This is a genomic window from Metabacillus litoralis (assembly GCF_007994985.1).
Classification (GTDB): Bacteria; Bacillota; Bacilli; order Bacillales; family Bacillaceae; genus Metabacillus; species Metabacillus litoralis.
In genome coordinates this window covers 1-57,671 of sequence record NZ_VOQF01000013.1, presented here as the reverse complement: position 1 = coordinate 57,671, position 57,671 = coordinate 1, and the positions used below count along the sequence as shown (strand labels likewise).

The window sequence follows — 57,671 nt, the reverse complement described above, 5'->3', positions numbered from 1 at the left end:
GTTGGTTATGGAACTGGTATTTCTGAACACATGAGAGAAAAAAAGATTGAAATTATAACAAATGCACTTTTAGTCCGAAAACCGAACCCAAATGACCCATTTGATATTTTATCAAAGGTTGGTGGTTTAGAAATAGCTGGTATGACTGGTGCAATACTTAAAGCCGCTGAACAAAAAGTACCTGTTATTATTGATGGTTTTATATGTACCGCATCTGCGCTATTAGCTGTACTCATGGATGAAAAAGTAAGTGGCTATTTGATTGCCGGGCATCAATCACAGGAAAAAGGTCATGGTCATGCATTGTCATTTCTACAAAAACAACCATTATTACAGTTGGATTTAAGATTAGGCGAAGGTACTGGAGCGGCTCTTGCGTTTCCACTTATTCAAGCTGCATCGAATATGATGAATGAGATGGCAACCTTCGAATCAGCGGGTGTATCAGAAAAAAGTTAAACTAGAAAATGATAACTATTCTTTATTTACACACTATATAACTTCATTTATAATTGTCAATGTCACAAAAAACAAATATTTCGACAATAGGTCCTAATTAAAGGCTTTTTTTGATAGATTGCTACTATTGATCTTATCACTCGGTGAAAGATCGGTAGCATTCATTTTTCAAAGAAAAGACTTCTTTAAGCTTTAGGATAATAGGGAAGTTTGGTTATAATCCAACGCGGTCCCGCCACTGTAATTGCTGAGTGATCTTCTAAATAGCCACTGTACGCTTTGTATGGGAAGGGGAAGATTTTATTATGACGCATAAGCCAGGAGACCTGCCTATTGTAACAGTAAGTATTCTTCGAGGAAAAGAATGGCTTTATAATGCGGTGTTTAATTAGAGGCTTCTGAAAACAATGACGTTAATTAAAGGAATTTGAGCATTCTTTTTATCTAACAAGGCCTAAAAAAAACCACAATTTTTCTGCATTTATCGCCTTTTCCTATGGAATAGGCGTTTTTTGTTGGCTAAAAATGATAAGGAGTGTTTGCATTGACAACAAGTAGAAAAAAGTGGACATTATTTAGCTTAATCTTTGTACTTCTGATGATGTTCACAATTGGTTGTGGAACTGATTCTGTTCAACAAGAAAAAGATTCTTCAACAACAACAGAAAATACTGAGGATGCTAGCACAACAGAAGTGGATGCTCCATTTCCTGTTACAGTTACAGATGGTACTGGTGAGGAAGTAACGATCGAATCAGAACCTAAAACAATTGTTTCAGTAATCCCAAGTAATACAGAAATTACATATGCAATTGGACAAGGCGAAAAACTAGTTGCTGTAGATGAGTATAGTAATTATCCTGAAGAAACAGCTGAGCTTGAAAAAATCGGTGGTCAGCAATTAAATGTTGAAAAAATATTAGCATTACAGCCAGATCTTGCATTAGTTACAGAATATCAACATGATAATAATCGAGATGTGTTAACACAATTTAAAGAAGCTGGAACAGACGTCATTGTGATTAATAGTGCGGAATCCTTTGATCAAGTATACCAATCCATCGCTTTAATTGGTAAGGTAACTGGTGCATCAGAAGAAGCGGAACAAGTTGTTACAGAAATGAAAGAAAGTCTTGAAGAAATAAGAGAAAAAGCAAAAGCAGTAACAGAAAAGAAAAAGGTATGGGTAGAAGTGTCACCATCTCCTGACATTTTTACAACAGGTAAAAACACATTTATGCATGAAATGCTAGAGTCCATTAATGCCATTAATACAGCAGGTGATCAAACAGGTTGGGTGAAAATGACAGAAGAAGAAATCGTCACATTAAATCCAGATGTTATCATAACTACTTATGGTTACTATGTTGAAAATCCAACTGAAGGCGTATTAAGCCGTGCTGGTTGGGATGAAGTGCCAGCAATAAAACAAGAGCAAGTATTTGATGTAAATAATGATACCGTCACAAGACCAGGTCCAAGATTAATTGATGGAGTTGAGACTCTTGCGAAGCTCATATATCCAGATGTTTTTGAAAAATAAACTAGCTTGGATGTACTTACTAACAGGAGTGTTTGTCATTTTGGCAGCTCTCCTAGGTTTGTTCATTAGTAGTGTACATTATCCAATAACTGTAATTCTCGACATTTTATCAAGCAAAATAATAGAAACACAACTATTTGGTGAAAACATTCCACTAATTGCTGAACGAATCATTTGGGAAATTCGCTTTCCACGAGTATTATTAGCTTTCTTTGTTGGTGCCGCGTTAGCATTAGCAGGTGCAGCTTTTCAAGGACTTTTACGAAATCCACTCGCTGATCCTTTCACTATTGGTGTATCATCTGGTGCAGCTCTAGGTGCTGTAATAGTTTTATATTTTCAAATTTCCATATCTTTTTTGGGAGTTTATACATTACCAATCATCTCCATTATCTCAGGATTTATTGCAATGTTTATTGTATTTAGCGTTACCGCTTTAGCAAACAAGACACTTTCCATTGAAACGATTATATTAGCTGGCATTATAGTGAGTTCTTTTATAAGTGCAGTTGTTTCACTAATAATCGCGTTAAGTCCTCAAGAAGATGCACGTGCCATCTTGTATTGGTTGATGGGGAATATTGGGATGAGAGGCTGGAGCCATGTAAAATTACTAATACCATTTTTTATTATAGGTGCATGTTTTTTACTTTTCCGTGCACGCGAACTCAATGCTTTTGCATTAGGAGAAGAAGCAGCAGAGCATTTAGGTGTGAATGTTCGAAAAGGAAAAATACTCATTATTGTGGGTGCATCTTTATTAACAGGAGCTGCTGTATCAGTTTCTGGTTCAATTGGCTTTGTTGGATTAGTTATTCCTCATTTTACGAGATTATTAATCGGACCAAATCATAAACAAGTTCTACCTCTATCATTGTTATTAGGAGGAGGTTACCTGGTTCTTGCAGATTTGTTTGCTCGTACAATTATCGCACCTAGCGAGTTACCTATAGGTGTTATTACAGCTTTAATTGGAGCTCCTGTATTTGCATTATTGCTAATTAGGGAGCGACTTGGAAGGGGGTAGAGAGTTATGATAACACTTCAAAATGTTTCAGGTGGCTATTTGAAAAAGAGCATTGTTAAAAATATCAGCCTTACAATTGATAAGGGGCACTTTTATGCATTAATTGGTCCAAATGGCAGCGGAAAAACCACCCTAAGTAAATTAATCACAGGTGTATTGCCATTACAATTAGGTTCAATCACAATTATGAATAAGCTATTGCAACAGTATTCCTCTATAGAAAGAGCGGAAATGATGGCTGTTTTATCACAAGAAGCAGCTGTAGAATTCGACTTTTCTGTTGAAGAGATTGTCAGCCTTGGTCGCTATCCACATCAAAAGGGATTTTTTAAGTCTATATCAAATTATGATAAAGAGATTGTCAAAGATGTAATGGAAAAAACATATGTAGATCAATATAGAAATAAGCTATTTAAACAGTTAAGTGGTGGAGAAAAACAACGTGTTTTGCTTGCGAAAGCATTAGCACAAGAGCCTAAGATATTGATATTAGACGAACCAACCAATCATTTGGATATGAGGCATACTCTTGAAATGCTTCAACATTTACAAGAGTATCAAAAAAATCATGAATTAACGATTATTGCGATTTTACATGATTTAAATATCGCTTCACTATTTGCAAATAAAATAGGTTTATTACATCATGGTCTTTTAGTTGAAACAGGTGATCTATCTTTATTACAAAAAGAAGAAAAACTACAACAAGTTTATGAAGTAGCTATCAAAACAAACTTTCACCCTGTGATTGCAAAACCGCAAATTTCCTTAATACCGAATAAAACGAAACAACTACATACAAATCTTGATTATCAAATTAACACAACAAAGAACTTTATCCATATTCATTTCCCACATCCTATGCGAACAATTTCAAACGCTGTATTAGGTGAAGGACTTTATTGGAGTAGAAATTTCTGTAATTTTCATGTTCACTACAATTACAATTGTTCAAATCCAAAGCAAGATATTCTAAATTGGCTACAACAAGCAAAGATTTCGACTTATGATACAGTTGGGATGATGACAGCTGTTATTTTAGAGGATAAAAGTGTTATTAAAGAGAATATAGAAGGCATTGAAATTTTATCAGTCATTACAGCAGGTGTTGGAAATGCTGTTGACATCACACAGCAGCACCAAAATTCTAGCGATAAAATTGGAACTGTTAATATCATGATATTTCTTGATGCACATTTAACAGATGGAGCACTAGTTAATAGTATCCAATCTGCAACAGAAGCTAAAACAAAAGTATTTACAGATCTACAAATAAAAGATCCCAACACCCAAACGATTGCCACTGGTACATCTACAGATTCCACATTAATAGCATCAACACAAAATGGTGAATCAACAACATATGCTGGTTCAGGAACAAAGCTTGGAAAAGCCATAGGAAAGGTTGTCTACAATGGTTTAATTGAGGCACTACATAACTATGAAAAACGGAAGAAAAAGATATGATAATGAGTGTCTTTGATCTTCATGTCTATCTTATTTTACTCGCTGTTTTACTCGACGGCTTAATTGGTGATCCTAAATGGACTCCACATCCTGTTATTATCATTGGAAAAGGAATTAGCACTCTTGAAGAAGCATGGAATAAAGATAGATATCGTAAATGTAAAGGTTTGTTATTACTGATTAGCATTGTTGGTGGAACCTATCTTTTTGTTTATTTCGTTTTAGAGGTACTAGCACTAATTCATCCAATTCTTTCGCTATTATTTGAGATTTACTTTATTTCTTCCACAGTTGCGATAAAAGGCTTACAGCAGGCAGCAACAGATGTTCAAAAACCATTGAAAAATAATGACTTGATAACGGCTAGAAAAAAACTCGGGTATATTGTTGGACGTGATACACATGATTTACCAGCATCTGAAATTGTTCGCGGTACTGTAGAAACAGTGGCTGAAAACACAGTTGACGGAGTGATTTCCCCATTATTTTGGGCCTTAATCGGTGGGGCACCTTTAGCAATGGCTTATCGTGCAATCAATACACTAGATTCTATGGTCGGTTACAAAAATGAAAAATTCATAGATTTCGGATGGGCATCAGCTCGTTGTGATGATCTGGCAAACTATGTTCCAGCCCGTCTTACTGCATTGTGCATGTGGATTTTTTCATTATTTGTCCCAAAATTAAGACGATGGAATGCTCTTAAAGTTACATTTCGTGATGCGAAAAAACACCCAAGTCCAAACGGCGGTTGGCCTGAAGCCATGACAGCAGGCTTATTAGGTGTGGTTTTAGGTGGGCAAAACAAGTATGAAGGAATTGTTTCCTATCGAGCTGAAATGGGTCATTTTTATCGAAAGCTACATGTAGGGGATATAACGAGTACAGTTTTATTTATGCATGGAGCTTGGATCGTATTTATAATCCTTCTTTTTTGTATTACCCTGATATAAGATTTTTATCTATTTGTTCACAATGATAGCCTCTAATCAAACAAGAAAGGCTTGATGTACATGAAGTGGCCCGCACATGGTGGTCAACCATCTAAAATTTTCGAATTAACTGGTATTAATCAAAACGAAAAAATATACGATTTTAGTGCAAATCTCAATCCATTGGGACCACCACGAAAAATAAAACAGGAATTTTTGCAATCTTTCAAACAAATCCAAAACTATCCAGATCCAGATTACATGGAGGCAACAAAACTAGTATCTAAACATGAGAATTTACCAGAAGATCATGTTCTTCTTACAAATGGAGGCGCTGAAGCAATCTTCCTTATTGCACATCTTTTTTCAGGACAAAAAGCATTAGTAATTGAACCAACTTTTTCTGAATATAAACGCGCTTGTGAGGTTTATAACATAGATGTTTCGTCACTATCACTTTCTGATGATAATCATTTTACACTTCCACTTGAATCCATAGTAGAAAAGCTTCATGAAGTAGATATTGTTTTTATATGTCGACCAAATAACCCAACTGGGACAATGACATCTATAGACGAAATGAAAATAATCATCGAAAATGCTTCTAAGTATGGAACAACAATTATTGTTGATGAAGCTTTTATTCATTTTGCTCCAAGCGAGTATGAAGATTTAACATCTTTAGTAGAAACCAACCACAATTTAATTTTGCTACGTTCTTTAACAAAAATCTATTCAGTACCCGGTTTAAGACTTGGATATATTATTGCTAATCAACACAAAGTTAACAAATTGCGCTCAAAACAAATTCCTTGGAGTATAAATGGAGTTGTAACTAGTCTTTTGCCTTATTTATTTGCAGATGAAACTTTTATTGAACATACAAAAAACTGGCTTAAAAAACAATTAATATATATGAAAGCTGAACTTACTAGTCTAGGTTTTTATGTTTCTCCAACAGTTGTAAATTTTTATTTACTTCAAGATGATCATAAAAATACAGAAGAGTTATTTCGTTTTTTATTAAACCATCAACTAATTCCTCGTCATACTCAAACATTTAAAGAACTAGAGGGTCGTTATTTAAGGCTGGCTGTTCGTAATGAAGAGGAAAACAAATATCTACTTAATGTGTTACGTTTGTGGAGGGAGCAACAATGATTACGTTTATATCAGGTGGAGCAAGATCTGGTAAAAGCTCCTATGCAGAAAAACTTGCTTTGGAAACATATCACCAAAATTTAAACAACACATCTATAAATAACAAACTTTATTATATCGCAACGGCAGAGCGTTCTGACGGTGAAATGAAGGATCGTATTAATAGGCATGTTCACGAACGATCAAATTTATGGGATACACTTGAAGCACCGATGAACTTATCAACTTTACTAGAAAATCTACATAATCAGGATGTGCTACTAATCGACTGTTTAACACTATGGTTAAACAATATGATGTACAAAAAACAAGCAGACTTAACTCAATTAATTGAAGAAGTGACGAGTTGGATTGATATTAGCATACGAAAACAACTAAATCTTTTTATTGTTTCAAATGATTTAAATGAAGGCATGCTAGTGAAGGATTATTTTACTCATCAATATATGTATGCACTCGAAAATGTCCATCACTTTCTTATTAGTGAATGTGATGCTGCTTATCAAGTCATTGCCGGAATTCCGATTCAGTGGAAGGAGGGGGAATGAGTGATTGCCTTTTTTCATGGCTTTTTACTAGCTCTACAATTTTTAACAAGGATACCGATTCCGCTTACACTTTCTTGGGAAAAAGGAACAATTAAAGGGGCACTTGTCTCGTTTGCGCTTGTTGGATTTGTGATAGGTGGACTTTTAATTTCCTTTCTTTATCTTTTCTATCCCGTTTTACCACATTGGATGACTGCTTTTGCCTTAATTTCATTATGGGTATTTTTAACTGGTGGTTTACACCTTGACGGGTTAATGGATGTTGCAGATGCATTAGGCTCAAATGGTTCTCCTGAGAAGCAACGGGAAATTATGAAAGACCCTCATGTTGGGAGCTTTTCAGTTCTTGCTGTTATCTTTCATATTGGTTGGAAAACTGCGTTTATTTATGGTTTGCTCAATGCTAAATCGGTAGAGTTTGATCAACTTTCAATCATTCTATTATTCATTCCTGCATGTAGTCGTTTACTAGCACTTCTCCTTTTATTTAATGTACCAGTGATGAAAAGAGAAGGACTTGCTTTTGAATGGAAGAAATACCTTACACATAAAGAGATGATTCTTGCGTTCTTACCAATAAGTATTATTATTATCATTGCTCCGATTATGTTACTTCTTTTAATAGCTTATTTAATTCTTTTTTTTATAGGACGAAAATGGATCAAAAACACCTTTCATGGAATTAATGGAGACTTAGTCGGTACTTCTATAGAGGGAGGAGAACTATGTGGACTGGCAATTGTTTGGATATATATCTCATTCGTCATGGTGTGACAAAATCCAATCTTGAAAAGCGATACTTAGGTCATACTAATGAGCCTTTAATTAATCATCATGAAGAGCAATTTACTGTTTTAAAATCAGGATTAAAACGAATAAAATTCCACTATTGCTTCTCAAGTGATCTTAAACGTTGTGTCCAAACAACTAAACTTCTAATAAAGAATGCACCTGTTTGTTTAGATACTAGATTAAGAGAATTGAATTTTGGTGAGTGGGAAGGTAAAACTTATAATTTATTAAAAAATGATGCTGAGTACCGCGCTTGGCTTGATGATATGCATAACCTTTCCCCTCCAAACGGTGAAAAACTAACACAATTACAAGCACGAATTGATGACTTTTTTAATGATCTTTTGTCGCTAAATTACCAAGAAAGCAAAAACATTTTAATAGTCACACATGGAGGGACAATACGTTCTTGTTTACTTAAATTTAAGATTACAAACAACCTATGGGAATTACCTGTTAATCATGGAAATGGCTATAAGGTAACTTTAATACAAAGTAAGGGGGAATGGATATGCAGCTCGTGGTCGGTGGTGCCTATTCAGGAAAAAGAAAAATCGTAAAACAAAGTTGTGAGAACCTTATTTTGCATAGTGCCTACAATGGCGATGAATTCAGTAAATGGCAAACTTCCCTCAAACAGAATTCAACTTTCGTTATGGAAGGCTGGGAAAAGTGGGTTGAAGAACAATTAATAAGTGGAAAATCAATTGACGAAGTTAAAAGCTTTTTTATTGAAGAAATTGATAAGCTATGTGAAGCCGAAAAATCATTACAATTTCCCTTTTATTTTATTATGTTAGAAATGGGAAGAGGAATTGTTCCGATGCTAGAAAAAAACAGGAACATTCGTGATGTATGTGGCTGGATCTTACAATATGCTGCAAATAAGGCTGAAGAAGTTTATTATTGCTGGCATGGATTAGCTAGAAAAATTAAATGAATCATTATTTAGATATAACTAAATCATAGTAAGCAAATCATCTAAAAAAAACATAAATTTCAGCAAATTCAATCAATGAATCTTAATTGTATTTACCTTTTATCAATGATAGATGTAAAAATGTTATTGAAATACATCGAATATTCATATATTATAGCAAATAGACATTCATACATAATTAAATAGAAGCAATAAGTTAAGATGCCTATCGGCTTAAAAGGGAATCTGGTGAAACTCCAGAGCTGTTCCCGCAACTGTAAGTGTGGACGAAATAAGATAACCACTGTTTGAAATCCTTTTCTAGTATAAAGGTTTTAAATGGGAAGGTCTTAAAGTAGATTGAAGCACAAGTCAGGAGACCTGTCTTAATTTATCAAGTTTCAGTTTCTTCGGGAGGTGAGAAGGTGAAACGATCGCAATTCATATAACAAGTATTACTCTTGTTTCATGCTGCTGTCGTTTTCATCCGCTCACAATTGTGTGCGGATTTTTTATATTGGTTTATGTTCTAAGCATGATGTATTACAACTCATTTTGGACGAAAAAAAGTGAAACTAATGCATAAATGGATGATGCACAACTAGACCTAAGGTACATAAGAGGTTCGTGTCATCTATGTTGATTGATAACCCAAAAAAGTTTTACTATCATTTCGCTTTTGGACATATACTCTATTAATTTGTAATAACCATTAAACTAGCTAAACGAAAAAATCAAATTAGGTGCCATAGCATTGATTTGCTTGGTTAAAAGGGAAGCACGGTGAAAAACCGTCACGGTACCCGCCACTGTTATGGGGAGCTTGCATGCTAACCGTCACTGATTTAACAAAATCGGGAAGACGCATGTAATCTATGATCCTAAGTCAGGAAACCTGCCTAATTTATTGTATACACATACCTACGGGAAAATAGGTAGATGTGTTATAAATATCGCAATTTGTATGTTTATGCGTATTTGTACACCTCTACCTAAGTAGAGGTTTTTTTTATTGAGAATCTACTAAATTTCTAAAAATATCTTTCAATTCATGAGAAAAGGACGTGTCAAAGCATGACAACTTGGAATTTATCGGAAACAAAGCATCATGTACTTATTTGTAATGGTAGTAGCTGTATGAGAAAAGATGGAGAAGAAGTAACACAAGCCATTCGTGATGAAATTACAAGACTAGATTTAGATACGAAAATTCATACAACACGAACGCGCTGTAATGGAAGATGTAAAGATGCATGTGTTGCCATTGTTTATCCTGAGGGGACTTGGTACAAAGCGTTATCACCTGATTTAGGTAGGAAAATTGTTCAAACTCACTTAGCAGGTGGAGAAGTTTTAGAAGAAGCAGTGATCTATCATTATGAAGATGAATCATTCGTTGCACCTGAAACTAGTAAATCGATTAAAGGGATCCAAAAGCCTATTAAAGAGAGTGTGTAATTTACACTTCGTAAACGTGATTAAAAGCTAGTAACCTATGAAAGGATGATCGTATGTTGCGAGGAAAGTTACTTGTCATTGGCTTTGGTCCAGGAAGCTTTGAACATATGACAAATCGAGCAATGGAAGCAATTAAAGAAAGCGATTATATTATCGGCTATAAAACATATGTTGATTTGATTAAAGATTACCTCACAAATCAAAAAATCATTAGTACAGGTATGTCTGAGGAAGTAAGTCGTGCCCAAGCAGCTGTTCGTTACGCAGAAGAAGGGAAAACAGTAGCGGTGATCTCTAGTGGTGATGCTGGAGTTTATGGGATGGCAGGTCTTGTTTACGAGGTACTTATAGAAAAGGGCTGGAAAGAAGCAACAGGTGTTTCAGTAGAGGTAATTCCAGGAATATCTGCGATCAATTCTTGTGCATCTTTGCTTGGTGCTCCTGTTATGCATGATGCCTGCACAATTAGTTTAAGTGATCATTTAACACCATGGAATTTAATTGAAAAACGAATAGAAGCTGCAGCACAAGCTGATTTTGTTGTTACTTTCTATAATCCGAAAAGCGGTCGTCGTACAAGACAAATTCAAGAGGCGCAACGAATTTTACTAAAATATCGTTCACCAAGTACACCGGTAGGTCTTGTAAAAAGTGCTTACCGTGATCGTCAGCATGTTGAAATTACAGATCTTGAACATATGCTTGATTTTGATATTGGGATGTTAACAACAGTCGTCATTGGAAATTCTTCCACGTTCTTATATGACAATAAAATTATCACACCAAGAGGATATCAACGGAAATATACGTTAAATACAACAGAGCAGAGATTAAGACCACATGAAAGATTGCGCCATGAAAACGAACCATGGGCCCTTCATCAAGGGAAAAATGATTCAGTAACAAATGTTGCAGTTAAGGAAAAAAGAAGACTAGCTACAGCAGCAACAGGTTCTTCCTTAGAGTTAGCCATTGAAGCTCTTACTAAAGTTGAAAAGAAGCAGACTTATGATACCACTCCTGCTGCTGTTCATCATCCTGTTGAATCTATCTTCGAATTTGCTGTTAGTCCTGGTATTGCAAACAAAAAGTTCACACCAACACAACTTATTACATTAGCAGAAGTTGTTGGTAAAAAAGGATCAATGGAATATACACCACATCATCAAATTTATGTAAAGGTTCCAACAGCTGAGCCAGAAGATGTAACAAAAAAATTAACAGATGTCGGCTTTATTTTAGAACCAATTGGTGATGTTTTTCAAATAAAAGCCTGTGACTTTTGTGAAGGTGAGAAAAAAGATTCCATACCTCATGCTGAAAAAATCCATCAAAAACTAAGTGGTCTTGATTTACCAAAGGAATTAAAGCTCGGTTTTAATGGTTGTGGAATGGCTTGCTTTGGGGCTGTTAATGAAGATATTGGTATTGTTTTTAGAAAAGGGAAATTCGATTTGTTTTTAGGAGCAAAAACTGTAGGTAGAACCGCTCACGCTGGGCAGCCTGTTGCAGAAGGAATTGAGCCTGATGACATTGTTGAATTGATTGAAAATATCGTATTAGAGTACAAAGAAAAAGGACATCCAAATGAACGTTTTTTTAAATATTTCAAACGTGTTGGTAAAATTCAAAACTTCCAATATAAAGACATGACACCAAAGATCGAAATAGAACCAGCTCCATGTGGAGATTAAAAAGAGCTCTTTTCTGAAAGATTGTTGCTAATTGACATCTTTAACTGTTGTAACAAGTGTTTCATCGCATAAAAATTACAATTTGTAGAACAAAGGATGCCAATAGACTTTATACAGAGTTGTTTCCAATAGGATTCAAAACACTAAAAAGTTTACGAAAACAGCCTAAAAAAAGATCGGAGAGATGAAAATGAAAGCTGTATTACTAGTTGGCCATGGTAGTCGTGATCCCCAAGGAAATGAGCAAGTGCGCCAAACAATTGAAGAACTAGTACCTTATCTTGATAGCGAATTACTGATTGAAACATGCTTTTTAGAATTTGAAAGACCCACAATTAACCAAGGAATTCAAATGTGTGTTGAAAAGGGAGCAACAAGTATTTTCGTGATTCCTCTTATGCTTTTAGCAGCAGGACATTCCAAGATTCATATTCCAGCGGCAATCGATGAAGCAAAGGAAAAATACCCACATGTTAGCTTTACATATGGTAGACCATTCGGTATTCATGAAGAAACTTTAGAAATTTGCAAAAGTCGTTTAGAAGAAGTTGGCGAAACGATTAATGAACATGACCCAGACACAGCTGTGATTTTATTAGGTCGTGGTGGAAGTGATCCTGATGCAAATAGTGATTTATACAAGATTACTAGATTATTATGGGAAAAGCTTTCCTATAAATTTGTAGAGCCTGCTTTTATGGGTGTAACAGATCCACTTATAAAAGAGGGTGTTGATCGCTGTGTAAAATTAGGAGCAAAGAAAATCGTGATTCTTCCTTATTTCTTGTTTACAGGTGTATTAATTAAACGACTAGAAACTTTAATCGAAGAATTTCAGCAAAGCTATCCAGAAGTTGAGTTTAAGCTAGCGGGTTATTTCGGTTTTCACGATCGTTTAAAGAAGATTATTTCTGATCGAATACAAGAAGCACTGCAAGGTGAAGTGAAAATGAATTGTGATACATGTGTTTATCGAATTGATGCCATGCAGCATATTGATCACCATCACCACCATGATCATGACCACGACCATCATCACGAACACGAACACGATCATCATAACCATGATCACAAACATGAACATCATCATGAGGTTCAAAAAATATGATTTTGTTTTTGGCCGGAACTAGTGATGCAAGAGAGCTAGCACTTCAAATACAAAGCGTAGGATACAATATTGTCACAACAGTTGTGACTGAAAACGCAGGAAGTGAAATGGAAAAAGTAGGACTGAAAGTGATCGTTGGAAGACTTACAAGTGAAGATTTTACTAGAATTATTACTCAGCAAGAATTCACATTAGTTGTTGATGCATCTCATCCTTTTGCAGAGGAAGCAAGTATTCAAGCAAGAAAGGGTGCACATGATGCCAATGTTCCGTATATTCGCTATGAAAGAGAATCACAGGATTTTCTTCATCCTTTAATTACACTTGTTGATAGCTATGCGGATGCAGCTGAAAAAGCAGCCGAAAAACAAGGTGTCATTATGTTAACAACTGGAAGTAAAACATTACAGGTTTTCACAGAAAAGCTACTTCCACTTGACAACACACGTGTGATTGCAAGAATGTTACCACGAAAAGATAATATGGAAAAATGCGCGGAATTAGGTTTCCCCCAAAAAGATATTGTAGCGATTCAAGGGCCTTTTACTAAGGACTTTAATACCGCTCTTTATAAACAATTTGGTGTAACAACAATGATTACGAAAGAAAGCGGAAAAGCAGGCTCTGTTGATGAGAAGCTTGATGCAGCAATTGAGTTAGGAATTAAAGTCATTATGATTAAACGACCGAAAGTAGATTATGGACAATCTTTTTCAACGTTTTCAGATGTTTTACATAAAATCGATGAACTACTACCAAAACCACTACCTAATTAGGAGGAAAATAAAATGGACTTTCTGACAGATTTTAAACCTTTAACAGTTCAACCTCAAGAAATCGAAGGAATGAGCTTTGAGATGATTGACTCTGAATTTGGTGAACATTCCTTTACAGAGGAACAATACAAAGTTGTTCAACGTGTTGTTCACGCATCAGCTGATTTTGAATTAGGTCATAGTATGATTATCCATGAAAAAGCCATTCAAGCTGGAATTGATGCGATACGTAACGGAGAACAAGTGTATGCTGATGTACAAATGATTTTAGCTGGAGTAAGCAAAGCTCGTATTGAAAAGCATGGCGGTAGTGTAAATGTGTATATTTCTGATCCTGATGTGATGAAGGAAGCTAAAAGCTTAAACACCACTCGAGCCATTATCTCAGTAAGAAAAGCCATTCAACAGTTTGATGGAGGAATTTTCGCGATTGGAAATGCTCCGACTGCTTTATTAGAGCTTATTCGCCTTGTTAAAGCAGGAATAGCTAAGCCTAGTCTAGTTATTGGACTACCAGTTGGCTTTGTTTCAGCACCAGAATCAAAGGAAGAATTAGCAAAACTAGATATTCCATTTATTACAAATGTGGGCAGAAAAGGTGGTAGTACTGTTACGGTTGCAGCATTAAATGCAATCTCTCTTTTAGCTGAAAAGGAATAAAAAATGGAAGAAAAAACGAAAAAGAAGGATAAAAAAGAAATGCGTACAGGCTATACAACAGGAGCCTGTGCGACAGCGACGACAAAAGCCGCTCTAATTGCCTTAATTACAGGTGAACCTCAGTTTGAAGCAACGATTTATTTGCCTGTTGGAAAATTTGTCACCTTTGAGATGGAAAGCTGTGTGGTTGAGCATACAGCTGCTGAAGCTGGCACAATAAAAGATGCTGGTGATGATCCTGATGCTACACATGGTGCACTTATTAAAGCAACTGTTTCTTGGCAAAAAGAAACCTGTATCACACTTGATGGTGGAATTGGTGTTGGTCGTGTGACCAAAGAAGGTCTACCAGTTCCTGTCGGTGAAGCGGCGATCAACCCTGTTCCACGAAAAATGATCCTTGAAACAGCTGAAAGTGTTCTTGCTGAATATGGTGTAACAAAAGGGATTTCGATCGTTATTTCTGTACCAGACGGAGAAAAAATGGCTGAAAAGACGCTTAATAAACGACTTGGTATTATCGGTGGGATATCGATCTTAGGTACACGAGGTACTGTTATTCCTTTTTCTAGCTCTGCTTATATGGCAAGTATTGTACAAGCAATAAGTGTAGCAAGAGCTAGTAATTGTGAGCATGTGGTGATTACCACTGGTGGACGAAGTGAAAAATACGCCATGCAGCAATACCCTGAGCTCCCAGAGGAAGCATTTATTGAAATGGGAGATTTTGTAGGTTTTACATTAAAGCAATGCAAACGTCAAGGAATCAAAAGGGTTTCATTAGTCGGAATGATGGGGAAATTTTCAAAGGTTGCTCAAGGAGTTATGATGGTTCATTCAAAAAGTGCACCTGTTGACTTTGGCTTTTTAGCTGAAGTTGCCAAGGAAATTGGTGTGACTGATGAGCAGCTCCTTGAACAGATAAAACAAGCCAACACAGCCTCTCAAGTTGGTGACATCCTTTATGAACATGGCTATCACTCTTTTTTCACACAATTATGTACATATTGCTGTGAATCAGGCTTAAAGGAAATAAAAGGTGGACTATCAATAGAAACAAGTCTGTATACAATGAAAGGCTTGTTGCTTGGAAAGGCAGGAAAAGATGACAACTAACATTAAAGTAATTGGCATTGGTGATGATGGAAAACACAGTCTTCTACCAATCTATGAATCATGGATTTCTGATAGCGAAATCTTAGTTGGTGGAGAAAGGCAATTAGCATTTTTCCCGGACTATGATGGAGATAAAATTGTGATCAAAGGAGCTCTATCTACACTTGTCACATCACTTCAACAGCATCAAGAAAGTAACAAAGTAATTGTAGTTTTAGCTTCTGGTGATCCATTATTTTATGGCATTGGACGATATTTAGCCACAAAGCTCGATGTTGAAATTTACCCTTACATAAGCTCCATTCAGCAGGCCTTTGCAAAAATGAATGAAAGCTGGCAAGACGCATATGTTGTTAGTGTTCATGGTCGTTGCATGAAGGGTCTTGCGCAAAAAATAAATGATAAAAAAAAGATTGCAATTTTGACAGATGCAGAAAACACACCAGCTAAGATTGCTCGTTATTTACGCTCATTTCAGATAAATGAGTACAGAGCATTTGTAGCAGAGAATCTCGGTGGGGAAAACGAAAGATGTCAATATTTTGAGTTAGAAGAATTGGAGAACGCTGAGTTTTCTCCGCTTAATGTTGTGATTTTAAAACAAACTTCACAGCCAATCACCTACTCTTTTGGAATAGATGATGAAGAATTTCACCAAAGAAAACCTGAAAAAGGCTTATTAACCAAAAAAGAAATTCGCACCCTTAGTCTTAGTGAATTAAAGCTAAAGGAAAATAGCGTTGTATGGGATATTGGAACGTGCACAGGCTCTGTAGCAATTGAAGCTTGCTTAATAGCGAAGGAAGGACAAGTATTTGCGATTGAAAAAAATGATCATGACCTTGAAAACTGTCGCGCAAATATGGTGAAATTCCGAACCGATTTTACAATTGTTCAAGGAAAAGCACCTGAACGATTAGATGAATTTCCAAATCCAGATGCAATATTTATTGGTGGTACGGCAGGTAGTATGGCAGATATCTTATCTGTTTGTTGTCATCGGTTAAATGAAAACGGACGAATAGTACTAAACGCTGTGACAATTGAAAATCTTGCACAAGCTGTTGAACTATTTAAAGAGAATGGTCTTGAAACAACAATTACTTTAGCTCAAGTTTCTAGAAGTAAGCCAATATTAAACTTAACAAGATTTGACGCATTAAATCCGATTTATATCATTACAGCAAAGCATCCGAAAGGAGAAAGAACATGATTGGAACTTTATACGGATTAGGGGTTGGACCAGGGGATCCTGAACTTCTTACGGTGAAGGCTTTTCGTAAACTAAAGGAATCACCTGTTATTGCCTACCCAAAGAAAAGAAAAGGTAGTAAAAGCTATGCCCATCGAATTATTGATGTGTATATCACACCAGGTGAAAAGGAAATGCTTGGACTTGTTTTTCCAATGACAAAAGATCCTGATATTTTGGAACGAGAGTGGTCACAAACTGTTGAGCTAGTGTGGGAAAAATTAAAGCTTGGGAAAGATGTTGCGTTTGTAACAGAGGGAGATCCTCTTTTATATAGCACATTTATTCATATGATGAATTTAATGAAGGAACGTTATCCTGAAGTGACTATCCAAACTGTACCTGGGATTTCTTCAATAAATGGAGCTGCATCAAGACTAGGAATTGCTCTAGCTGAGGGTGATGATCATGTTGCGATTATTCCTGCACAAGATGATTATGAAGCTATGAAAAAGGCCTTAGTAGATCATGATTGTGTTATTTTTATCAAAGTAGCAAAGGTGATTGATTTAATACTTCACGTTCTTCGAGATTTAGATTTACTTGATAAAGCGTCGGTAGTAACAAAAGTGACTTCAGATGAAGAAATCATCTGGGATATTCATGAGCTAGATCGTGTCGAATTAGAATATTTAACATTAATGGTGGTGAGAAAATAATGAAAATCACAATTATAGGTGCTGGTCCTGGAGATCCAGATTTAATCACAGTAAAAGGCTTAACTTTATTACAGCAAGCCGATGTTGTGTTATATGCAGATTCATTAGTAAGTGCTGAGTTAATAGCTAAAGCAAAGCCAGAAGCTGAAATCATTAAAACAGCTGGTATGCATTTAGAAGAAATGGTCGAGCTTATGGTTGATCGTGTTACATCTGGAAAAAAAGTTGTACGTGTTCATACTGGAGATCCAGCTGTTTACGGAGCGATAATGGAGCAAATCTCTATTTTGAATAAACAAGATGTAACAGTAGAGATTATTCCAGGTGTTAGCTCTGTTTTTGCTTCGGCCGCTGCTTTAGGTGCTGAACTTACGATTCCAGATTTAACACAAACCGTAATTTTAACTCGTGCTGAAGGTCGTACACCTGTACCTGATAAAGAAAAGCTAAGAGATCTTGCAAAGCATCATTGTACTGTTGCTCTATTTTTAAGTGCAACACTTACAAAAAAAATAGTAAAAGAATTTCTTGATGCTGGCTGGAGCAAGGATACTCCTGTAGGTGTTGTCTATAAAGCAACATGGCCAGACCAAAAGATTGTTCGCTCAACATTAGAAAATCTTGATGAAGATATGCGTGTGAATGGTATTCGTAAACAAGCGATGATCTTAGCTGGTTGGGCATTGGACAAGGACATTCATGAAAAGGATTTTCGATCTAAGCTTTATGATAAAGAGTTTACACACGGCTTTCGAAAAGGAGTGAAATCATGACACTTGTTTTAGCCGAAGGAAAACAGTTTTCTTTACAACCAACTGGAAGCTACGCAGTTGTCGCGATTACAAAGCATGGTGTTGAGCTTGCTCGCAACTTACATTCAACTTTTCCACAAACTGATTTGTTTTATATGACTAAATTTGAACGTGGTGACGAAACTGAGCGCAATATTACTCTTTTCGAAGGAAATGTACGTATGCTTTTGCCTTCACTATTTCAATCTTATAAAGGCATTGTCATGATTATCTCACTTGGAGCCGTTGTTCGGATGATTGCTCCTTTGTTAAAAGATAAAAAAACAGATCCAGCAGTTGTTGTAATTGATGATAAAGGTAACCATGTGATTAGTGTTTTATCTGGTCATCTTGGTGGTGCAAATGAATTAACAAAAGAGCTTGCTGATCATCTTAATGCAACACCTGTAATCACAACAGCTTCAGATGTTCAAAAAACGATACCTGTTGATTTATTTGGTCGTAAATTTGGTTGGGTGTGGGATAGTGCTGAAAAGTTAACACCTGTTAGCGCGTCTGTAGTCAACGAGGAACCTGTAGCAATTGTCCAAGAATCCGGCGAAAGAAACTGGTGGAATTATAACAAACCACTTCCTTCTCATTTAACAGTTTATGAAACGATGGAAGAAGCGATACATGCAAAACCAAAAGCGGCTCTCCTTGTAACACATCGTCTATTATCAAATGAAGAACAACAGCTTTTACATAACGGTGTCCTGTATCGTCCTAAAGTTATCGCTCTAGGAATCGGCTGTAATCGCGGAACTTCTTTAGATGAGATTGAACAAGTGATACAGAAAACCTTAGAGGAACTTAAATTTTCAATCAAAAGCGTTAAAGCCATTTGTTCTATTGATCTAAAAAAAGACGAAGAAGGATTAGTAGCTTTAGCGAAAAAATATCAATGGGATTTTACATATTACACACCAGAACAGTTAAATTCAGTTAACATCGAAACTCCGTCAGACACCGTTTTCAAATATACTGGTGCTTATGCTGTAAGTGAACCTGCAGCACGCCTTTATAGTGGTGCTGATTCTTTAGTCATCACGAAGAAAAAATCAGGAAATGTGACATTGTCAGTCGCACTTATTTCTCATTAGAAAGGAGGAATTCATTTGTCTCAAAATCGACTCGTTATTGCTGGTACAGGAAGTGGTGTTGGTAAAACAACGCTAACAATCGGGTTAATGTCAGCTTTTATGAAAAAAGGCTTAACAGTTCAAGGATTTAAATGTGGACCTGACTATATTGATCCTTCCTATCACACTGCTGTAACAAAGAGACCATCTCGTAATTTAGATAGCTGGATGCTGCCTAAAGAAACGGTACTTGATATTTTTTCTCATGGAAGTAAAGGAGCAGATCTTTCAATTATCGAGGGTGTAATGGGCTTTTTTGATGGAAAAAACCCAAAAAATAATGAAGGTAGTACAGCAGATATTAGCATGATCACACAAAGCCCTGTATTACTTGTTGTAAACTGCGCAAGTATGGCGCGCAGTGCTGCAGCCATTGTGAAAGGATTTCAGCTTTTAGCAGAAGGTCCTAATATTATTGGGGTTATTGCAAACCGAGTAGGAAGTGAAGGTCACTATAAAATTGTCAAAACAGCAATTGAGCAGGAATGTGGTATTCCCGTTGTAGGCTATATGAAACGAGAGCTGGATATTGAAATACCTGAACGTCACCTAGGACTAATCCCTTCTATTGAAAGAGGAGAGCTAGATCCCTTTTTTGATAAATTAGGTGAGTTAGTACTTGAAACGATTGACCTTGATAAATTATTAGCTTTAGCAGTTGCTCCAGATCTTCCAGAAGAAAGCAGGTATTCTATTTTCCGTCAGAAAAAAGAAGCTACAGTAAAAATCGCCGTTGCAAAGGATGCAGCATTCAACTTTTATTATCCAGAAAATCTCGAAATCTTGGAATCTTATGGTGCCAGGCTTGTCTATTTTTCACCATTAACAGATAAGCATCTACCAGAAGATATTGACGGACTTTATCTTGGTGGGGGATTTCCAGAGGAGTATGCGAAAGATCTTTCAGAAAATACAACAATGCTTTCTTCTATCAAGAAAAAAATTAATGAAAACATACCAACACTAGCTGAATGTGGTGGGTTTATGTATTTAACAGAATCCATTTCTACAACAGAAGATCATCTTTATAATATGGTCGGAATCATTCCTGGAAATGTGAAAATGCAATCAAAGCTTGCTGCATTAGGTTATCGTGAAATAACAGGAAATAAAGATAATTTTCTACTTAACGATCAACAGCAAGCAAGAGGTCATGAATTTCATTATAGTACGTTTCACTCTGAAAGTGATTTTGATTATGCTTACGAAACAAAAGGAATGCGTGGTATGAAACAAGAGGGTTATCTAAAGGATTACCTTGTAGCGGGTTATACTCATTTTCATTTTGCTTCTTGTGTCGATATGGTTGAAAAGTGGATCATCACTTGTCAGGAACGAAAAGCCCATGTCTAAATCACTTCCAATTATGTTTCAAGGAACACACTCAGATGCTGGTAAAAGTGTGATTGTCACCGCTTTTTGCCGTATTTTTGTTCAAGATGGCTATAAAACAGCTCCATTTAAATCACAAAATATGGCCTTAAATTCATATATAACCTTTGATGGTAAAGAAATTGGCCGTGCGCAAGGTGTACAAGCAGAGGCTGCGAACATACAAGCAACAACAGATATGAATCCGATTTTAATTAAACCAAACCGCATGAATGAATCGCAAATTGTTGTTCATGGTAAGCCTTATAAAAACATGGAAGCTGGTGCTTATCGGAGAGAGTTCTTTCATACAGGGTTATCGCTAATTCAACATTCACTTACAGCTTTAAAGAAATCCTATGAACGAATTGTCATTGAGGGTGCAGGCAGTCCAGCAGAAGTGAACTTAAATGATCGTGAGTTAGTTAATATGCGTGTCGCAAAAATGGCTAATGCACCAGTAGTGTTAATAGGTGATATTGAAAAAGGCGGTGTATTTGCTAGTTTAGTAGGCACTCTACAATTACTAGAAAAAGAAGATCGTGATCGTGTTGTTGGTGTAATTATTAATAAATTCAGAGGCGACATTAGTCTTTTGCAGCCAGGTCTTGATTGGTTTGAGAACTACACAGGAAAAAAAGTACTAGGAGTCATACCCTATCTTCCACATTTAAATATTGATGCAGAGGATTCTGTCATTTTAAATTCGTACACAGCCCTTTTCGATGAAGAAAAAGAGCTCGATATTGCTGTAATCCAGTATCCAAAAATCTCTAATTTTACTGATGTTGATCCTTTTACAATTGAACCTGACTGTCATATTCGCTTTATTACAAAAGCAAATCAACTAAAAAATCCTGATATCGTCATCTTACCAGGAAGTAAAAACACCATTGAAGATTTACAGTTTTTAAAAAGCAGTGGTATTGCTCAAAAGCTAGCTCAACTTCAGCAAAAAGGACAAACACGCTTCTTTGGAATTTGTGGTGGCTATCAAATGCTCGGCTTGCAGGTTAATGATCCATTTGCTATTGAATCACCACATTATTCAACAGAAGGTTTAGGGTTTTTACCTTTACATACAACCATTACTCAAGAAAAAACAACCACATTATCTGAGGGTGTGTTAACGTATCAGCAGCAAAGCTTTCATGTTAATGGCTATGAAATTCATATGGGTGAAACAAAGCTGGAGAACTACAATGCTCCACTTATTAAGCTAGCTACAAGCTTAGATGGATGCAAAACTTCTGATGAAAGAGTGATCGGAACGTATTTTCATGGAATTTTTCATAATGATGCTTTTCGTGAAGCACTGCTAAACAATGTTCGTCAGGAAAAAGGGTTACCTCCTATTATGAACAGAAGCTCATTTAACCAAATTCGAGAAGAAGCATATGACAGATTAGCTGATCATGTAAGAAAGCATGTTGATGTAGAGTACATCGAAACCAAAATGGCAGAATTTCAACAAAAATCAGTAACCAATTAAAAGAAAGAAAGAGAGGGATGGATGGACATGACAAAAGGACAAGTTTATTTAGTTGGTGCCGGACCTGGAGATCCTAAGTTAATCACTGTTTATGGATTAGAATGTATCCAAAAAGCAGATGTTATTTTATATGATCGTTTAGTAAATGAACAATTATTAACACATGCAAAATCTGATGCAGAGCTGATTTTTTGTGGAAAGCTTCCAGGTAAGCATGAATTAATTCAAGAACAAATTCACGAGCTATTAATCTGTAAAGCTATGGAAGGAAAAGTAGTCACACGGTTAAAAGGAGGAGATCCTTGTGTATTCGGTCGTGTAGGTGAAGAGGCTGAAGTACTTGCAGAAAGAAACATTCCTTTTGAAATTGTTCCAGGTATTACATCAGGAATTGCAGCTCCCGCTTATGCAGGTATCACCGTTACACATCGAGATCATGCGTCATCATTCGCAATTGTTACAGGTCATGGTCGTGCAGATAAAAAACAAGATACACTAAATTGGCCTGCTCTTGCTCAAGGAATTGATACATTAGCCTTTTACATGGGTGTGGGCAATATTCATTATATATGCACAAAGTTAATTGAAAATGGTCGAAAAAGTCAAACACCAGTTGCTGTTATTCAATGGGGAACAACAAATAAACAACGAACTGTTACTGGAACACTTGAAACAATCGAACAAATCGTCATCGATGCAAAAATTGAGCATCCCTCGATTATCATTGTTGGGGAAGTAGTTTCATTACGTGAAAAAATAAAATGGTTTCAAGAAAAAAATGAACGTGAGGTAGAGGAATTATGTCAATTATAAAAGAGCTTAAAAGCCGGAGAGCTATTCGAGATTACCGCAAACAAGATGTAGAGGACGAAAAAATCAAGACTTTACTTGATGCTGCAACATGGGCTCCAAATGATAAAATGAGAGAGCCTTGGAGATTTTATGTATTAAAGGGTGAAGCAAAAAAGCGTTACGAAAATCTTGCAGAACAATACTTACTAGAGCGATTTCCAACAAAGCCGCATTTAGTAGAAAGTTCTCTAAAGGTATTAACAACAACACCTGTACATATTATTGTTACTTCTGATATCGTACCGAATGATCAAGAAGCGACAAAAGACAATGAATACGCCGTTTGCTGTGCGATCCATTCTATGTGGCTTGCTGCAAAAGAGCTTGGACTTGGATTTGTTTGGCGAACAAGAGGTGTAGGTCTTGTTCATGATGAAAGACTATTTCAATTTATCGGTTCACCAGAAAATAAACAGGTTGTTGGTAATCTATTTATTGGTTATCCAGATGAAGAAAAACGAAGTAATATGAAAGACCCTAAACGAACTTCTTATGAAGAAAAAACAACTTGGTTATAAGTATGATCAATAGAAATTGAGGGATAAGGTATGAAAGTTGGCTATGGAGATTGCAATGGTACATTTGGTGAATTAGTTCAAGGAATCTATGAGAAGAAACCTTTTTTATTAACGTTACCAATAACTGAACTAAAAACGAAGGCAGTCTTTATCCCCCAATTTAACGAAAATAAAATAATTGGACACGAACTGTTTACAAAAGCGATAGTAGCTTGTCAGAAGCTATTAACAATGTTTAATTTACCAAGTGGTGGCTATTTACGAATGTATTCGTCAATACCAAGAGGCAAAGGAATGGCTAGTAGCTCTGCTGATATTGTTGCAGGCATGAGAGCTGTTGCGGATAGTTATTCACTATTAATTTCAGAGGAAATGATGTCAAAGATTGCTAGTGAAATAGAACCAACAGATGGTGTGATGTACGAAAATGTAGTTGCGTATGATTATCTAGGTGGAACACTTATTGAAAAGCTCGGTAAGCTCCCACCTTATCACTTAATAGGCCTTGACCTAGGAGGAACAGTTGATACAGTTTTATATAATCAGCAACAAATTCAGTATACATCACAACAGCTTCAAGATTTAAAAAATGCCTATGATCTTGTCAAAGTTGGTATTAAACATCAACATTTACCTTCGATAATAAGTGCAGCAACGATCAGTGCAAGAATAAATGAACAATTCCTTCCAAAACCTTTGTTCAACGAAATTGATTACCTATCTTCATTATGTCAAGGCGGTATAGTAACTGCGCATAGTGGAACAATTTTAGGCATTTTGTATGAACCGAAAGAAGTGGATGGGACAAGCCTTCAGCATTTTTATCAAAAGCTAGAAACCTTTACTGTTAGAAATCAATTAACACCTAGATTTTACTCAAATACTTCTAGTAAACTAAAAAATCTTACAACACCTGTTGTATAGGAGTCATAAAGAATGTTTAGCAAAGAAGAAAAAGAAGTAGTTCATCGAGTAATTAAAACGAGAAGAGATATAAGAAGTTTTCTAAAAACTCCAGTACCTGAAAAAATTCTCTTTCAACTAATTGAAGCAGCTCATCATGCACCGTCTGTTGGTTTTATGCAGCCATGGAATTTTATTATCATATCATCAGACAAGGTAAAGAAAAAGCTAGCATGGGCAGCTGAAAAGGAAAGAAGAGCACTTAGTATTCATTATGAAAATGATGACCGAGCAGAAAAGTTTTTGTCATTAAAGATTGAAGGACTTAAAGAAGCACCATATACCATTTGTGTGACATGTGACCCTACAAGAGGTGGTTCACATGTTCTTGGGCGGAACTCGATACCTGAAACAGATATCATGTCAACAGCCTGTGCGATTCAAAATATGATGTTAGCCGCTTGTGCTGAGGGTGTTGCAATGGGATGGGTGAGCTTTTATAAGAAAGCAGATATACGAGATATTTTGAACATTCCACCACATATTGATCCTGTAGCATTACTTTCGATCGGCTATACAGAAAACTACCCTAAAGCACCCATTTTAGAAACAGAAAATTGGGAAAAGAGAAGAAACCTTTCTGGGTTGATTTCTTATGAAACATGGGGAGTACCTACCCTGAATACGGAGGAATAAGATGATAAAAAGAACTATAAAACTACCGGCACTTCTTATACTTTTTAGCTTAACAAATTATTTTTGGCTTAATTCGTACAAAGAAGCTGCTGCGATGCATATTATGGAAGGTTTTTTACCGTTAGGATGGGCTATTTTTTGGTGGTGTTTAACACTTCCATTTATTTTCTTCGGTTTGCAAAGTATAAAAAAGAAGCTAAAGGAAAATCCAGAATTAAAAGTCATGCTTGGATTATCAGCAGCTTTTGCTTTTGTGTTATCGGCATTAAAAATTCCTTCTGTTACAGGAAGCTCATCACATCCTACAGGAGTCGGATTAGGAACCATTTTATTTGGTCCAACTGTTATGACTGTTATTGGAACAATTGTACTATTATTTCAATCATTGTTATTAGCACACGGTGGTATTACGACTTTAGGGGCAAATGCATTTTCAATGGCTGTTATCGGACCATTTATCGTATTTGGAGTATTTATCATAACTCGCAAGCTTGGTGTTTCTTTTTCCATTGCTGTGTTTCTTGCTGCAATGTTTGGAGATCTAGGTACCTATCTTGTAACGTCAATGCAGTTAGCTTTAGCTTTTCCTGCTGAAGTAGGGGGATTTCTTGGATCATTTACTAAATTCGCTAGCATTTTTGCCTTAACACAAATTCCGATCGCCATTAGTGAAGGCTTATTAACTGTCATTGTGATGAATCTTTTAACGAAATATAATTCACCTGAATTACATCAGCTTAAGATTTTGAAAGGAGCTAGTTAATATGAAAAATCTGTTTCTGTTTTTATGTGTCATTATCTTAGCTGTATTTCCATTTTTCATTCAAAAGGACACTGAATTTGGTGGAGCAGATGGACAGGCAGAGGAAGCTATCACTGAACTTGCACCTGAATATGAACCATGGTTTGAACCTTTCTGGTCACCTCCAGGTGGTGAAACAGAAAGCTTACTCTTTTCTTTACAAGCGGCAATAGGAGCCATCATTATTGGCTATGTCATTGGCTTTGGAAGAGCTAGAAAGAAATATACCTCTAAACCATGAGCAGTTCAATGCTACGGATTGATCAGTACGCCTATACTAATGCTCTAAAGAATGTTCATCCTGCTGAGAAATGTATTATGGCAATTAGTTTCTTATTTTTTTCTATTTTATCTAAAAATCTTTACATTACAGGTTTTTCCTTTCTTACTATGAGCTTGTTAATCATTTTTGCTGCTAAACTACCATTTAGGCAATATATCAAGTTATTGTTCATTCCTGCAATCTTTTTACTAACAAGTATGATCACAATCATTCTTTCATTTGCGCCCGCTACTAACGAGCCAAATACCTTCTTTTGGAGTATGAACTTCTCCTCGTGGATTGTTTATATTAGTCCTTATAGTCTTACTCAAGCATATCAACTGATAACAACCGTTTTAGCCAGTGTTAGTTGTTTATATTTTCTAATTATCACAACACCTTTACATCAACTAATATGGGTATTACGAAAAATGAAACTACCTGTGCTTTTTATTGAATTAATAGGGCTTACTTATCAGTTTATTTTTGTGCTATTAGCAAATATCCAAGAAATCTATATTGCACAAACAAGCCGATTAGGATACCGTACTTATCGTTCATCATTATCTTCTATAAGCATGCTTGTTGTGAATTTATTAATAAAATCACTTCGTTCTGCAAAGGAAACTCAAATTGCAATTGATAGTCGAGGAGGAGACGAAGGGTTGTATGATGTAGAAATTAACTTAAATTATCGAAAAGATCATGCGCTTGTTATTGTTTTTTGCATCACACTTCTTACTTTCATTTCAATTTTCACAAGGTAAACTTTGGAGGCGCACATGAAAACAATTATTTCAATGGAAAACATAACATATGAATATCCAGATAAAACACTAGCGTTAAAAAATCTATCATTGCGTATTGATAAAGGAAAAAAGATTGCATTAATTGGTAATAATGGTGCGGGGAAATCTACCTTGTTTTTATTATTAAATGGCATTTTAAAGCCAACAAACGGAGATTTATTTTTTAACGAAACAAAATTAACATATACACGAACAGATTTAAAAAAACTTCGTCAAAAGGTAGGAATTGTTTTTCAACAGCCTGATTCTCAATTATTTTCATCAAGTGTTTATGAAGACATTAAATTCGGACCGAAAAATCTTGGATTATCTGCTGAAGAAATTCAGTTGGCTGTAAATGAAGCTGTTAGGTTAACTGAAACAGGTGATCTAAAGGAAAAACCACCACATTTTCTTAGCTTAGGTCAAAAGAAGCGGGTTGCGATTGCTGGAATTATTGCAATGAATCCAGAGCTTATGATTTTAGATGAACCTACAGCAGGTCTTGATCCTTATTATGCAAAGAAAATTATGCGGATTTTAAAGGATATTCACCACGAAAATAGAACAATTTTATTGTCCACTCACAATGTTGATTTAGCATACGAATGGGCAGATGAAATCATTGTCTTACATAATGGAACGATAATGGCTCAAGGTACACCTGTTGAAGTATTTCAAAATAAAGAGTTATTGAAACAAAGTCATTTAGAACAACCTATGATTCTAGAAATTTATCAACAATTACTAGATAAACACCATGCTGCAATAGCTTGCGAATACCCGATCTCTAAAAAACAGCTAATAGAAAAGCTGTCCTCTTTATTACCAATATAAAACCACTCCTAGATAGATCCTAGGAATGGTTTTTTTTATAAAATATATTAACTTACTATCAATTAGCTACCTCTTAAACAGTACCTTTTCTCCACAATCGTGATATTCCTCACATCCAGCCTTCCTAAACTTACTTTATCCTTTTAATAAGAGACTTATTTATACCCGTGGAACTTGTTGTGAAACAAGAAAAATCGGGTGGTGACAGGCACCTGAAAGGATGATTGTAATGGTAGGAGATTTATTGAGCAATTTCAGTTTTTCGGCACAGTGGAACGGGGGAGTTTTTTATTTTGTTTTGTTAACAATTGTTTGTTATTTATTTATTCTTCCTACTCCGAAGAATCATCCAAAAGGAAAGTCTGTGGTGTTTGTGATTGCGATTCTTTTATTAGCTTTCACATTAGGAGGGCCTCTAAATATATTAGCTAGGATGATTTTTCGCGCTCATATTATACAAATGGTGATTTTATTTTTCATTGTTGCACCTATGCTTGTTTTAGGGGCGAAGAGAGGGATTTTATCATCTAAACTAACAAGACCTTTTATAAACAATTGGAACATGATTATAAAACGTCCTATTATTTCCATTCTATTTTTTCATGGGCTATTTTTGATGTACCATATTCCAAGTGTGTTTGATGAGATAAGAATGAGTAACATGCTTAATTATTTATATTTAATAGGATTATTTCTGGCAGCGATCTTATTATATTCTTCTCTTTTCACGTATAATGATGATAATTTATTTTCAATTCAATATAAGAGAACCTATGTAGCATTAAATATGATCATTTTACTAGGTTTCTCCGTTTTTCTACTAATCACAAAGAAACAATTATTTGGAATCTACAATGATCTAGAATTACTGCAATCAGCTCTAAACGTATGTCTACCTGCAGAAGAAACGATAGAAGATATTCCGGTAGAATTTTTTGACGTTCTTAATCCATATCCACCTTTACAAGAACAGAAAATCGGTGGAAGCATCTTAGCAGGAAGCCAAGTATTAACTTTGTTGCTTTTTTCTTCATATAGTTTTCTTAGGAATAAAAAGATATAACCCTAAATTTTTCCTTTTTCTTAAATGAAATAATTATTCTTAAGTAAATGAGCGGGGCGAATCATTTACACCAATAACATTGAATATTCAAGTACAATATGCTTTTGATAAATATCGATAAATTCGATTAATGTACTGAAAAGAAATGCTCGTTCTTCTGAGTTCAAGTTTTTCATCGATAGCTTGATTACTGGATCAATTTCCTCTAAATATTCTCTTAAACTTTGAAAATAAGCAATAACATCTTTATTATCCACTAAAGGAGCTAATACAAAATGAAAATAGTATCGTAACACTTTAGAATCTTCTTCTAATTCTTCAAAAGCCTCTGGAAGTTCTTCTAATTGAAAGGTCTTTTTGATGAATTCTAAAATTTGGTGAATTGTATCAACTTTTGATTTTATAAAGGATTGATTTATCATCAGATCCATTTCGTATTTTTTAAAATAACCTGGTAATGCTGCTTGTAGTAAAGCTGAAATAACAACTAACGTTTTAACCTTTTCTTCAATACTATCTGCAAAAGCCAAGTATAAGCGATCATCTAATTTTTGATCCACCTGCTTGAATTTAGAATGAATTGTGTCATTTAATAATGATAATATTTTCTCATAAAAGAGGGAAAACTTCTCACTAGATTGCCAAGTTTCATCCAAACTATCCGATACCGCAACTAATACAGACTTTTTACTGCTTAACTTCTCAAAAAAACTCGGCAGCTCTTCTATTGCCAAAAGCTGAGTTATCTTTTGATAAATTTGTGCAATTTCTTCAACAGCGTCATCAGCAGAAACACTATTTTCTCTATTAGACATTTTCTCCGTAACACCTAATCCAACTGTACCAGAATCTTCAATTTCAGTGATCTTTATATCTCCAATATAAAATCTGTGTACACCTTCACTGTCCCGAATCTCCTCACTAATTAGTTGCCCTAATTGAAGTGATCCTTTAACCTTGTCAATCTGAATACCATTTATATAATACTCATAAATAGTGGAGAAATCAGAATTACAGTTTAAATTTTGTATTTGTTGCTTTAAAAATTCAATCTGTTGTTGCATAAGTTTCATTTGTTCATTGTTAGATTGATTGGAATGCATCAATAACACTCCTTAAACGAAAGCTCTTTTCTGAGATATTGTTCCTAATTGACCAAGTTATCTATTAAAACCATGATGCTGCGCATAAAAGGAAATAACTCTATGCTTCTTTCAAGATAGTCACAGCAACAAAGTTCACGAGAATATCTTAAACTAAAAACTCTTCACATATATCATCAAATATGAATACTCTATATAATACTTATTCCATTGGAGGTACTAGTATGTATTACGATAAAAAAGGTCGAAATGAGATACAGAGAAAACCTCAAGGAAATCAGCGAAGCAACAACAAACAAAAAGATGTTAGAACTCCCCGGGCTGACCTTTTTGAGACAAATGATCACTATTATATTCGTCTTAGTCTTCCAGGTGTAAAAAAGGAAAATTTAAATATTGTTATTGACGAAAAAGGAATGCTGGAAATTAAGGGGAGAGTATTCACTAACATACCAGAACATACAAAAAATATTATTCAGCAGGAAATCTATCAAGGACCTTTTTACAGAAAAATAAGATTAAATAGCAGAGTTGACAAGCAGAGTATCAAGTTTAACTATAATAATGGCATTTTAGAAATTTATATTAAAAAATAAGAAGGATGTGTTTATATGGTTTTTGGAGATAATGAACCATTAGGAATAGTGTTTTTTGGCGGAGTTAAAATTAATCAAATGGAAACAAACGCTGCTTTTGCCGTTGGAGAATCTCTTTTTCAATCATTAGAAAGTCAAGTAAAAAACAACCTAATAGCAGGCCAAACATTTGGTGATTTTGATTTCAACAATTTCCAGCCTGTTGCTTCTAATGTATTCGACCCAGACGGTGTTGATATGTTAATGCCTATCGCACAATCGTCACTCGGTTTAGAAGATTAAAAAGTACACCTCAAGACAATCTTGGGTGCTTTTTTTTGCCCACTATTCGCAGAATTAAATACGATAAATCGGATATAATGGTTGAGCATAAGTAACGGGATAATATAATAAAGGATAATACCAGTATGCTGGCTGTGACTTCTGCACTGTATTTTTCGTTGTATCTATAGTGTCTGGATCATTTACTGATGATTGATAAGGGCTCATATTTATATAGGAGCCATCTCCATAAGCACTTCCAACTCCGTTTGTCGTTTTCGATTGACTTGATAATTGCTCAAAATTACCTTTACCAACGACTAATGAAGAAGTACTTGCTATACTATACACTTTAAAATTCCCGATATTGATTTCAATCTTCGGCATAGTATTCACTCCTTTTAAAAGTCAATAGGAATATCTATTGTGTTTTTTGCTTTTTGAAACTTATATGTTAAAAGACCATCTTCATAGCTTGATGAATAATCTGAAGTATTAACAGATTTACCAATGGATATTTCTCTTTCAACATATTGTTGTGGCAGCTCAGTAGATAATAAAGCTACATCATTTGCTGGCATTAATGAGTTCGTTTTAATTTTTAATGTACATTCTTGGTCATTTTGAAACAGAATATGTGCATGTTGTAAATCAGGTAAACCTGGACAGACAATCAATAGGTATATATGTTCAACGTTTTCCCATAACTCAATAGGTAAAACCGGTTCTTTTTTTATTTTATGTTTTCTTAATCCATTGATTTCTCCCCAGAAATCATCATTCAAAATGGTTTGATATTGCTTCACCATATTTTTGATCCCTTGAAGGCTCTCAGGATTTACGTGCGGTTGTGATAGTGCTTCTTGAAATGGAAAGCCATTTTTGTTATTAAAAAAATCCATTGGATTCATAAAAAATTCAATCCTTTCCTAAACATGCTACTCTAGACTATTCTAGGTAGTGCCTAATTGTTCAAAAGGAAATGAAGTTTTACCTCATAAGTTTATCAAAATGGTGTATAACCGCTTCATAGTAATGGAAAACATATAGAAGTAATAAGATAATGACAATTTACAAAGGATTCTTTCGAAATACAAAAACAAATGATAAATAAAAAACTATAAGCAAGAAACTGATAAATAAACATGATACCATTGACTATTGTTTTTATCATTGATACATTTACTTGATAGGAAGAAGGATGTGAAAATATATGATTAAAATTGATTTACCAAAAGTAGATGTTTCTATTAGTGAAAGAAAACAACCACAAGATGATAATGCTCCAGAGATAAAGTCTATTGAAGGATTTATTGATCTACATGAAATCCCAAGAGATAAGGGGGGCATCATCCTTTTCTACAACAAAAAGGACGAGCTTCTTTTAGTAGGTAAAGCTAGGAAACTTAGACAAAGAGTTAAGAAACATCTTGAAGACACAGTATCTCCTCTTAAGGACCACCGTAATGAAGTAAATAGAATCGATGTTTGCTTTGTAGAGGATCCAATGGAAAGAGAAATTTATGAAACATACCTCATTAATAAATTACAAGCAAAATATAATGTGGACAAAGTGTTTTATAAATAATAAAGATTACATAAAAGTGCTAAGGTGAAAATTATTCATCTTAGCACTTTTTTATAGGCTGGTTTTAAATGACACCTCGAATCAATCACCATTTTCTTACTTTTCGCAATCATCTTCATGGAATGAATTTTTTATAAATCAAATATTCTCACTATGCTTTTTATAATTGGCAAGAGATCTTTAAAAAATATTAATTTGAAGCGGATAGAGTGAAATAGATAAAAAAACAATTTACAAAAAATAGATAATTGTGATATTTTATTTATATGACCAAAATAGTATTTTTAGTCATATAATAGTAAAGGTGAGGATTATGCCAAAATTCAACGATATTGAAAAAGAAAATATAAAAAAAGAATTAATGAGTAAAGGGAAAGAACTATTTTTACTTAACGGTCTTAGAAAAACAAGTATTGATAATATTACCGAGGAGTGCTCAATTGCAAAAGGGTCTTTTTATACTTTTTTTTCTTCAAAGGAAGAATTATTTTCAGAAATTTGGTTAGCTGAAGAGAAAAAATACAATCTATATCTAAAAGATATAATGATGACAACAAAAGATACAAAAAAGATGATTATTAATATATGCCGTGCTACTTTTGATTACTTAGAATTGAATCCATTTCATAAAAATTTAATTGAACGAAATGAAATTGATTATTTATTTCGCAAACTTCCTGCTGATCAATATAAAAAATTAGTTGATCAAGATCTTTTTACTTTCCTGCCTTTATTAGAAGAATTACAGAATGAAGGTAAGTTAAAAAAAATTGACCCAGAAATTATTATGGGTATTCATCGTTGCTTAAGCTATCTACCACTGTTAAAAAAAGAAGTTGGAGCAGACATCTTTCCAAAAGTTGTTGATAGCTTAATTAATATGATCGCAGATGGATTGACCAATCAAAATAATGAGGAGTTTACACAATGACTAACATCTTTTTTGAAGAACATATAGAAGACATTTATGTAAAAAAAGATATCAGCTATTGGAACAAAATCAATGAAATATTAAATAATTATAAAAGTGACATGTACAAATTGATAGATGAAAATAATAATATGTTACCAACAACCAGTCATCATGTGAGTATAAATCAGTATTCTCAAACGAAAAATTCACTTACAGAATACCTTTATTTAGGAGTAGAAAACGGAGAATTTGATCCTCAATATCCATTACATATCGTTCGCGATTTTATAATTTCAATGTTAGAAGGCTTAAGAACGAATATTATATATCAATACTCTGATAAGGAATGGATAGCTGAACAAATTAAGATGGTTAAAGAAAGAATAAAGGATGCATTGCTAGTTCTTGATTTATCATATCCAGAAGGTTAAGAATGAAAGTCCATCATACGTTCACAAACGACATTTTTTTCTTGTACAAAAAAACAGTTTATTACTAACGAGTTCCGTTATTCGAGATAAAACATTACATAGTAATTCGTTTAACAGATCATTTCGGATAGCGATTTGGTCCTTACTTTTTATTGTTATATCGACGTTCTATGAGTTTTTATTGCGTTTGTGGAGAAATTGCGGTTTTAACAACCTAAATAACAAGAGGGCAATAATTATTGTCCTCTGACCTCAAATTCACTATAAGATTTTTATCCAACCTCTTAAATATGGGATTAACTTAAGGGAAAACCTTATCGATCAAAAAATTAAATTGGATAACGAAAAAAGCATTTTATAGTACGCAACCCGTAAATGGATTAACCACTTAGTAATTGAATAGGATGGATTTCAATATGTATTGAGTGTAGACAAAAGAATCTCTGAGAAAGCTTCACTCGAGGTATTAGTGGAAATTACATATTCGAATAGAAAATTAACAGAAAATAAGAAGAAAATAGGTTATTGTGACCGATGCTTTTTTATTTTCTGTTAATGTGATAAATAGCGTGCTAGTTGCTTTACTTTTTAAGGAGAAATTATTATGTTTTCTCTCCCATAACGGAACCCGTTAGTTTATTACTGTTGTTTTTTTATATAGACTTTCATTAGTTATGTAGATTGGTTTCTACGATGAAATATTGAATATCAATATTTCATTTGGAGACGTTAAGTATATATAGTGTTTATCACATCGTACAAAAACAATGAAAAGGTGATTCTTTTGGGGTTAAAAGAACTAGTAAAGCTTGAACGCCCTTTACAAATCCTTTTGTTTGGTGTTTTGCTTTCTCATTTAGGTACTTATATTGTGACACCAATGCTGCCAATTATTTTAAAAACTGATGCAGACTTAACGGTAGGACAAATCGGGATTATTTTAGCAAGCATCGCTATAGCTTTTCAGCTAGGAAGTATTATTGGAGGAATCTTAGCAGATCGAGTGGGAAGAGGCTTTATCATTGGATTAGGAGCACTTATAACTGCCTTTGGAATTGTCGGATTTAGCTTTTTTACTGACTTTATCTTTCTCTGCTTAACAGCTATTACTATGGGATTAGGTACAGGCTTAAATGCACCGTCCACGAAAGCAGCAATTGCCGCTTTAGCTTCTAGCGAAAATCAAACAACCGCTTTTTCTATAAGAGGAATTGCAGCTAATATAGGTACTGGCTCAGCAGGTTTGGTTGTGTTTTTTCTATTAACTGGAACATCTAAAATGATTTTTTGGATTGCTGGAGGAATTTACGTCATTTTAGCAATCCAAAGCTGGATTTTCCTTCCTAAGGGGTGTGGAAATGCTCCTTGTCCAGGACTTCCAGTTGGTGCTTATCGAGAAGCTTTTCAAAATAAACCTTTTATTGTATTTAGTGCTGTCAGTATATTTATATGGTCATTGTATGCTCAGCTTTCAATTGCTTTACCAATAAGAGCAACATTCATTTTGCCAGAACCTAAAAATGTTGCCTTGATATGGACTTTTAACAGCTTAATTGTGATCACTTTACAAAGCTTCATCACGAAAAAAATCATTCGCAAAATTGAGCCACTTTCAGCACTAAGTATTGGCATCGTATTTATAACGGCCGGTATTGTCTCTTTATTTTTCACTCAATCTTTTCTACATTTGATTTTTAGTGGAGCTATATTTGTTATTGGAGAAATGTTGATTCTTCCAACAATTGATAGCACAATTTCTCAATTATCCAAGGCTGAATTAATAGGACTTTTCTTCGCCTTATCTAATGTTGTTTATGGATTAGGTGAGGCAGGTGGAAAATCAGCTGGTGGAAGAATTCTTGGTTTAGCACAAGAATCAGCGTTTCTACCAGTACTTATTTATGGTTCTCTAGGCTCGGTTCTATTCATTAGCATTTTACTTCTAAAAAAATGGCAGCCCCTGAGAGATTCCTTACAAAAAGCAGCCCAAAAAACGAACAAGCCTAAAAGTGCTCCAAAGTTAACAAGTGAACCTTCTCAACACCGAACACATCCAATTAATAGCTGGGAATCAGAAATCTTTTTTAGAAAAAAATAAAATTAAGATCGAAAATAGGGTCAGACTCCTTGATGGGGTCTGACCCTATTATTAGCTTAATGTCTATTGTCAATCGGCGTGTTAACAGGGATTTTAAAAATCAATAACAAAATAATTACAACAAATGTAGAAAGAATATATGTTAATAAAGGTCTTTTATAATGTAAGCGAATGAAAGTATACATAATTAAATAAAAAAAAGGTTCCATCCAAAATTCATATCCATGATGAAATGTTATTTTACCAAAATACACATATACCGATTCAATTAATAGTGACCACACAATCCATTTCAAAAAATAGAACAATACCTTCTTATTTCCTTGTTTTTCTGGATAATGTGATAAAAAGATAAACGCAATGGCTGGGAGTAATATAACACTATTTCCTACTTCTGTTATTGTATGATTAGAATAGATGTCCGGTTTATATTTCCATAAGTCATAGTTAGCACATAAGAAATTATATAAAAGATTTACTGCACAAATATACAGAAGAGTTGAATGATAAAGTCTCCATTTCTGTAAATTTGCATATTTATAAACAAAAAAGATACAAGCTAAGTGTGTTAATGTATGCATGATATACTGCCTCATTGTGTCCTAAGATTATAAATCATCTTTATTATGTGCGAAACAACCAAAATAATTACACCAAAACGCACATTGGACTTCGTCAAATTTTAATTGTTAAGAAAGATGTTTTATCATGTAGATAGAATCTTAACAAAAGGAGCATGAAAATGATAAATGAAATAATAATAAACGATACTATTCTTCCTATAAAAGATTATAAACAAGATGGAAAAGCTGGAAAGCTGCAAATATCGGTCAAATTTAATGTATCAAGTGATCAATATCACGATATGACAACAATGCTTTACAAAGATAAGTTTAGTATTAAAGTACCACAAAAAAATCTCTTATTTGAAGCAAAAATCACTCAATACGCTACATCAATCACTAATTTATATAAAAAAGAACAAGTTGGTGTTTTTAAAGTTACGTTTACAGAACGCTAAGGAAGATGAAAGAAGGTGGTCATAGTATGAAGTTAAGTATTATAGATCAAGCACTTATATCCAGTAACCAATCCGCTAGGGATGCATTAAACAATTCAGTTAGATTAGCTCAAGCTGCCGAAAAATTAGGTTATATGCGCTACTGGATTGCGGAACACCATGATTTACCTGGACTCGCTTGTTCAGCTCCAGAAATAATGATTCCTTATATTTGCGCAAAAACCTCTCATATTAGAGTTGGCTCTGGAGCTGTATTATTACCTTTTTACAGACCTTATAAAGTTGCAGAAACATACAATATGCTGGCAACATTATTTCCTAATCGGATAGATATAGGAATTGGTCGAGCTCCTGGAGGCTCTGCAGAAGCTACAAATGCTTTACATGAACGCTATCTTGAACAAGTATGGAAAATGCCTGAGCATATAAAAGAGCTACTTCAGTTTATTTCACAGTCCTTTCCTGTGGATCATGAGTATAGCAAAATCACCGCATCACCTTTACCTGAGATTCCACCTAAACCATGGTTACTAGGAACAAGTAGTAAAAGTGCAAAGCTTGCAGCTGAAAATGGACTACCTTATGCATTCGGATACTTTATGAGCAATAATGATAGTAAAGAAATTATCCAAGCTTATTTAGATTCTTATTCCCAAGAAAATCATGCAGAGCAACCACAAGTGATTATAACTGTTTCAGCAGTTTGTGCTGATACAAACCAAAAAGCGGAAGATATCGCATTAAGCTCACTCATTTGGTCTATACAACGAGCAAAGGGAGAAGATAATGAAGGAGTTCCATCTATAGAAGAGGCAAAAAAATATCAATTAACAAACGAAGAAGAGGAGCAACTAGAAAAATTAAAAAGTAAAATGATCATAGGTGATCCCTCAGCTGTCATTCAGAAGCTTACAAAAATTCAACAATATTACAAAGCAGATGAAATCATGATAAACACCATTACTCATTGGCTAGAAGATCGTATAACATCTTATTCTTTAATAGCTGAAAATTCCAACTAACCTTTTAAAGTATAATTTAATGATCATTTGAAAAACTATACAAAGACAAAGGGAGTCAAGAGCACATAGTTGGAGGTCTATTATGGAAGATATGAAGCACAATGTACGCTTAACTGGTCCAGAACTCTCTGCACTATGGACACAGTATTTGAATGACAGCATGGCTATTTGTGTTCTTACATATGCTTTAGAGTCATGTAAGGATAAGGATATTTATACAATAATTGAATATGCTCTCTCACTATCAAAGTCTCATATAAGCAAAATTACAGATACATTAAAAGAAGAAAATTATCCACTTCCAACTGGATTTACAATGGATGATGTAAATCTTAATGCACCACCATTATTTTCAGAAACTTTTTGGATGCAATATCTGTATGTTATGACTCTCCATGGTATGAATGGATATTCTTTATCTGTTGGTTCAGCTGTTAGGAAAGATCAAAGAAAGTATTTTACCGAATGTGGCAAAGAGGCCATGGAATTATATGACAAATTAGTAGATGTCATGTTAGATAAAGGAATTTTTAGCCGTCCTCCGTTTATAAATGCTCCTCATGATCAAGAGGTTATCGATAATCAAAGCTATTTAACAGGATGGTTTGGAAAAAGAAGACCTCTAAATGGGATTGAAATGGGGAATATTTATTATAATATGCAAAAAACGATCGTTAAGGTAGATCTAGAAATTGCGTTTGCGCAAGTTACACAATCAAAGGAACTTCGTGAATATTTTCTAAGAGGAGCAAAAATATGTAAAAAACACATTCGAATTTTCTCCTCGATCTTAATGGAAAGTGATTTGCCCTCACCGAGAAATTGGACGTCAGAAGTATCCAATTCAACGGTATCGCCTTTTTCAAATAAGCTCATGTTATTTCACGTAGCTTCACTAATAGCTGTGAGTGTTGGGTATTACGGATCTGCATTATCGGTATCACAACGGAGAGATATTATTGCTCAGTATTTACGGCTAATGGGTGAAATCGGGATATATGCAGAAGATGGAATTAATATTTTAATTAAAAATAAATGGATGGAACAGCCACCTGGCGCAGATGATCGAGCTAATATAGCAAAGCAAAATTCATAATTCGAAAAAAGGTGAGCAGAAACTGCTCACCTTTTTCATGTATCAATGCGATCATGGATAGTGAATAATCTAAACAGCTTATGCGAACGAAGGCACTTTTAATAGAACACTTAAACGATAGATAATTCTACTTATTAAACGTGCTATACGATACCCCGTTAACATGTAAGTCGGAAATAAACTAAAAAGAATATTCAAATTTATCCCTCCACATTGAAATTGGCATTTGCTTAACGCCATTATTTAGTATTCTACAATATGAAATGATCTATTCCATCACAAATGAAAAAAGGAGCTGATTCTAGCGAGATATGATACAATGTATAAATTGTTTAGATCAAATTTATCTTTTCTGAGAAGGAGTGGAACACATGTTGAACATGACAATCAATCACAAAAAAATAAAAGAGATGTGTGGTGAAGTTTCCTTCAAAAGAGGAGATTCTTTTTATCGAGCAAATAAAGTCCACTTTGAGGAACTTACAATAGATCATTGTCAAGCTATAGTTAGCGGAGCAGAGTATTTTCATGTGATCATAAAAAAAGGATTACATGAAGAAATTCATACAAATTGCAGTTGTCCTAAATTAGCTTCATTTACAAAGGATTGTCAACATATTGCTGCTGTTTTATTAGCTTTGATGAATCATCAACAAAATACTCCGCAAGTTTCTACATCTCAAAATTCATCAGGTAATGAAATCAATGATGACTTACTCACATTATTTCAGCAACAGTCTAAACCATCTAGTGGACATCAACGACACTTTGAAACTAGAAAGGTTATTGATATTGAGTTTATATGTAAACCGATTTCTTTTACTGAAAATGATATATTACTTGCAATTGAAATTGAAATAGATGGAATAACAATTAAGAATATTCGACAATTTCTAAGTAGTGTACAAACAGGATCAAACTTTTCTCTTTCAGAATCGTTCACATATAATCAAACTCTACATTGCTTTGATAAGGAAACAAATGACGTGATCCAGCTACTCATTGGAATATATCAAAACGAAACGATTTATTCAGGAACTCACCAACAAAAAAACCAACGATTACTAGAAATTCCTCCTACTTCATGGGGAGATGTCATGAATTTATTAGTAAAGGCACCATTTGTTAAGCTAAAATACCACAATGTTGTTTTTCATGGTTTGAATGTTACTAAAACAAAACTGCCTTTACAATTTAATTTCCAACAATCTACAAACAATCATTTTCAATTAAATGTTGAAGGTATTCAACAAATGATTTTATTAAATTCCTATCACTCAGTTTTAAGTAAAGGTATTCTCTATCAGCTTGATCAAAGAGATAGTAAACGCCTTAATGATCTAAATAACATGCTCCTAAAATCAAATACAACGAGCATCCCAATTCTCCAAGAACAGCTTGGTTTCTTTTTAGAAAAAGTGATACCAGGATTAAAAAAGCTAGGTGACGTGGCAATATCTGAAGAAATAACTCAGCTCCTTGTGAGAACACCATTAAAGGCAAAGCTCTATTTGGATCGCGTAAAAAATCGTCTTCTTGCTGGACTTGAATTTCATTATGATCATATAATGATTTCTCCTTTGGAAAATACAGAATCTCCTGCTGGTATGTACTTAGTAAGAGATGTTGGAAAAGAAGCGAAGATTTTAGATTTAATGGAGGAAATACCTTTTGCGAAAACAGACGGTGGCTATTTTCTACACAATGAAGAATTAGAATATGAGTTTTTGACACATGTTCTACCTAAGCTACAAAAGCTTGTCCAAATTTATGCGACAACAGCCATTCGGAACAGAATCTTTAGAGGAAATTCAAAGCCTATGATAAGGGTAAAGGTTCATAAAGAGCGAACAAATTGGCTTGAATTCAAATTTGATATTGATGGTATTCCAACTGAAGAGATAAAAGACATTTTAATCTCTATTGAGGAAAAGCGAAAGTATTACCGCTTACGAAATGGCTCACTTCTTTCTCTTGAAACAAGTGAAATCGAGGAAATCCAACGATTTTTACAATCACCACAAATTGAAAAGAAAGATTTATTAAACGGATTAAGTCTTCCAATCGAGCAAGGTCTTCAGCTATTGGACACTGTTGAAGGCAGTTCAGCTTTTATGCTCGAGCCTTCTTTCCAAGAATTTTTAAACCAGCTTCGAAACCCTGGCAGTCTTCAATTTGAGCTTCCAGAAAGCATTGCACCAATTTTAAAAGATTATCAAAAGATCGGATTTCAATGGATGAAAACTCTTGCATTTTACGGATTTGGTGGTATTTTAGCAGATGATATGGGACTTGGGAAAACAATTCAAAGTATTAGCTTTATCTTGTCTGAGTTACCTGAGCTCCGGAAGCAAAAACAACCCGTTTTAATTATTTGTCCATCTTCTTTAACATATAATTGGCTTAGTGAAATGATGAAATTTGCTCCTGAAATTGAAGCTATTGTTGTTGACGGAACGAAGCAAGAAAGAGAAAAGCTTCAAAATGAATTGCAAAATATTGATGTTTTTATTACCTCCTACCCTCTAATCCGAAAAGATATAAATTGGTTTGAGCAACAAACATTTCACACAGTCATTTTTGATGAAGCGCAAGCCTTTAAAAATCCAGTAACCCAAACAGCAAGAGCGGTAAAAAGACTTCAAGCTAATTATCGTTTTGCCCTTACTGGAACACCAATCGAAAATTCTCGTGAAGAAATATGGTCCATCTATCATGTCATATTCCCACAACTTTTTCTCGGTCTTAAGGATTTTAGTAAATTATCGAAAAAAGCAGTTGCCAGAAGAATCCAACCATTTTTGCTTAGAAGAATGAAAGAGGATGTATTAACAGAGTTTCCTGAAAAAAGGGAGCTACTCGAATTATCTGAACTACATCCTGAACAAAAAAAGATATATGCAGCTTATTTAGCAAAACTGCGGCATGATACATTAAAGCATTTAGACAAAGATACCATTCACAAAAATCGCATAAAAATTTTAGCTGGCTTAACACGACTAAGACAAATATGTTGTCATCCACAGCTATTTATTGACGGATATCAAGGTCGATCAGCAAAATTTGATCAGCTTATGACAATAGTAAATGAAGCAAAACATTCAGGAAGAAGAGTATTGATTTTCTCACAGTTCACAAAAATGCTTCAGCTGATCGGGAAAGAACTTACATCCGAAAGCTTGTCCTATTTTTACCTTGATGGACAAACACCTTCAAATGAAAGACTAGAGTTATGTAATCGATACAACAAAGGTGAAAGAGATTTTTTCCTTATTTCGTTAAAAGCTGGCGGAACAGGTCTTAACTTGATGAGTGCAGATACGGTTATATTATATGATACGTGGTGGAATCCAGCAGTTGAAGAACAAGCTGCAGATCGTGCTCATCGAATCGGTCAAAAAAACGATGTTCAGGTGATTAAACTAATTTCTCGAGGTACAATCGAAGAAAAAATCAATGAACTGCAGAACAAAAAGAAGCTTTTAGTAGAAGAAATCATTAATCCAGAGGAAAAACGTAAAAGTACATTATCAGAAGAAGATCTGAAAGAGCTATTATCAATTTAAACGAAAACAATTTCCCATTTAAACACTAAGAAACAGTACCAAAGAACTCATTCTTGTGCTGTTTCTTTTTTTGTATGGTAAGTCATTATTTTGAAGTTTATTGATTAGTCTTAGATTTTCAGATTTTTCTTGGTTTTCATTAATTGCCCCCAACAACAAAACCACATAAGTCAATCATTTTATATCTCCCTATTTCAAAGCGTATATTCCACAAACCCTTGGTAAAAAATGAATAGAAGAAGCTATCCTTCCATTCTTTGTTAAGAGGTGTTTAGATTGTTTGGTTTTTTGCGGAGAAATGCTCATTTTCAACATCAAGAACAGAAAAAACGAACAAATCATGATGAACAAAAAGAAGATTTCACACCACATTTGGTATTAGACATAGAGGAAAATATAAAGAACATCCAAAATATGATGAATTCACCGAGTGATTTAGTGATAAGACGACTTATGATCGGTCATACAAAAATTGCCCTTTTTTATTTTGATGGCTTGATTGATAAAAACAGTGTGAATGATTTTGTCATAAAAAACATTCAATCTGAAATGTCTCATTTAGAATCAGCAGCAACAAATCCAGAAGCATTACTTAAAAAGCTTAAAAATGAAATTCTATCAATTTCTGAATTAGCTGTTGTAGATACATTAGATGATTTAAGTATATCGATTCTTTCTGGTGATACCGCTCTGATGATTGATGATGCCAAACAACTTTTAATAATAGGAACAAAGGGATGGACAAGTAGGAGTGTAGAAGAGCCCGTTACCGAATCCTTAGTACGAGGACCAAGAGATGGATTTACTGAAAATATTGGAACAAATCTTGTCCATTTAAGAAGAAGAATCCGAGATCCTAATTTGCGGTTTGAACAGTATAGAGTAGGAAGAAGATCTAAAAAGAGTTTGGTTTTATCTTATATTGACGGAATTACTCACCCGGAAATTGTTAAAGAGGTTAGAAGAAGAGTAAAGACCATTGATTTAGATGATGTTCCTGAAACAGGGTATGTTGAACAATGGATAGAGGATGATTTTTTATCACCATTTCCGCAACTTCAAAATACGGAAAGACCTGACAAAGTTTCTGCTGCGTTAATGCAAGGAAAGATCGCACTTTTCTTAGATGGAACACCATTCGTTCTTTTAGCACCTTTAACTTTTGCCGAAACATTGCAATCCCCTGAAGATTATTATGAACGTTGGTATATTGGATCTTTAATTAGAGCATTAAGATACTTATGTGCTTTTATTGCGTTATTTTTACCTAGTTTATATGTTGCTCTTGTATCCTTTCATCCAGGTATGATTCCCTCTAATCTTGCTTTTTCGATATCCTCTACAAGGGAGGGTGTCCCGTTTCCATCATTTATTGAAGCTGTATTTATGGAAGTTACCATGGAAATCTTGCGAGAGGCAGGAGTTCGTTTACCTAAACCAATTGGGCAAACAGTTGGGATCGTTGGTGGTTTGGTTATTGGAGAAGCTGCAGTTAGTGCTGGGATTGTAAGTCCGATTATGGTTATTGTTGTGGCAGTAACAGCTATTTCAACATTTGCTATCCCTTTTTATTCATTTGCCATTACCATAAGAATGCTTCGGTTTATTTTCTTGATTGTGGCAAGTGTTTTTGGGTTTTACGGAATCATTCTAGCTTATATTATGATTAATATTCATATGGCAAATTTAAAATCAATGGGAGTACCTTATACAACACCTTTTGCACCATCCATATATAGTGATTGGAAAGACCTTGTATTTAGGGCACCGTTAACCTTTTTCACAAAAAGACCAAAATATATGCAAACCCAAGATGACAAACGGATGGGGGAATAATTTATGAAAACATTCGATTACGCTGATCAAGAAATCGGTGGTAAAGAACTAACATATATTATTTCCTCGATGATGATCGGAGTAGGAGTTTTAACTTTACCTCGTTTAATTGCAAAACATACAAATACTTTTGATGGATGGATATCGATATTAGGTAGCGGAATATTCTTTCTTTTTTTTGGTTGGTTATTAGCTAAGATCGTTTCCACTTTTCCTAAAAAGACATTTTTAGAATATACATCATCACTTCTTACCAAGCCTGTGGCTTATGCTTTAACATTTATATTAGCGATTGCTTTTTTATTAACTTGTTCTTTAGAAACACGAGTGATTACAAATATATCAAAGCTATATATGTTTGATCAAACACCAATTGAAGCCATATCACTCGTGTTTTTATTAGTTGTTATTTATGGAGTATCAGGATCAAGAATCGCTTTAGTGCGACTTAATTTAATGTTTTTACCAATTGTTCTAGCTGTGACACTACTTGTACAATTTTTTAATATTCCATTATTTGAATTAAGTAATCTAAGACCAGCATTTACTAGCTCATTTAGTGGATATTGGCAGGCAGCCCAAGAAACCGTTTTTTCTTTTATTGGATATGTTGTTGTCCTTGTTTATATTTCATTCATGAGATCACCTAAAACAGCACCAAAAATGACTGTTATCGGTATTGGGATACCTATTATCCTTTATTTGATCATTTATACAGTCACTATCGCTGTATTTGGTAATTTAGCGACAGCTGAAATCATCTATCCAACAATTGAAGTAGCAAAAGAAATTGAAGCACCAGGGGGATTTGTAGAAAGATTTGAGTCGATTTTTTTCACGGTATGGATTATGACTGTATTTAATACTGCATCAATGGCACTAGATATTACGATTCATTTATTTCAAACAATGTTTAAAGTACAGAGAAAAGCGTTGATTTTAGTGGTTTCTCCGATTACTTATTTAATTGCCATGTCACCTGATACTGCATTTCAAATCCAATTAGTAGGTAAAACAATTGCCTTAATTGGATTCTTTTACGGAGTGATCTTCCCACTCATTTTACTCATGATCATATGGATAAAACGGATTAAAGGGGTCAAGCATTATGCGTAAATGGAAATTTTTTATAGTAATTTTTTGCTTATTCATTACGTCAGGCTGCTGGGATTCAATAGAGATTGAAGAACGTGGATTTGTTATCGGTGTTGGGGTTGATTTAAATGAAGAAACTGAAGATGAAGGACCACTTTCATTATCACAGCAATTTGTTATACCTACTGAATCAAGTCAGGGGGGAAGTGGTGAAGGAGGTTCTGGGGATGCTTTCCAAAACATTGTGTCTTCAGGAAATACAATCTTTGAAACTGTACGAAGAGTAGCTGCACGAACGAACCGCTCACCTTTTTATGAACACATTAAGCTCATTGTTGTTTCTGAAGAATTAGCAAAGTCCGATCATTTCCCCGATATTCTCGATTACTTTCTTAGATATCCAGAAATGCGTAGGGGAACACAAATTATGGTTACACCTGAAAAAGCTGGAGACATTCTAGAAATCACCCCTAAAAATGAAAAGCTACCAGCTATTTATATTAAATCGATCTCAAAAAATAATTATAAAAATGCACGTATGGTACCACCAACTAGAATTGGTAAAATCCACGAAAATTTGCTTGGTGATGATAGTTATATGATTCAAATGATTGTTAAATTAAATCCAGAAGAAGTGAAAATATCTGGTCAAGCTGTTTTTAATGGGTATACAGACAAACTTGTAGGTTTTATTGAGGAAGACGCAACAGAAGGGGTAAACTTTATTACAGGAGAATTAAAAGGTGGCTTACTGGAAGCTAAAGTTAAAGACGAAATTGTTGTGTATGAAATGGACAAGGTGAAAACGGATATAGAGCCTGTTTATGAAAAAGGAAAGATAAAATTTAACGTTACTATTAAAACAACCGGAACAATTCCTGAATCTTATAAATCATTTGATCTTTTGGATGAAGAAGAAATTAACCAGACTGAGGAAGCAATAAAAGATAAAATTCATGAATTTACAAAACTTGCAATAAAGAAAGTGCGTGATGATCTTAAAACAGATATTTTTGGATTCAGTCAAAAGTTTCGGGTGAAATATCCAAATGAATGGGAGGATATGAAAAACGATTGGGATATTGGTGAAAATTATTTTCAACAAAGTGAAATTGAAGTAAATGTGAACACGGTTGTCGATAGAAGCGGAACAATTATCCGATCTTCATTAGAAGAGTAGTATGTTTAATATAGCAACTACTACTTACTTTTAATCGTTATTTCAAAAGGCTATGTTAAAGGTTAATGTTGATTTTTAGCACATTGTTGATTAGAGTGAAAGGCATGAGACTCCTGCGGGAGAAGCGTGTCAAAGGGAGACCCCGCAGGGCGCTTGCGCCGAGGAGGCCCCCGGACCGCCCGCGGAAAGCGAATGCCTGTAACGGAAATCAACAACAAAGTTTAACAGAGCCTTTCAAAAAGAGAATTAGGAGAAAACAAATGATAGAATTTCTAGAAGTGCTCATACCAACCTGGAAGCAAGTTCTTTATAGCTTATTAGCTTTTTTCATTCCTTTTATCATGTTTAGCATAAGCCATATTACATATGAAAAAGGAAATCCAAGCTGGAAAAAAGAAAGCTTAAAAGATCAAGATGATAGAAATTAAAAGGCAACTTTTATGGTTACCTGCTTTTTCTTTGAATTTTAACGTATAATAAACATATTCAGATTTTTCATATGATCCTTTTTAAAGACTTTTTTTATATTTTTGTTAAATGACTTAGCTAAGCATATATGCAGTTTGTACAGCATTAACTCTATCAACAAAAATGATAAAAATGAATTTTTTAAATAAGCTTATTATAAAGTCGAATAATCAAAAAAAAAACGAGGTTTAACTATGATAGAAGATAATTTTGAAAAGTTCCAATTAAGTGATGAAATAAACAGATCATTAAAGGTATTAAAATACTCAACACCTACAGAGGTTCAACGTGAAGTTTTACCAAAAGCATTCAATAAACAAGACCTTGTAGTTAAGTCACAAACTGGAAGCGGAAAGACAGCTTCCTTTGGAATTCCACTTTGTGAAATGATCGAGTGGGAAGAAAGAAAACCACAAGCACTAATTTTAACACCTACACGAGAGCTTGCAGCACAAGTTCGTGAAGATATAACAAATATTGGACGTTTTAAACGAATTAAAGCAATGGCTGTATATGGTAAGGAACCGTTTAGTAAACAAAAAGAGGAATTGAAACAAAAAACTCATGTTGTTGTTGGTACACCTGGACGTGTAATGGATCATATCGAAAGAGGAACTTTATCACTCGAAAAAATTGATTTTCTTGTGATTGATGAAGCTGATGAAATGCTTAATATGGGTTTTATTGATGAAGTTGAAGCCATTATTAAAGAGCTACCTACTGATCGAGTAACAATGGTCTTTTCTGCAACTTTACCTAAAGATGTCGAAAATCTTTGTCATAAGTACATGAAAAATCCATCACATATTGAAATTGCAGCTAAAGAGATGACAACAAGTACAATTGAGCATAGTAAAATTGAAGTGAAGGAACAAGGAAAAATATCACTTCTTAAAGATTTAACTGTTGTCGAAAATCCTGACAGCTGTATCATTTTCTGCCGAACAAAAGAAAATGTTGATACTGTTTACTCTCAATTAGATCATGCAAACTACTCTGTAGAAAAACTTCATGGTGGTTTAGAACAGGAAGATCGATTCGCTGTAATGGACGGCTTCAAAATTGGTAATTTCCGCTATCTCGTTGCAACTGATGTTGCTGCAAGAGGAATTGATATTGATAATGTAACACTAGTTATAAACTATGATGTTCCAATGGAAAAAGAAAGTTATGTTCATAGAACAGGTCGAACAGGTCGTGCAGGTAATAAAGGGAAAGCCATTACTTTTGCCACACCGTATGAAGAAAAATTCATTAGAGCTATCGAAAGATACATCAACTTTGAAATTCCAACGATTGAGGCTCCTACAAATGAAGAAGTAACAAAAGGGCAAGCAGCTTTCGATGAAAAGATAAGTGGACGCAGAATTGTTAAAAATAACAAAACAGCAAGAATTAATAAAGATATTACAAAGCTACATTTTAGCGGTGGAAAAAAGAAAAAGCTTAGAGCAGTTGATTTCGTTGGTACAATTTCAAATATCCCAGGTGTAACATCAGAGGACATCGGAATCATTACCATTCAAGATCAGTTAACATATGTTGATATTCTAAATGGAAAAGGATCAGTCGTTCTACAAGCAATGGAGCATACAACGGTAAAAGGTAAGAAATTAAAGGTAAGCATTGCAATTAAATAATGTTTTTTATCTCAAATGATGAAGCACTATTCTTTATAGAGTGGTGTTTTTTTTCGGTTATAAATCGCAAAAACGTTATATAAATATAGTTAAAAAACATCATTATGCTAAAAATAACGACTTATGACTTCATAATACTTATTTAAATATAGTAAATTTTAGCTATGGTTAATTTTTAAGATTTGCATATAAGAAATAACTATTTATTTCGGAAAGCTAATTACTTTCATATCTTTCATTAATTGTTTATAATAATTTGTCTGTAAAAAAAGTAGAGATAGGGAAGGGATCTAGGATGGTATCATCAAGCTATAATAAAACGACAATTGTCGTACTGCTTCTTGCAGGCTCATTTATTGCCATATTAAATCAAACATTAATGATAACGGCTATTCCGCCAATTATGAAAGAGATGGGTGTTACTGCAAATAGTGCACAGTGGCTAACAACTGTGTTTATGTGTGTGAATGGGATTATGATTCCAATTAGCGCATTTTTATTAGAGAAATTTACAACAAGGCAGCTTTTTATCACCGCTATGAGTGTTTTTGCTTTTGGAACTTTAGTTGCTGCGATTGCTCCGAATTTTGAGGTTTTATTATTGGGTAGAGTGATTCAATCTAGTGGAGCTGGTGTTATGCTTCCTCTTATGACGACTGTATTTTTAATGATTTTCCCGATAAATAAACGTGGAGCTGCAATGGGGCTTATCGGACTTGTTATCTCCTTTGCACCAGCAATTGGTCCTGCTCTGTCAGGCTGGGTCACTTCACATTATTCTTGGAGAGTCTTATTTTTAATCATATTACCTATTGCTATTATAGATATACTAATTGCCATATTTGCCTTAAAAAACGTAACAGAGATCACAAAACCAAAATTAGATATTTTATCAATTATCTTTTCAACCTTAGGTTTTGGAGGTCTACTTTATGGGTTTACATCTGCTGGAAACAACGGTTGGTTGAATCCCATCACCTTAGTAACTGTTAGTGTTGGTATCATATCACTGATTTTGTTTATAACAAGACAGCTACATTTAGAGCATCCAATGCTTGAATTTAGAGTGTTCAAATACTCGATTTTCCCTTTTGCCGTTATAATCGGGATGATTACTTTTATGGGATTGATTGGCGTTGAAACGATTATTCCATTATTCATGCAGGATATGCGTGATTTTACAGCATTTGAAGCAGGCCTAGCTTTATTGCCTGGTGCTCTAGTTACGGGAATACTTTCACCGATTATAGGTCGTGTTTTTGATAAAATAGGGGCTCGCTGGTTAGTTATTTCTGGCTTAACGATTTTAACCATTTCAACGTTTGCCTTCTCAAGTCTTGATACAGAAACAACTTTCACATACATTACTGTTATGTATGGTGTAAGAATGTTTGGTTTAGCTATGGTCTTAATGCCAGTTCAAACTGCAGCTTTAAACCAGCTTCCAAAGCGACTTATTCCACATGGAGCTGCAATGGATAACACGATTAGAATGGTCGCAGCTTCAGTTGGTACAGCGATACTTGTAACTGTAATGACAACTACAGAAACTCTTGCTGAACAAAAACCCAATGTTTTGCACCCTGACATTTTTGGAGCTAACATCGCCTTTATTGTTGTCGCAGTACTTTCATTAATTGGATTGATTTTTGCATTTTTTATTAAAAGCAATCAAACTAATGAAAAAAAGCAGCAATCACTTTAAAAAACAGAAGCAGCAAACAAAAATGAATCTGTTATTGAAAAGAAATATAAGTAACTAACCAAAAAGAGTCAATCTATGATGTAGATTGACTCTTTTTTTCTTTGTATTCAGGCATCCATTTTGGAATCGTTCAACTTTTTATCATAATCATTCAACTTTAAGTGGTAATCGTTCAACTTTACGCTTGATCCTGAAGTGGAAAATATAAATACGATAAAAAAAATATGCTGAAGCTTTTGAAGTAGTTTCTAAAGGGTGGAAGTTTTAACAAATAACAAGTTCCTACCACATGAAATACCAAAAATTAAACGGTAATTTCATTGCTCACAATACAACAATGTTTCTTATAGAGGCTCTTTTCTCAAAGATTGTTGCTAATATGCCCTAATAATCTGTTTAAAACTGTGTGTTTAACGCTAAAAGGTATTTAAAGAAGAAAAGATGCCACTAGACTGCATACAGTGAGGTTTCCTTTAGGTTATTAAAAGCAACAAAGTTTACGAAAACAGCCCTTATAGATAAGGAAAATAGTAACATAAAAAAACAACCCCAAAATGATGTGGTTTGTTTTTTATTTTCAAACTGAATAAAGATCTTCTATTCGTCCATTCTATATAAAAGAAATACAAAAGGAGATTATGATAATGGACAATTTAGAAATAACTCACATGATTATTGATGATGACTTTAATGGTGAAGAATCTGTCACTACAGATTTTACTCACAACCACAAAGATTATAGTATTACGTTTAAAAAATCAGATCTAGAAGTAGTAAACACCTGGCTTTTTGAAGAAGAAACATCCTTGCCTGCTAATTTATCAGAAAATATGATTGAATTTCTTAGAGAAGAGGTAAAGAAGAACATATAAATTAAAGGGAGATGATGGTATGGAAAAGGTTTCGTTAAAAGTAAAGGGAATGTCATGTGATCATTGTGTAAAGAGCATTGAAGAAAACGTTGGAACATTAAATGGTGTTGAAAGATTATTGGTTGATTTAGAGAAAGAGAATGTCTTTATTGAATATAATGTTGATAGTGTTTCACTAGATAAACTGAAAGAGGCAATTGAAGAACAAGGATATGAAGTTGAAAGTTAATGTATATTTAAACCATTAAAAAGCCGTGAATTCAACAAGTGATAGTTGAATTCACGGCTTTTTTGTATCGAAAGTTTGTTATCAAATGTATAATAACTACAGCAAATCTTGAGGATCGATTAGAATAGTATTGTTATATTTCATAGGATTTGAAATAATTAGAAAAAAAGAATAAAAAGCGAGGGCATGATGAACAACACAGTACAATTAATTATCTTCATTTCCACCATCGTCCTTATACTGGTATTTTATCGAAAATCAAAAGAGGAGGAATCACTTTTACTTCTAAAGTTATTTGGATTTACTTTTCTTGGAGCCTTTATGCTGGATTTAAATGGACTTAAGCTACCATTAGGTTTTGCTGTTTTTCTATTGTTTTTCCGTCAACCTAAAGTTAATGCTAAGACGAAAAATTTGGCAGCCTATGTTGGATTAGTCATTTTTATGCTCGGTATATTTATTCCTCGAATTGAAAATATGATCTATGAAAGGACTCTTCATGTTGATTTATTAGATACAAATTTTTATAGTGGAAGCTTGGAAGAGGAAATAGAGAATCTAAGCGATCAGCTGAATATGAATGATAATAGCATTGAATTAAGTGAGCTTGATTTAACCATTGTTGAAGATGGAACGTATGAAAGGTTTAAGATAGAGCTTGTAGAGCAAAATTATGAAGGAACGGTAAACTACTATAACATTGATCTTTCTAATGACAGGAGACGTCTTGAAGTAAAAAGGCAAAAGGTTAAAGAGGACGAGTACCAGAATAATTATATGTATACAGATGCAAAGCTCGTGCTTGGTAATCTTGACATCGTTACAGATTCAATGCTTGACTTTGAAGGGTACAAGTATATTCAGCTTATAACAGACGGTCGGCGTGTTAACTATAATGATAAAGGAAATGAAAATTTCCAAATAAACACAGCAGGCAAAAATAAGATTGATAACAACCAACTTCCAGTACAAGCAATTGTGGTAGATTTATGCAAAGGTAATAAAATAGACGAATACCATAGTCTATATGATTGTAAACATGACGAACGGTTCTTGCTAGATATGCTAAAACATGAGGTAGAACTAACTGAATCCTCAGTTATAGATGCAGCTAGACATAAATCACCTGAGATTGATGATTGGCTCATGAAGCATATTGGTGATTTTATTGGGTTCGAGGAAAATGGGGAATTTATTCTTATTAAAGATGGTGTTGAAGAGAAGGTGCAGGAGTCAGAATATATGATGACTTTGAAAGAAACACCTTTAACTACTATCACACAAAACGAACATGATAATTTATGGGAGGTAACAGTCGAAAATCCCTATGGTGATGCTCCTCACATAATGGAGTTTACATTAGAAGGAGAAACAAGGGAAATTCTTGAATTGAAATTTCGTTAAATACATTAACTGTCGATTCATAGTTATAAAGAAGATTGATATGACACAAAGAATTTATTAGTTTAAATTTTTGTGTCATAGGATTTTTAATAAAATAGATGTTTGTGTGACAAAAGGTATGTACAATTAAACAAATACATTATTACGTAAAATATAAATTTGACGTAATAAATTACACAAAATTCACTTTTTAAGGTACAATAGAATTATCGAGGTGAAAATTATGGCAAATGAATCACAACAGCAACATTATAAAAAACTCCAAACACTACTAAAGGAATTACCGTGGTATGTTGAAGAATATATCGATCACAAACGCCGTAAGCTATCTGCTGCATCATTACTCAACTATTGCCATGATTATAAAATTTTCTTTAACTGGATTATGGCTGAGCAGCTTTATGAAGGAAAAGCAACTGATATCCCATTAGAGCTTTTAGAAAAACTAACCGTTCAGCAAGTTGAAGGTTTTTTACATGCTCTACAATGCCAATTACATAACAAAGAAATCACAGTTAATCGTAAATTATCTGCATTAAAGTCGTTATTTAATTACCTGCAAAACATTGCTGAAACTCGCGATCTACAACCCTATCTTAACCGCAATGTGATGGCAAAAATTGAATTTAATGAACTAAAAGATAGCATGGAAACAATCGCAAATAAAATGGAAGGCAAAATTTTGCTTGGTGATGAATATGAGAATTTCAGAAGATTTATAGCCAATGACTATGGAGAATTTATAAAAGATAATAAAAAACTAGTAAACTTTTATACGTTAAATAAAGAGCGTGACACATCGATCGTTTCATTAATTTTAGGCTCTGGATTACGTCTTTCAGAGGTTGTAAACCTTGATTTAGACGATATAGATTTCAAAAAGTTCTCTGCACGAGTCATTCGTAAAGGTAACAAAGAACAATACGTCTACTTCAGTAACATTGCAATGGATGATTTACAGGAGTACTTAAAAATCCGCGAAACTCGCTACCAAGTAGAGAAAAATAATAAAGCATTATTTGTTGCTGCAACCATGGGTCCAAAAGGTAAATCGAGAAGGTTAACCGGTAGATCGATTGAGAAAATAGTTGAAAAATATGCTACAGCATTCGGTAAACCTTCCCTTTCCGTACATAAATTACGACATTCTTTTGCAACAAGATATCACGCTGAAATAAACGATGTTCCTAAATTAAGAAGACAGTTAGGGCATTCATCCATTCAAACAACAATGATTTATACACATATTAGAAATGATGATTTAAGAAGCGCTGTGGATAAAATGGATATGCCAAAAGAATAAATCAGAAATTCATTTTATCTCTTTTTCTTTTTAGGATCTTTTTCGATTATCTGATTTTTAAGATGTTTATCTAAAGATACAAGTACATGGAAATGATTTTCTTCAACTTCCTTAATACTTAATACCTTACCTTTACGACCTTTAATTTTTATCGTCTCATCTATATTAGGTATATTAGTTAAAAGCTGAGTCAACACAATGGATCCTTCTTCAATAAAATGTACAATAGCCATAGTTTAATGTCTCCTTTATTATAAAAATGAGCCATTTCTAAAAAAACACGGCTCTTTTTATAAACTATTGGAGAAAGATCAAATATAGACCAATAGAATTATTCGAATTAAGATGGTGATTAAAGCAATGTGGAAATTAATCGATGGTAAATTAGTCCAAAAAACAGATCAAAACAGAGTTAAATTTAGAACAAATATCAGTAAATCACTAATCGAACATTTAAGTAAATTAGCTGATGAATATGATAGCCACCCAAATTATTTACTCGAAAACGGCTTACAAAACTTGTTATCACAAGGAACTATTACGTTTAATAAAGCTTTACGACCTAAAGACCGAGTCCAATACAAAACAACATATGATAAGGAGCTATTAGCTGCTGTCAAAGAGTTTGCAAATGCAAATAACCTTTTTATAAATGATGTTTTGGAATACAGTGTAGATTTTATTGACTATAAAAAAATCAAAAACAGTAGTTATAAATATCGGGTTGAATAGACCCGTTTTTGTTCATTTTCTATAACGCCCCGAACATAATATATATTATAGGAAGTTAGTTCATTTTCGCTGAAATTATCTCAAAAACCTAGTTAACTCAATGTATTGAGACGAATTTAAAATTTTTGTAAAATGAGATACTTCCCATAATAACTGTTATTGAGAAGTTTCGGAGCTCTACTTCCCAATAATCTCAACCCATAACTACCGGGGAACTTCCTCATAACATTCGGTCACGTTCTGATAATGTCTTGGGATGGGATATAAGTTGTTGGTACGTCCAAATAATTATTATTTGGAGGAACTTTTTTATGGAATTTCAACAAGCTTTAGATGATTTTTTACTGTATCTCGAAGTTGAACAAAATTATTCGCACAATACTATTAGTAGCTATGAAAGTGATTTAATAATCTTTCTTGGTTTCCTTCAGGATCATAAACGCTCGACTGTATTGGAAGATTTAACCCCCTCCCTCGTGCGTCGCTTTATCCAAAATCAAACCCTAAAGCGACATATCCAGCCTAGGACCATGCGCCGGCGAATCTCGAGTTTAAAGTCGTTCTGTCAGTTCTGTTTGAAAGAACAGATGATGTCTGCTGACTTTATGGCTGGTATAAAATCACCGAAGATGGATACGAGGCTTCCTGTTTATATGAACTTAGAAGAAGTTAAAAAGCTTTTCTCCTACCTAGAACAAGATGAGCGCTCTCTCTCACTTCGGAATGAAGCGATTTTCAAGTTGCTGGCCACAACAGGTATGAGGCGTCAGGAACTAATTGACCTGTCATGGGAGCAAATCGATTTATATAATGAAACGGTTCTGGTTTATGGAAAGGGGAAAAAAGAACGTCTTCTCCCCCTCCATTCCATCATGATTCCTTTATTAAAAAGGTATAAAGCTTCCCTACCAAAACATCAGACGCATCCATTAGAGCAATGGTTATCATCATAAACTTCTAAAATTGTCCCAATTTGCCCTTTGGTGATGGCTTCAATTGAGTTGTCTTTTGTTATTCTAACGACATCAAATAGTTTCATTTTATTCCCCCTTGCTATATATACCGGCTTCGTTAGCAATCAACAAAACATCACGGTGGTCATCAATTAAGACTTAATAGAGAGATAGATATTACATCTCTCTATTTCAACTATCCTGCCCGTTAGTTTAAGTGAAAAGCTTCACAATATCACACATCTTCTAACTTAAATCATTACAGAACATAGAGAATTGTTGATTATATTCACGAAAATAATGACAATACTTGCTGCACAGTAATTGTCTACGCTTAATAAGAGTTCTTCTCCATTATCTCCCTTAAAATGAACAAGAACTTACCTTTATTCAAGATAAGCGCTCGTTTGTTGAAGAGTATAATGAATAATAATTTTAATATCTTTCTATAAATATCACATCATCGGAAGGAGTAAGGTACTCCTTTTCCCCTAATTTAAAATCAGCACCTTGACGATCCACCTCTGCATATTGAACAACTTTATCATCTTTCATGAAAACCAAAAGATATATATCGTCTCTCCAATCAATATTACTAGGATCTTTAAAATGAACACCTAATTGCTCATCTATACCTTTTTGGGTACTATAAGGTGTATAAAGGAAACCTTTATCCCAGTCAAAATCAGCTAAAGTGTTAATACTGATTTCAGTATTATTTACATCTTCTACTATAGAATATATGGACTTCCCTAGCTCAACATTATGGGGAGCATTATTAAAAAAGCTATATCCTGTTAGTAATATTAGTAGAATAAGAACGAAAAAAATAAGTTTCCTCAAATTAAATCTCCCTTCTTCTTTTAAGATACCCTCTACGAACTTTTATTCTTTTGTTATCTCATTATATTTTAACATATATATCCAATTTTGAGTTTGAAGGTTTTTTATATTTGCCCTGCCCTAGAATAAGAATCAGCTCTATCCTTATTCCAGAACAGCGGTTTTATTGTTGAATAAGCTGTTTTAAAATACGTCTGTTAAAATTCCTTCTTCAACTCCTAGTCGGATAAGACCTTCATAAGGATTCTGGTGTTTCTATCCCAAGACGTGTTAATAACACTTATCTTTAAGTACCTGATCTAATAAAAAACGTCTCAACCCCATTATTACCAAGGATTTGAGACGCGTTAATCTACTTTTATTTAGTTGTGTTAATAGATATTTTACACGAAGTTGAGACTTTAAGAATAAGAGTCAGTTTCCTCCCTCTATTCCTAACCGTTATTATATCCAACGGAAAAGCAACTAACATAGTAGAGTTAAAAATAATATGTTTAGCTCTTCAACACTTGCGTTTGATTTTTGAATAAATAAAAACCCCCTATAGTTTTCACTTAACCAAAAATAGTTTTTAATAGTAAAAGAGTGCATATATACGTGTTCTTGCTAAACCCCTTGCAAAACTACT

At 34.2% G+C, this 57,671-nt stretch carries 59 protein-coding genes and 3 riboswitches (1 of these 62 running past the window's edge); of the genes, 53 read left to right on the top strand and 6 right to left on the bottom strand.

The features are described from left to right. From cobT to FS935_RS18225, 31 genes are all read left to right on the top strand, one after another. Positions 1-459: the end of a nicotinate-nucleotide--dimethylbenzimidazole phosphoribosyltransferase gene (gene cobT, locus FS935_RS18375; RefSeq protein WP_146950105.1), read on the top strand. It extends 603 nt beyond the left edge of the window; the window shows 459 of its 1,062 coding nt (coding positions 604-1,062); its start codon lies off the left edge, out of view; it ends in the stop codon at positions 457-459. A 160-nt stretch (positions 460-619) separates the two neighbouring features. Next, a riboswitch (cobalamin riboswitch) is annotated at positions 620-807 on the top strand. 250 nt (positions 808-1,057) lie between these two features. After that, positions 1,058-2,002: an ABC transporter substrate-binding protein gene (locus tag FS935_RS18370; protein WP_146950166.1), complete on the top strand. Its 945-nt coding sequence runs from the start codon at positions 1,058-1,060 to the stop codon at positions 2,000-2,002. Continuing rightward, positions 1,965-3,029: a FecCD family ABC transporter permease gene (locus tag FS935_RS18365; protein WP_240050955.1), complete on the top strand. Its 1,065-nt coding sequence runs from the start codon at positions 1,965-1,967 to the stop codon at positions 3,027-3,029. The genes FS935_RS18370 and FS935_RS18365 overlap by 38 nt, the downstream gene beginning before the upstream one ends. A gap of 6 nt (positions 3,030-3,035) precedes the next feature. Continuing rightward, positions 3,036-4,496, top strand: coding sequence for an adenosylcobinamide amidohydrolase (locus tag FS935_RS18360; RefSeq protein WP_146950103.1), 1,461 nt, complete (start codon positions 3,036-3,038; stop codon positions 4,494-4,496). Next, positions 4,493-5,449 (top strand): adenosylcobinamide-phosphate synthase CbiB, encoded by a 957-nt coding sequence (cbiB, locus tag FS935_RS18355; RefSeq protein ID WP_146950102.1) that lies wholly within the window; start codon positions 4,493-4,495, stop codon positions 5,447-5,449. Before FS935_RS18360 ends, cbiB begins: the two co-directional genes overlap by 4 nt. A gap of 60 nt (positions 5,450-5,509) precedes the next feature. Continuing rightward, positions 5,510-6,589: a threonine-phosphate decarboxylase CobD gene (cobD, locus tag FS935_RS18350; RefSeq protein WP_158638650.1), complete on the top strand. Its 1,080-nt coding sequence runs from the start codon at positions 5,510-5,512 to the stop codon at positions 6,587-6,589. Beyond that, positions 6,586-7,137, top strand: coding sequence for a bifunctional adenosylcobinamide kinase/adenosylcobinamide-phosphate guanylyltransferase (locus FS935_RS18345; RefSeq protein ID WP_146950100.1), 552 nt, complete (start codon positions 6,586-6,588; stop codon positions 7,135-7,137). Before cobD ends, FS935_RS18345 begins: the two co-directional genes overlap by 4 nt. After that, positions 7,138-7,911 (top strand): adenosylcobinamide-GDP ribazoletransferase, encoded by a 774-nt coding sequence (cobS, locus tag FS935_RS18340; protein WP_146950099.1) that lies wholly within the window; start codon positions 7,138-7,140, stop codon positions 7,909-7,911. It abuts the gene before it with no gap. Then, positions 7,863-8,489 carry a histidine phosphatase family protein gene (locus tag FS935_RS18335; RefSeq protein ID WP_146950098.1) on the top strand — a complete coding sequence of 209 codons (627 nt, stop codon included), beginning with the start codon at positions 7,863-7,865 and terminating at the stop codon, positions 8,487-8,489. The genes cobS and FS935_RS18335 overlap by 49 nt, the downstream gene beginning before the upstream one ends. Next, complete coding sequence (locus FS935_RS18330; RefSeq protein WP_158638649.1) at positions 8,441-8,869, top strand: bifunctional adenosylcobinamide kinase/adenosylcobinamide-phosphate guanylyltransferase; 429 nt, start codon at positions 8,441-8,443, stop codon at positions 8,867-8,869. Before FS935_RS18335 ends, FS935_RS18330 begins: the two co-directional genes overlap by 49 nt. A gap of 182 nt (positions 8,870-9,051) precedes the next feature. Continuing rightward, positions 9,052-9,251: riboswitch (cobalamin riboswitch) on the top strand. 321 nt (positions 9,252-9,572) lie between these two features. Further along, a riboswitch (cobalamin riboswitch) is annotated at positions 9,573-9,765 on the top strand. A gap of 157 nt (positions 9,766-9,922) precedes the next feature. Then, positions 9,923-10,306: a (2Fe-2S) ferredoxin domain-containing protein gene (locus tag FS935_RS18325; RefSeq protein WP_146950096.1), complete on the top strand. Its 384-nt coding sequence runs from the start codon at positions 9,923-9,925 to the stop codon at positions 10,304-10,306. A 53-nt stretch (positions 10,307-10,359) separates the two neighbouring features. Then, positions 10,360-12,000: a precorrin-3B C(17)-methyltransferase gene (cobJ, locus tag FS935_RS18320; RefSeq protein ID WP_240050954.1), complete on the top strand. Its 1,641-nt coding sequence runs from the start codon at positions 10,360-10,362 to the stop codon at positions 11,998-12,000. 190 nt (positions 12,001-12,190) lie between these two features. Then, positions 12,191-13,108, top strand: a complete 918-nt coding sequence (locus FS935_RS18315; protein ID WP_146950095.1) for a sirohydrochlorin chelatase — start codon at positions 12,191-12,193, stop codon at positions 13,106-13,108. Beyond that, entirely contained in the window at positions 13,105-13,884 is a 780-nt protein-coding gene (cobK, locus tag FS935_RS18310; RefSeq protein WP_146950094.1) for a precorrin-6A reductase, read from the top strand. The genes FS935_RS18315 and cobK overlap by 4 nt, the downstream gene beginning before the upstream one ends. A 12-nt stretch (positions 13,885-13,896) precedes the next feature. Further along, positions 13,897-14,544: a precorrin-8X methylmutase gene (locus tag FS935_RS18305; protein WP_146950093.1), complete on the top strand. Its 648-nt coding sequence runs from the start codon at positions 13,897-13,899 to the stop codon at positions 14,542-14,544. A gap of 3 nt (positions 14,545-14,547) precedes the next feature. Next, positions 14,548-15,660, top strand: coding sequence for a cobalt-precorrin-5B (C(1))-methyltransferase (locus FS935_RS18300; protein WP_146950092.1), 1,113 nt, complete (start codon positions 14,548-14,550; stop codon positions 15,658-15,660). Beyond that, positions 15,650-16,873 (top strand): precorrin-6y C5,15-methyltransferase (decarboxylating) subunit CbiE, encoded by a 1,224-nt coding sequence (cbiE, locus tag FS935_RS18295; protein WP_146950091.1) that lies wholly within the window; start codon positions 15,650-15,652, stop codon positions 16,871-16,873. The genes FS935_RS18300 and cbiE overlap by 11 nt, the downstream gene beginning before the upstream one ends. Further along, positions 16,870-17,571 (top strand): precorrin-2 C(20)-methyltransferase, encoded by a 702-nt coding sequence (gene cobI, locus FS935_RS18290; protein ID WP_146950090.1) that lies wholly within the window; start codon positions 16,870-16,872, stop codon positions 17,569-17,571. The genes cbiE and cobI overlap by 4 nt, the downstream gene beginning before the upstream one ends. Next, the gene (cobM, locus tag FS935_RS18285; protein WP_146950089.1) at positions 17,571-18,344 is read left to right on the top strand and encodes a precorrin-4 C(11)-methyltransferase; all 774 of its coding nucleotides are present in this window, start codon (positions 17,571-17,573) and stop codon (positions 18,342-18,344) included. Before cobI ends, cobM begins: the two co-directional genes overlap by 1 nt. Then, on the top strand, positions 18,341-19,465 hold the full coding sequence (locus FS935_RS18280) for a cobalt-precorrin 5A hydrolase (protein WP_146950088.1): 1,125 nt from the start codon (positions 18,341-18,343) through the stop codon (positions 19,463-19,465). The genes cobM and FS935_RS18280 overlap by 4 nt, the downstream gene beginning before the upstream one ends. A gap of 15 nt (positions 19,466-19,480) precedes the next feature. Further along, the gene (locus FS935_RS18275) at positions 19,481-20,857 is read left to right on the top strand and encodes a cobyrinic acid a,c-diamide synthase CobB (protein WP_146950087.1); all 1,377 of its coding nucleotides are present in this window, start codon (positions 19,481-19,483) and stop codon (positions 20,855-20,857) included. Further along, positions 20,850-22,367, top strand: a complete 1,518-nt coding sequence (locus FS935_RS18270) for a cobyric acid synthase (protein WP_146950086.1) — start codon at positions 20,850-20,852, stop codon at positions 22,365-22,367. The genes FS935_RS18275 and FS935_RS18270 overlap by 8 nt, the downstream gene beginning before the upstream one ends. Before the next feature lie 27 nt (positions 22,368-22,394). Continuing rightward, complete coding sequence (gene cobA, locus FS935_RS18265) at positions 22,395-23,180, top strand: uroporphyrinogen-III C-methyltransferase (protein ID WP_146950085.1); 786 nt, start codon at positions 22,395-22,397, stop codon at positions 23,178-23,180. Further along, a complete protein-coding gene (locus FS935_RS18260; protein ID WP_146950084.1) occupies positions 23,168-23,737 on the top strand; it encodes a nitroreductase family protein in 570 nt (189 codons plus the stop codon). The genes cobA and FS935_RS18260 overlap by 13 nt, the downstream gene beginning before the upstream one ends. Positions 23,738-23,767: 30 nt before the next feature. Beyond that, positions 23,768-24,661 carry a GHMP family kinase ATP-binding protein gene (locus FS935_RS18255; RefSeq protein ID WP_146950083.1) on the top strand — a complete coding sequence of 298 codons (894 nt, stop codon included), beginning with the start codon at positions 23,768-23,770 and terminating at the stop codon, positions 24,659-24,661. A 12-nt stretch (positions 24,662-24,673) separates the two neighbouring features. Next, on the top strand, positions 24,674-25,336 hold the full coding sequence (bluB, locus tag FS935_RS18250) for a 5,6-dimethylbenzimidazole synthase (RefSeq protein ID WP_146950082.1): 663 nt from the start codon (positions 24,674-24,676) through the stop codon (positions 25,334-25,336). Between the two features lie 4 nt (positions 25,337-25,340). After that, the gene (locus FS935_RS18245; RefSeq protein WP_439116675.1) at positions 25,341-26,099 is read left to right on the top strand and encodes an energy-coupling factor ABC transporter permease; all 759 of its coding nucleotides are present in this window, start codon (positions 25,341-25,343) and stop codon (positions 26,097-26,099) included. 1 nt (position 26,100) lies between these two features. Next, on the top strand, positions 26,101-26,379 hold the full coding sequence (locus FS935_RS18240; protein WP_146950080.1) for an energy-coupling factor ABC transporter substrate-binding protein: 279 nt from the start codon (positions 26,101-26,103) through the stop codon (positions 26,377-26,379). Between the two features lie 8 nt (positions 26,380-26,387). Continuing rightward, on the top strand, positions 26,388-27,167 hold the full coding sequence (cbiQ, locus tag FS935_RS18235) for a cobalt ECF transporter T component CbiQ (protein WP_158638648.1): 780 nt from the start codon (positions 26,388-26,390) through the stop codon (positions 27,165-27,167). Positions 27,168-27,182: 15 nt separating this feature from the next. Next, complete coding sequence (locus FS935_RS18230) at positions 27,183-28,025, top strand: energy-coupling factor ABC transporter ATP-binding protein (RefSeq protein ID WP_146950078.1); 843 nt, start codon at positions 27,183-27,185, stop codon at positions 28,023-28,025. A gap of 244 nt (positions 28,026-28,269) precedes the next feature. After that, positions 28,270-29,088 carry a cytochrome c oxidase assembly protein gene (locus FS935_RS18225; RefSeq protein WP_158638647.1) on the top strand — a complete coding sequence of 273 codons (819 nt, stop codon included), beginning with the start codon at positions 28,270-28,272 and terminating at the stop codon, positions 29,086-29,088. A gap of 65 nt (positions 29,089-29,153) precedes the next feature. On the opposite strand, the gene FS935_RS18220 is transcribed toward FS935_RS18225, so the two are convergent. After that, positions 29,154-30,191 (bottom strand): hypothetical protein, encoded by a 1,038-nt coding sequence (locus FS935_RS18220; RefSeq protein WP_146950076.1) that lies wholly within the window; start codon positions 30,189-30,191, stop codon positions 29,154-29,156. 224 nt (positions 30,192-30,415) lie between these two features. On the opposite strand from FS935_RS18220, the gene FS935_RS18215 reads away from it, so the two are divergent. Continuing rightward, positions 30,416-30,787 (top strand): Hsp20/alpha crystallin family protein, encoded by a 372-nt coding sequence (locus FS935_RS18215; RefSeq protein WP_158638646.1) that lies wholly within the window; start codon positions 30,416-30,418, stop codon positions 30,785-30,787. A gap of 15 nt (positions 30,788-30,802) precedes the next feature. After that, complete coding sequence (locus FS935_RS18210; protein WP_146950074.1) at positions 30,803-31,069, top strand: spore germination protein; 267 nt, start codon at positions 30,803-30,805, stop codon at positions 31,067-31,069. A 54-nt stretch (positions 31,070-31,123) separates the two neighbouring features. Here FS935_RS18210 and FS935_RS18205 read toward each other — a convergent pair whose 3' ends face one another. Together FS935_RS18205 and FS935_RS18200 are read right to left on the bottom strand one after the other, a co-directional pair. Beyond that, the gene (locus FS935_RS18205; RefSeq protein WP_146950073.1) at positions 31,124-31,435 is read right to left on the bottom strand and encodes a spore germination protein; all 312 of its coding nucleotides are present in this window, start codon (positions 31,433-31,435) and stop codon (positions 31,124-31,126) included. A gap of 14 nt (positions 31,436-31,449) precedes the next feature. Further along, entirely contained in the window at positions 31,450-31,959 is a 510-nt protein-coding gene (locus tag FS935_RS18200; RefSeq protein WP_146950072.1) for an Hsp20/alpha crystallin family protein, read from the bottom strand. A gap of 302 nt (positions 31,960-32,261) precedes the next feature. Here FS935_RS18200 and FS935_RS18195 point away from each other — a divergent pair, with 302 nt between their 5' ends. The 4 genes from FS935_RS18195 (at position 32,262) to FS935_RS18180 (ending at position 36,078) form a co-directional block, all read left to right on the top strand. Beyond that, a complete protein-coding gene (locus tag FS935_RS18195) occupies positions 32,262-32,636 on the top strand; it encodes a nucleotide excision repair endonuclease (protein ID WP_146950071.1) in 375 nt (124 codons plus the stop codon). Between the two features lie 313 nt (positions 32,637-32,949). Further along, entirely contained in the window at positions 32,950-33,567 is a 618-nt protein-coding gene (locus tag FS935_RS18190; protein ID WP_146950070.1) for a TetR/AcrR family transcriptional regulator, read from the top strand. Continuing rightward, entirely contained in the window at positions 33,564-33,980 is a 417-nt protein-coding gene (locus tag FS935_RS18185) for a hypothetical protein (RefSeq protein ID WP_146950069.1), read from the top strand. The genes FS935_RS18190 and FS935_RS18185 overlap by 4 nt, the downstream gene beginning before the upstream one ends. Positions 33,981-34,755: 775 nt before the next feature. Next, positions 34,756-36,078: an MFS transporter gene (locus FS935_RS18180; RefSeq protein ID WP_240050959.1), complete on the top strand. Its 1,323-nt coding sequence runs from the start codon at positions 34,756-34,758 to the stop codon at positions 36,076-36,078. Between the two features lie 56 nt (positions 36,079-36,134). On the opposite strand, the gene FS935_RS18175 is transcribed toward FS935_RS18180, so the two are convergent. After that, on the bottom strand, positions 36,135-36,659 hold the full coding sequence (locus FS935_RS18175) for a CBO0543 family protein (protein WP_146950067.1): 525 nt from the start codon (positions 36,657-36,659) through the stop codon (positions 36,135-36,137). A gap of 161 nt (positions 36,660-36,820) precedes the next feature. Between FS935_RS18175 and FS935_RS18170 the strand changes: the two genes are divergently transcribed. The 14 genes from FS935_RS18170 to xerS all read left to right on the top strand — a co-directional run bounded on the left by FS935_RS18170 (position 36,821) and on the right by xerS (position 54,515). Then, a complete protein-coding gene (locus FS935_RS18170) occupies positions 36,821-37,099 on the top strand; it encodes a DUF3219 family protein (RefSeq protein WP_158638645.1) in 279 nt (92 codons plus the stop codon). 26 nt (positions 37,100-37,125) lie between these two features. Then, positions 37,126-38,121: an LLM class flavin-dependent oxidoreductase gene (locus tag FS935_RS18165; RefSeq protein WP_146950065.1), complete on the top strand. Its 996-nt coding sequence runs from the start codon at positions 37,126-37,128 to the stop codon at positions 38,119-38,121. An 82-nt stretch (positions 38,122-38,203) separates the two neighbouring features. Then, the gene (locus FS935_RS18160) at positions 38,204-39,217 is read left to right on the top strand and encodes a DUF3231 family protein (protein WP_146950064.1); all 1,014 of its coding nucleotides are present in this window, start codon (positions 38,204-38,206) and stop codon (positions 39,215-39,217) included. Between the two features lie 374 nt (positions 39,218-39,591). After that, a complete protein-coding gene (locus FS935_RS18155; RefSeq protein WP_146950164.1) occupies positions 39,592-42,783 on the top strand; it encodes a DEAD/DEAH box helicase in 3,192 nt (1,063 codons plus the stop codon). A 276-nt stretch (positions 42,784-43,059) separates the two neighbouring features. After that, entirely contained in the window at positions 43,060-44,619 is a 1,560-nt protein-coding gene (locus FS935_RS18150; protein ID WP_275669628.1) for a spore germination protein, read from the top strand. Positions 44,620-44,622: 3 nt separating this feature from the next. Beyond that, a complete protein-coding gene (locus FS935_RS18145) occupies positions 44,623-45,735 on the top strand; it encodes a GerAB/ArcD/ProY family transporter (RefSeq protein WP_146950063.1) in 1,113 nt (370 codons plus the stop codon). Then, on the top strand, positions 45,728-46,894 hold the full coding sequence (locus FS935_RS18140) for a Ger(x)C family spore germination protein (RefSeq protein ID WP_146950062.1): 1,167 nt from the start codon (positions 45,728-45,730) through the stop codon (positions 46,892-46,894). The genes FS935_RS18145 and FS935_RS18140 overlap by 8 nt, the downstream gene beginning before the upstream one ends. Before the next feature lie 260 nt (positions 46,895-47,154). Next, positions 47,155-47,322, top strand: a complete 168-nt coding sequence (locus tag FS935_RS23480; RefSeq protein WP_158638644.1) for a hypothetical protein — start codon at positions 47,155-47,157, stop codon at positions 47,320-47,322. Positions 47,323-47,556: 234 nt separating this feature from the next. Continuing rightward, on the top strand, positions 47,557-49,002 hold the full coding sequence (locus FS935_RS18135) for a DEAD/DEAH box helicase (RefSeq protein ID WP_146950061.1): 1,446 nt from the start codon (positions 47,557-47,559) through the stop codon (positions 49,000-49,002). 295 nt (positions 49,003-49,297) lie between these two features. After that, positions 49,298-50,707, top strand: coding sequence for an MDR family MFS transporter (locus FS935_RS18130; RefSeq protein WP_146950060.1), 1,410 nt, complete (start codon positions 49,298-49,300; stop codon positions 50,705-50,707). 644 nt (positions 50,708-51,351) lie between these two features. Then, positions 51,352-51,579 carry a hypothetical protein gene (locus FS935_RS18125; RefSeq protein WP_146950059.1) on the top strand — a complete coding sequence of 76 codons (228 nt, stop codon included), beginning with the start codon at positions 51,352-51,354 and terminating at the stop codon, positions 51,577-51,579. Between the two features lie 19 nt (positions 51,580-51,598). Then, positions 51,599-51,808, top strand: a complete 210-nt coding sequence (copZ, locus tag FS935_RS18120; protein ID WP_146950058.1) for a copper chaperone CopZ — start codon at positions 51,599-51,601, stop codon at positions 51,806-51,808. Between the two features lie 189 nt (positions 51,809-51,997). Further along, positions 51,998-53,212 (top strand): hypothetical protein, encoded by a 1,215-nt coding sequence (locus FS935_RS18115; protein WP_146950057.1) that lies wholly within the window; start codon positions 51,998-52,000, stop codon positions 53,210-53,212. 223 nt (positions 53,213-53,435) lie between these two features. After that, complete coding sequence (xerS, locus tag FS935_RS18110; RefSeq protein WP_146950056.1) at positions 53,436-54,515, top strand: tyrosine recombinase XerS; 1,080 nt, start codon at positions 53,436-53,438, stop codon at positions 54,513-54,515. A gap of 14 nt (positions 54,516-54,529) precedes the next feature. On the opposite strand, the gene FS935_RS18105 is transcribed toward xerS, so the two are convergent. After that, positions 54,530-54,748 carry a hypothetical protein gene (locus tag FS935_RS18105; RefSeq protein WP_146950055.1) on the bottom strand — a complete coding sequence of 73 codons (219 nt, stop codon included), beginning with the start codon at positions 54,746-54,748 and terminating at the stop codon, positions 54,530-54,532. A 127-nt stretch (positions 54,749-54,875) separates the two neighbouring features. On the opposite strand from FS935_RS18105, the gene FS935_RS18100 reads away from it, so the two are divergent. Then, complete coding sequence (locus tag FS935_RS18100) at positions 54,876-55,247, top strand: rRNA methyltransferase (protein WP_146950054.1); 372 nt, start codon at positions 54,876-54,878, stop codon at positions 55,245-55,247. A 311-nt stretch (positions 55,248-55,558) separates the two neighbouring features. Beyond that, complete coding sequence (locus tag FS935_RS18095; RefSeq protein ID WP_146950053.1) at positions 55,559-56,200, top strand: tyrosine-type recombinase/integrase; 642 nt, start codon at positions 55,559-55,561, stop codon at positions 56,198-56,200. Between the two features lie 435 nt (positions 56,201-56,635). On the opposite strand, the gene FS935_RS18085 is transcribed toward FS935_RS18095, so the two are convergent. Beyond that, on the bottom strand, positions 56,636-57,043 hold the full coding sequence (locus FS935_RS18085; protein ID WP_146950051.1) for a hypothetical protein: 408 nt from the start codon (positions 57,041-57,043) through the stop codon (positions 56,636-56,638). Positions 57,044-57,671: the final 628 nt, after the last annotated feature.

Coding starts and splice junctions, on each gene's coding strand:
- FS935_RS18130 (WP_146950060.1), top strand. CDS start 49,298: ATGGTATCATCAAGCTATAATAAAACGACAATTGTCGTACTGCTTCTT.
- xerS (WP_146950056.1), top strand. CDS start 53,436: ATGGCAAATGAATCACAACAGCAACATTATAAAAAACTCCAAACACTA.
- FS935_RS18215 (WP_158638646.1), top strand. CDS start 30,416: ATGTATTACGATAAAAAAGGTCGAAATGAGATACAGAGAAAACCTCAA.
- FS935_RS18330 (WP_158638649.1), top strand. CDS start 8,441: ATGCAGCTCGTGGTCGGTGGTGCCTATTCAGGAAAAAGAAAAATCGTA.
- FS935_RS18170 (WP_158638645.1), top strand. CDS start 36,821: ATGATAAATGAAATAATAATAAACGATACTATTCTTCCTATAAAAGAT.
- FS935_RS18280 (WP_146950088.1), top strand. CDS start 18,341: ATGACACTTGTTTTAGCCGAAGGAAAACAGTTTTCTTTACAACCAACT.
- cobI (WP_146950090.1), top strand. CDS start 16,870: ATGATTGGAACTTTATACGGATTAGGGGTTGGACCAGGGGATCCTGAA.
- FS935_RS18190 (WP_146950070.1), top strand. CDS start 32,950: ATGCCAAAATTCAACGATATTGAAAAAGAAAATATAAAAAAAGAATTA.
- cbiB (WP_146950102.1), top strand. CDS start 4,493: ATGATAATGAGTGTCTTTGATCTTCATGTCTATCTTATTTTACTCGCT.
- cobD (WP_158638650.1), top strand. CDS start 5,510: ATGAAGTGGCCCGCACATGGTGGTCAACCATCTAAAATTTTCGAATTA.
- cbiE (WP_146950091.1), top strand. CDS start 15,650: ATGACAACTAACATTAAAGTAATTGGCATTGGTGATGATGGAAAACAC.
- FS935_RS18360 (WP_146950103.1), top strand. CDS start 3,036: ATGATAACACTTCAAAATGTTTCAGGTGGCTATTTGAAAAAGAGCATT.
- cobJ (WP_240050954.1), top strand. CDS start 10,360: ATGTTGCGAGGAAAGTTACTTGTCATTGGCTTTGGTCCAGGAAGCTTT.
- FS935_RS18105 (WP_146950055.1), bottom strand. CDS start 54,748: ATGGCTATTGTACATTTTATTGAAGAAGGATCCATTGTGTTGACTCAG.
- FS935_RS18370 (WP_146950166.1), top strand. CDS start 1,058: ATGATGTTCACAATTGGTTGTGGAACTGATTCTGTTCAACAAGAAAAA.
- FS935_RS18260 (WP_146950084.1), top strand. CDS start 23,168: ATGTCAATTATAAAAGAGCTTAAAAGCCGGAGAGCTATTCGAGATTAC.
- FS935_RS18185 (WP_146950069.1), top strand. CDS start 33,564: ATGACTAACATCTTTTTTGAAGAACATATAGAAGACATTTATGTAAAA.
- FS935_RS18220 (WP_146950076.1), bottom strand. CDS start 30,191: ATGCATTCCAATCAATCTAACAATGAACAAATGAAACTTATGCAACAA.
- copZ (WP_146950058.1), top strand. CDS start 51,599: ATGGAAAAGGTTTCGTTAAAAGTAAAGGGAATGTCATGTGATCATTGT.
- FS935_RS18160 (WP_146950064.1), top strand. CDS start 38,204: ATGGAAGATATGAAGCACAATGTACGCTTAACTGGTCCAGAACTCTCT.
- FS935_RS18195 (WP_146950071.1), top strand. CDS start 32,262: ATGATTAAAATTGATTTACCAAAAGTAGATGTTTCTATTAGTGAAAGA.
- cobK (WP_146950094.1), top strand. CDS start 13,105: ATGATTTTGTTTTTGGCCGGAACTAGTGATGCAAGAGAGCTAGCACTT.
- FS935_RS18300 (WP_146950092.1), top strand. CDS start 14,548: ATGGAAGAAAAAACGAAAAAGAAGGATAAAAAAGAAATGCGTACAGGC.
- cobM (WP_146950089.1), top strand. CDS start 17,571: ATGAAAATCACAATTATAGGTGCTGGTCCTGGAGATCCAGATTTAATC.
- FS935_RS18345 (WP_146950100.1), top strand. CDS start 6,586: ATGATTACGTTTATATCAGGTGGAGCAAGATCTGGTAAAAGCTCCTAT.
- FS935_RS18095 (WP_146950053.1), top strand. CDS start 55,559: ATGGAATTTCAACAAGCTTTAGATGATTTTTTACTGTATCTCGAAGTT.
- FS935_RS18100 (WP_146950054.1), top strand. CDS start 54,876: ATGTGGAAATTAATCGATGGTAAATTAGTCCAAAAAACAGATCAAAAC.
- FS935_RS18125 (WP_146950059.1), top strand. CDS start 51,352: ATGGACAATTTAGAAATAACTCACATGATTATTGATGATGACTTTAAT.
- bluB (WP_146950082.1), top strand. CDS start 24,674: ATGTTTAGCAAAGAAGAAAAAGAAGTAGTTCATCGAGTAATTAAAACG.
- FS935_RS18145 (WP_146950063.1), top strand. CDS start 44,623: ATGAAAACATTCGATTACGCTGATCAAGAAATCGGTGGTAAAGAACTA.
- FS935_RS18325 (WP_146950096.1), top strand. CDS start 9,923: ATGACAACTTGGAATTTATCGGAAACAAAGCATCATGTACTTATTTGT.
- FS935_RS18135 (WP_146950061.1), top strand. CDS start 47,557: ATGATAGAAGATAATTTTGAAAAGTTCCAATTAAGTGATGAAATAAAC.
- FS935_RS18205 (WP_146950073.1), bottom strand. CDS start 31,435: ATGCCGAAGATTGAAATCAATATCGGGAATTTTAAAGTGTATAGTATA.
- FS935_RS18200 (WP_146950072.1), bottom strand. CDS start 31,959: ATGAATCCAATGGATTTTTTTAATAACAAAAATGGCTTTCCATTTCAA.
- cbiQ (WP_158638648.1), top strand. CDS start 26,388: ATGCTACGGATTGATCAGTACGCCTATACTAATGCTCTAAAGAATGTT.
- FS935_RS18115 (WP_146950057.1), top strand. CDS start 51,998: ATGAACAACACAGTACAATTAATTATCTTCATTTCCACCATCGTCCTT.
- FS935_RS18335 (WP_146950098.1), top strand. CDS start 7,863: ATGTGGACTGGCAATTGTTTGGATATATATCTCATTCGTCATGGTGTG.
- FS935_RS18140 (WP_146950062.1), top strand. CDS start 45,728: ATGCGTAAATGGAAATTTTTTATAGTAATTTTTTGCTTATTCATTACG.
- FS935_RS18165 (WP_146950065.1), top strand. CDS start 37,126: ATGAAGTTAAGTATTATAGATCAAGCACTTATATCCAGTAACCAATCC.
- FS935_RS18175 (WP_146950067.1), bottom strand. CDS start 36,659: ATGCATACATTAACACACTTAGCTTGTATCTTTTTTGTTTATAAATAT.
- FS935_RS18210 (WP_146950074.1), top strand. CDS start 30,803: ATGGTTTTTGGAGATAATGAACCATTAGGAATAGTGTTTTTTGGCGGA.
- FS935_RS18315 (WP_146950095.1), top strand. CDS start 12,191: ATGAAAGCTGTATTACTAGTTGGCCATGGTAGTCGTGATCCCCAAGGA.
- FS935_RS18305 (WP_146950093.1), top strand. CDS start 13,897: ATGGACTTTCTGACAGATTTTAAACCTTTAACAGTTCAACCTCAAGAA.
- cobA (WP_146950085.1), top strand. CDS start 22,395: ATGACAAAAGGACAAGTTTATTTAGTTGGTGCCGGACCTGGAGATCCT.
- FS935_RS23480 (WP_158638644.1), top strand. CDS start 47,155: ATGATAGAATTTCTAGAAGTGCTCATACCAACCTGGAAGCAAGTTCTT.
- FS935_RS18230 (WP_146950078.1), top strand. CDS start 27,183: ATGAAAACAATTATTTCAATGGAAAACATAACATATGAATATCCAGAT.
- FS935_RS18255 (WP_146950083.1), top strand. CDS start 23,768: ATGAAAGTTGGCTATGGAGATTGCAATGGTACATTTGGTGAATTAGTT.
- FS935_RS18240 (WP_146950080.1), top strand. CDS start 26,101: ATGAAAAATCTGTTTCTGTTTTTATGTGTCATTATCTTAGCTGTATTT.
- FS935_RS18270 (WP_146950086.1), top strand. CDS start 20,850: ATGTCTAAATCACTTCCAATTATGTTTCAAGGAACACACTCAGATGCT.